The sequence below is a fragment of the Streptomyces sp. NPDC085596 genome (assembly GCF_044541565.1).
Lineage (GTDB): Bacteria > Actinomycetota > Actinomycetes > Streptomycetales > Streptomycetaceae > Streptomyces.
This window is the reverse complement of sequence record NZ_JBITTC010000002.1, coordinates 111,399-165,501: the sequence shown is the minus strand read 5'-3', so window position 1 is coordinate 165,501 and position 54,103 is coordinate 111,399. Positions and strand designations below refer to the sequence as shown.

Sequence of the window (54,103 nt, the reverse complement as noted above, 5' to 3'; positions counted from 1 at the left end):
CGCGGCATCACGGTCGCCGAGGTCACCTACTCCAACTCCATCAGCGTCGCCGAGCACGCCGTGATGATGGTCCTCTCCCTCGTGCGCAACTACCTGCCCTCGCACAAGATCGCCGCCGAGGGTGGCTGGAACATCGCCGACTGCGTCTCCCACTCCTACGACCTGGAGGGCATGGACGTCGGTGTCATCGCCGCCGGCCGTATCGGTGTCGCGGTCCTGCGCCGCCTCAAGCCGTTCGACGTCAAGCTGCACTACACCGACAAGCGCCGTCTGCCCCGCGAGGTGGAGGAGGAACTGAACCTCACCTTCCACGAGACCGCGCAGGACCTCGCCAAGAACGTCGACGTGGTCTCCATCCACGCCCCGCTCCACCCCGAGACGCTGAACCTGTTCGACGAGAAGCTCCTGAACAGCATGCGCAAGGGCTCCTACATCGTGAACACCGCCCGCGCCCAGATCGTCGACCGCGACGCCGTCGTCCGCGCCCTGGAGTCCGGCCAGCTCGGCGGCTACGCCGGTGACGTGTGGTACCCGCAGCCGGCCCCGGCCGACCACCCGTGGCGGACCATGCCGTTCAACGGCATGACCCCCCACATCTCCGGCACCTCGCTGACCGCCCAGGCCCGCTACGCCGCCGGCACCCGCGAGATCCTCGAGGACTTCTTCGACGGCAAGCCCATCCGCGACGAATACCTCATCGTCGACGGCGGAAAGCTCGCCGGCACCGGCGCCGCCTCCTACACCGCGGGCGACAAGAAGAACTGAACCCATCAGCGGTTCGGTGGCCGTTTTATCCGGTGTTCCATTCAGGAATGCGACACCGGATAAAACGGCCTCTCTTTTTGCCGAAACAGAGCAGTCATAGGTACGGCCTATCTGGTGGACCGCGAGCGTGAGCCGCGACTGCCATCTGTTGCGCGCATGTCAAACCGCGCTACGGTCTACCCGCGTCAACCCACACCTCCCCCACGAGGAGTCGATGCGCCGTGCCCCTTCTCAGACGAGCCCTCGCTCTCGCCGCCCCCGCGCTGGCCACCGCCGCGCTGCTCCAGATCCCGGCCCCGGCCCACGCCGCCGTCGTCCCGGAACACGCCGTCATCACCTGTCAGAGCGCCAGCTTCTACGCCAACTACGACAGTTCCTCCGGGCCCACCGGCCTGGTGCGGACGCTGTACTACGGCGACAAGGTCGGCCACACCCGGGGCGCGCACCCCGTGTACAACGGCTGGGCCGCCACCTTCGACTTCGGTCCCAACGACTGGGGCTATGTGCGCAACGAATGCATCGGCGGCTACGGCTCATGGTGAGCCGGAATCTGGGAGGCAACGGCATGTCCGCACCCCGTACCGTCCGCTTCGCGGCGCTCGCGGCCGCCATCGGCGCCGTCCTGCTGCTGGGTTCCGGCCCCGCGCAGGCCGCCAACGGCACCGTCGGCACCCGCGAGACCGTCTGCGCCCAGGATCTCTTCGTGAGGACCGAGCCGCTCGGCGCCTGGATGGGCACGCTCGACAAGGGGCAGACGTTCCTGGTCGAGAGCAAGCAGTCCGGCTGGGCGTACGGCTTCGCCTACGGCAACATCAACCGCCGGGGCTGGGTCCAGGACGGCTGGTTCTGCTAGAGCCGACAGCGCCCGGAGCCCCGAGAAACACCCCGCTCACGGCGACATCCGCGCCGCCACCTCCTCCGCGCACTCCCGCAACGCGGGCGCCTGTGCGCGGAGTTGGTCCGCGTCCGTCAGGATGACCGTGGCGGCGAGGGACAGTGCGAGCGGCGGGGTGCCCTCCGGGGTGTCGGGCAGCGCCACCGCGATCGAGCGGACGCCGATCTCGTTCTCCTCGTCGACCTCCGCCCAGCCCCGCTCCCGTACGAGGGTCAACTCGGCGCGCAGCAGGCCGGGATCGGTGATCGTGCGGGGGGTCACCGCCGGGAGCGGGCCGGCGAGGAGGCGTTCGCGTTCCTCCTCCGGCAGCCAGGCGGCCAGCGCCTTGCCGAGGGAGGTCGCGTGCCAGGGGTTGCGGGTGCCTTCGGCGTTGCGCAGTTGCAGATGCTGGGTGCCCTGCACGGAGAGGACGAGCAGGACCTCGCTGTCGTTCAGGATGCCCGCGATCACGGGCAGGCCGGTGCGCGCGGCCAGTCTGCGCATCGGCGCGGCCGCGGCGGAGTAGCCCGCGGGGGAGCGCTGGAAGCCGCGGGACAGTTCCAGGACGCGGGAGCCCAGCGCGTACCGCCGGCCCTCCTCGTCGTAGGTGGCGAACCGTTCCTCGACCAGCCGGCCGAGGATGCGGTGGGCGCTGCTCACGGGCAGCCGGGCGGCGCGGGCGGCGGCGCTGACGCCGAGACCGGCGGGGTGCTCGGCCAGCACGGTGAGCAGCCGCAGCCCCCGGCCCAGCATGTCGTCGCCGGATGGTGTGGTCACCGTGCGCGCCTTTCGTCGTTCACTGCCGCTGTCGTGGCCGGGGTGGGGATGGGGTGCGGCGGCCGTCCGTACGCATGCCGGGGCGGCCGCCGCTTCGACGGTCACCGTACCGGGACCGGGCCGGCGTTCTTCGCGGGCTCGGGCGCCGCGAGGGTCAGGGCGGCGGCGACCAGGGTGCACACGGCCATCAGGCCGAAGGCGCCCGCGTCGCCCAGCTCGGTGCCGCGCACCCAGCCGACCAGGTAGGTCCCGGCGAACGAGCCGAGCGCGCCGAAGGAGTTGACCAGCGCGACGGCCGCGCCCGCGATCCCCGGCGGGGCGAGGGTGGTGACGAGCGCGAAGTACGGGCCGTACGGGGCGTACAGGCACACGCCCGCCACCACGAGCAGGGTGAGGGCGAGCGGGAAGTCGCCGCCCGCCGCGTAGGAGCCGAGCAGGGCGAGGCCGCCGCAGGCCAGCCACGGCCATACGGCGGCCCGCCGGCGCCCGCTGCGGTCGGACAGGCGGGAGTTGAGCAGCATGGCCACGGCAGCGCAGGCGTACGGGATCGCGGTGAGCAGGCCGGTGGCGCCGATGCCCTCCCCGGAGCCCTTCTTGATGATGGCCGGCAGCCAGAAGACGAAGCCGTACATGCCGAAGGACCAGAAGAAATACTGCGCGGCCATGGTGAGCACGGCGGGGGAGCGCAGTACCCGGCCGTACCGCTCGCGCAGCGTGCCGGTCACCGGCGGTGCGGCCGCCTGTTCCGCCGCCAAGTCGGCGCGCAGCAGCGCGAGTTCGGGCTCGGGGAGACCGGGTGCCTGTTCCGGGCGGTCCTTGATGAGCCACAGGCAGCACACGCCCCACACCACCGACGGCACGCCCTCGGCGATGAACATCACCCGCCAGTCGGAGACCGACACCAGCCAGCCGGAGACCGCCGACAGCCACATCACCGTGACCGGGTTGCCCAGGATGAGCAGGGTGTTGGCGCGGCCGCGCTCGCCGCGCGTGAACCAGCGGCCGAGCAGCATGACCATCGACGGCAGCACCGCGCCCTCGACCACACCCAGCGCGAAACGCACCGCGATCAGCTGGGCCGGGCTGCTGAGCAGGCCCTGGAGTACTGCGAGCAGACCCCAGGCCACGGTCGACCAGGCCACCAGGCGGCGGGCGCTGCGCTGTTCGGCGTAGATCGTGCCGGGGATCTGGAAGAAGAAGTAGCCGAGGAAGAACGACGCGGCGATCAGGGAGTCCGCCCCCGCCGACAGCTTCAGGTCCTCGGCCATGCCGCCGGCGGAGGCGATCGCGTAGTTGGACTTGTCGAGATAGGCGAGCGAGTACGTGACGAACGCGACCGGCATCAGATACCGGGCGCGGGAGGACCGCCAGAAACCTGTCTGCGCAGGTGCCGCCGCTGCGGTGTCGGTGGCGGGTGACGTCGCTGTCATCCCAGACCCCCTGTTTTCCGTGTGGTGGAAAGTGTTTCACTGGACGGAAAGCACGGTACGAGACGGAGGGTCCGATGACCAGAGATCTGCACCACACCGCCACCGGCGTCCTGCTGCCCTGGCCCGATCTGGACCAGAGCCACGGCCCCTGGCCCGAGGGCGTGGAGGTCCAGGTGTGGGACGGAGTCACCCCCGGCAGCGAACCCGCCGACGACGTGCTCGCGCGCGTCGGCCTGTGGGTGATGCCCTACGCCGTGCCGGACGCCGTACGCCTGCTGCCGAAGCTGCCGAAGCTGCGCGCGGTGCAGTCGCTCAGCGCAGGGGTCGAGAAGCTCGTCCCGCTCATGCCCGCCGGGGTCACCCTGCACAACGGGCGTGGCCTGCACGACGCCTCCACCGCCGAGCACGCCCTCGGGCTGATCCTCGCCGCCCAGCGGGACCTCCCGCAGTGGGTTGCCGACCAGGGCGCCGGACGCTGGGAGCCGCACTTCACCCGCTCCCTCGCCGACGCCCGCGTCACGATCGTCGGTTACGGGTCCATCGGCGCGGCGCTGGAACGGCGGCTGCTCGCCTGTGAGGCGGAGGTCGTCCGGGTCGCGCGGCGGGCCCGGCCCGAGGAGGGCGTCCACGCCGTGGCCGATCTTCCCGCTCTGCTGCCGGAGACGGACATCGTCGTGCTCGTGCTGCCCGAGAACCCGGACACCGTCGGCATGTTCGGCGCCAAGGAGCTGGCCGCGCTGCCCGACGGCGCGCTCGTCGTCAACGTCGGCCGCGGCCGCACGCTGGACACCGAGGCCCTGCTCGCCGAGACCCGGTCGGGCAGGCTGCGGGCGGCCCTGGACGTCACCGACCCCGAGCCGCTGCCCGCCGAACACCCCCTGCGGCACGCCCCCGGAGTGCTCCTCACCCCGCACATCGCCGGTGGCTCGGCCGCGTTCCGGCCCCGCGCGGAGCGCCTGATCGTCGAGCAGGTACGGAGGTTCGCCGCCGGCGAGCCGCTGCACCATCTCTTCCCGCGCGACTGAGCCGACTCGGTCAAGGGCCTTTGTGACAAAGGCCCTTGACGTCCTGTCAGGCCCCGCCGCGCTCGCGCGGGATCTTCAGTCCCGCCTCCACCGCCAGTGGCAGCCGGTTCTCCGCCGGGGGCAGCGGGCAGGTGGCCAGGTCGGTGTAGGCGCAGGGCAGGTTCGCCGCCCGGTTGAAGTCGAGCAACACCGTGCCGTCGGCGGCGGGCGGCGCCAGGGAGAGGACCCGGTTCGCGGCGTACGTGGTGCGGCCGGAGGTCTCGTCGGTGAACAGCACCATCAGCCCGCCGGGTCCGCCTCCGGGGAACGCGGTCAGGGACAGTGTGTGACCTTCCAGCTCGAACGTGATCCGGCCGGGCGCGTCGTACACATGCTCAAGGCCCTCCACGGCCGCGCCCACGGTGGTCGGGCGGGGCTCGGGGAACGGCTCGTAGCGGCCCGTCACCACCCAGCGCGGGTCCGGCGCGTAGGACGGCGTACCGGCGAAGGCGGTGCGCAGCGGGGCGTCCGGGTGGCGGGGGCGGACGATGTCATGGCCGCCGCGCTTGGCCACCTCGATCACGGCGTCTCCCCACACCGCCTCGACGCCGCCGCGCTCCGGGAGCACGCCGAAGTGGTGCTCCCCGCGCAACGGCACCCCGGCCACGGTCAGTTCCTCGCCGTCGTCCAGGGTCACGGTGACGCCGTCGGGACCGGTGCGCCAGGTGCCGGGGGCGTCGGGGAAGCGCTGCGGGTGCTCGTCCAGCCAGTTCAGGCTGGTGACCGCGAGGAAGCCGTGCGGGTCGGCGAGGCGTTCCTCGTGCGCGCGGTACCAGTCGAGCCAGGACTCGGTGAAGGCGTGGAGGTCGGTCGCGGAGGCGTGGGTGGTCATCGGTACTCCTTCGTCGTGCCTACGGGGGTGTACGGGGGGACGGCTCATTCCGCCAGTTCGCCGAGCAGGGCCCAGGTGCGCAGCCGGGCCTCGTCACCGGCGATCTCGGTGCCGGCGAAGACCACCTCCGTCGCCCCCGCGTCCCGGTAGCGGCGCACCTCGGCGGCGACCGTCTTCTCGTCGCCGATCACGGCCACGTCCGACGCCCGGCGGGCGCCGGAGAGTTCGATGACCCGGGCGTAGGACGGGATCTGTTCGTAGAACGCGAGCTGCTCGGTGGCCGTCTCGCGTACGGCGTCCACGTCGTCGGTGACCACGCCGGGCACCAGGGCGACGATCCGGGGCGCGGGCCGCCCCGCCGCCTCGGCAGCCGCGTTGACCGCCGGGACGATGTCCCGCTCCAGCGCCCGGGGCCCGGCGAGGTACGGCAGGATGCCGTCGGCCAGTTCGCCGCTGACCCGCAGGGCCTGCGGGCCCATCGCGGCGACCAGTACGGGTACGCCGTCCTCGGCGCCCGGTACGCGCGCCGGGATCGGGGTGACCGCCGTGAGCAGTTCACCGTGGAAGTCGGCGTTGCCGGTCTCCGTGAGCTGGCGCAGCGCGGTGAGGAACTCGCGCAGCCGGGCGATGGGACGCTCGAAGGGCAGTCCGAACCCGCCCTCGGTCAGCAGCTTGGTGCCCAGGGCCAGGCCGAGGTGGTAGCGGCCGTGCGTGGCCGCCTGGGCGGTCTGGGCCTGGCTGGAGACGAGCAGGGGGTGGCGGCCGAACACCGGGATCGCCGAGGTGCCCACCTGGAGACCGGGCACCTCGCGGCCGACGATCGCGGCGAGCTGGGGTGAGTCCGCGCCGAAGGTCTGCCCGAACCAGACGGAGCGCAGTCCCGCCGCGGCGGCCTCGCGGGCTTGGAGAACGGAGGCGTCGACCTGGTTTACGGCGCCGGGCGTGTTGAGCGCTGCTCCAACAGTCATGTCACTCAGAACGGCCACCGCCCGAGGCCGCATTCCGGTCCTTGTGTGACAGGTTCTTTGCGGGTGTGTGGAGACCCGTCACCCGTACGGCGGTCCCGCACGGTTCGCGGGCGGCGTTCGGGGAACTCGGGGGCGCATGATTCGTAGCATTCTGCGCGGTGCGGCGGCGGGTGCCGCCGGTACCACCGCCCTCGACGCCGCCACCTACGCCGACATGGCCCTGCGGGGCAGGGCCGCCAGTGATGTCCCCGCCCAGGCCGCGGACAAGCTCGCCGACGACGTGGGGCTTTCCGTCGGCGGGTCCGGGGAGCAGCGGGAGAACCGGCTGTCCGGGCTCGGCGCGCTCAGCGGCATCGGTGTCGGCGTCGGCGTCGGGGTGGTCGTCTCCCTGGTGCACCGCGCCGGTGTCCGTATGCCGTGGTGGGCGGGGAGCCTGGTGACCGGCGTCCTCGCCATGGCGGCCACGGACGCGTCCATGACCCAGCTGGGCGTCACCGACCCCAGGACGTGGTCCGCGAAGGACTGGGTGTCGGACGTGGTGCCCCACCTGGTCTTCGGCGCCGTCACCTACGGGGTGGTGGCGGGCGACGGCCGTCGCTGACCCTCGCCGGCGTCCCGTAGTGGCCGTGGCCAGTCGTTCGCGCATGTGCAGAACGGCCGTGCGGCAGGTATGACCCGCAACCTCTCCCCAGGGCCTAGCCGTTAAGTGAGGCAAAGGCCCAAGGTTTCGCAACCATGACGCGGTGGCCACCGCGCTCACGGAGTGACATGAGAGACGACCGGGACGACAGGGACGACAGAGACGCGCGCGACAACCGCCGCCCGCCCCCGCGCGGGGAGAACCACTGGCTGCCGCCGCACCCGCCCGACGACGAGTGCCCCTGGTGCCGACTGCTTCTGCAGTCGGTCGACCGGCCCCCCGAACCCCCGCGCCGGCCATTCACCGCCCGCTGGCCGGCCCGCCTCAGAACCGTGATGGTGGCCTTCTCCGCCCTGGTCACCCTCGTCGCCGCCGCGGTCACCCTCTGGCGCACCTGACCCGGCGCTACGCCCCCTCGGGCAGCGGCACCGTCCACACCAGCACCGCTCCACCGCTCTCCGCGCTGCCCAACTCCAGGTGACCGCCGAGCTGTTCGGCGCGCTCGGCCATGTTGCGCAGTCCGCTGCGCCGCCCGCCGGACGGAATGCCCACCCCGTCGTCCGCAACCCGCAGGACCACCTCGCGGCCGTCGGCCGTCAGCACCACCTCGAGCCGCCTCGGCGCCCCGGACGGCATCCTCCGGGACGACTGACGGGGCGCCTTCAGGACCAGGGTCACGGCATCGGGATGACCACATCGTGCCGGTCCGCGCCCAGCACCACCTTCAGCGCACCCGTCTCGGCGGCGTGGGCGAACACCTCGTACGCCTCCGCCATGTGGTTCAGCGGGAAGGTGTGGGTGACCAGCTCCGCGGTCGGCAGCCGGCCCGCCGCCGCCATCCGCAGCAGGGTCGGGGTGGAGTACGTGTCCACCAGGCCCGTCGTGATGGTGACGTCCCTGATCCACAGGTCCTCCAGGTGCAGCATCGCCGCGGCGCCGTGCACGCCGACGTTGGCCACGTGCCCGCAGGGCCGCACCACACGGGTGCACAGTTCGAAGCTCTCCGGCACCCCGACCGCCTCCACGGCCACGTCCGCGCCGAGCCCGCCGGTGAGATCGTCCACCAGCTGCCGGGGGTCCTCACCGGCGAGGGCGACCACGTCCGCGCCGAGCCGCCGGGCCGCCTGCAACCGGGTCATGGCCAGGTCCACCACCATGATCCGCTCGGGGGCGTACAGCCGCGCCGTGACGACGGCCGCCAGCCCGATCGGCCCGGCACCCACGATCACCACCGTGTCGCCCGCCCGGACCTGGCCGTTGAGCACCCCCACCTCGTACGCGGTGGGGAAGATGTCCGCCAGCAGGACCGCGACCTCGCTCGGCACGGCGGCCGGCAGCGGGTGCACGGACAGGTCGGCGAACGGGACCCGGACGTACTCGGCCTGGGCGCCGTCCACGAGATGCCCGAGTATCCAGCCGCCCCCGCCGAGGCACTGGCCGTACCGGCCCTCCCGGCAGAAGCGGCACCGGCCGCACGACGTGATGCAGGAGACCAGCACCCGGTCGCCCGGCCGGACGTTGCGCACATCGCTGCCCACGTCGACGATCTCGCCGACCGCCTCGTGGCCGAGCACCGTGCCGGGCGGCACCTCGGGCACGTCGCCCTTGAGGATGTGCAGGTCAGTACCGCAGATGGACACCATGCCGACCTTCACGATCGCGTCGGTCGGCTCCTTGATCGCAGGGTCCGGGACGTCCTCCCAGGACGCCTGGCCCGGTCCGTGAAAGACGAATCCCTTCATGACGCTCCTCACCTCGTCGGCCGGCCCGCTGCTGATCCCGCGCCTGCCGTCACGGCCAGGAACCGGCCCCTGTCTCCAGCTTCGCCGCCCCGGCCCTCCCGCGCATGGGCCGCCCGGCCCATGTCCGCCGCACCGGCCCGGCCGAGCCGGCGCTGTGCGGGGCGCGAGGCTGAGGGGCGGCTACGCCGGTTCCGGGACCACCGCGACCGGGCAGGGGGCGCGGTGGAGCAGCCCATGGGCCACCCGGCCCAGCTGCAGACCGAAGCCGCCGTGCCGGGGGTGGGCGCCGACCACGAGAAGGGTGGCGCCGCGCGCCGCTTCGACCAGGGCGTCACGGGCGTGGCCCTCCGGGGTACGGACGACCGTCACCACCCCCTCCGGCACGTCCCGCAGGGCTTCGGCCACCGCCTCCCGCGCGGCCTCCTCCGGGTCGCCCTCGGCCGTGTCGTGACCGGTGAAGGGGCCCGACGGCCGCCGCCAGGCCCGTACCGCCTCCAGGGGCAGCCCGCGCAGCTCGGCCTCCTCGGCCGCGAACCGGGCGGCGGCCGCGTCCCCGGGCTTGTCGCCGACCGCCAGCACGATCCGCGGGGAACCGCCGGACTCCTCCTCCTCGGCGCCGTCGCGCAGCACGAACACCGGGCAGTGCGCATGCCCGGCGACCGTCAGGCTGACCGAACCGAGCAGCGCCTCGGCGACCCCGCCGCGCCCCCGGCTGCCCAGCACCACCGCGCGGGCGGTACGGCTCTCCCGGACGAGCGCGTACTCCGGTTCACCGGGCAGCACATCGGTGGTGACCTCCACACCGGGCCGGCGCAGCCGGGCCCGCGCCTCGGCGGTGCCGACCACGTCCCTGGCCATGACCTCCTCCACGGGACGGTTCAGCTCCTGGGCGATCAGCTCCCCCTCGTAGCGCTCCCAGAGCGAGGCGTACACCAGGCGCAGCGGAGCCCCACGCAGGGCCGCCTCCTCCGCGCCCCAGTCCACGGCGCGCAGACTGGGCGCGGAACCGTCCACGCCGACCACGATCGGCTCGTCCATAGGGTTCTCCACTTCGGTCAGCCGTGCGGGACGACGGCGACGGGGGCGGGGGAGTGGTGCAGCACGGCGTGCGCGACATGCCCGAGGTGGGCGCCGAGCCGGCCCGTGCGCACCCGGCGGCCGACCACGACCAGGCAGGCGTCGCGGGAGGCGTCCACCAGGACCGACCCGGCGCTGCCCCCGACGGCCGCCTCGGCCACGTCGACGTCCGGGAACGACTTCCGCCAGGGCTCCAGCGCCCTGCCGAGCATGAACGCGTTCCGTGGTTCGAGCGCCTCCTCGGCGACCGGCGCCTCCGCCTCGTAGGCGTAGCCGGGGGTGTACGCGGGCGGGGGCTCCGGCACCCAGGCGTACACCACCCGCAGCGGGGCGCCGCGCAGCGCGGCGGTACCGAAGGCGAACTCCAGCAGGGACGCGTTCGGTGCGGTGATGTCCAGGCCCAGCACGACCGGCCGGAACGGTGTCGCGGCCGACGGGATGCCCGCCGGGTCCGCCAGGTGCTCGTCGGCGGCCCGCTCGCCCGCCCTGACCAGCACCACCGGGCATCCGGCATGGCCTGCGACCGCCAGGCCGACCGAGCCGACGATGAATCCGTGGAGCCCGCCCAGGCCGCGTGAGCCGAGCGCCAGCAGCTCGGACGTCCCGGCGGCCTCGCACAGCTCGTCCACCGGGTCGCCGGTGCGCTGCTCGGTGATCACCTCCAGGCCGGGGTGGCGCAGCCGGAGCCCCTCCGCGCTATCGCGCGGCACCGGCTCGGTCCAGTCCTGCTCGGCCTCGGCGCCGAGCAGCGGGGCCTGCGCCAGCGGGTCGGGCAGCGGCTCCCACACCTGGACTAGCCGCAGCGGCAGCCCGCGCAGCTTCGCCTCGCGCGCCGCCCACTCGGCGGCGGCCCGGCTCTCGGCGGAGCCGTCCAGTCCCGCGGTCACGGTCCGGGGCATCGTCCACACCTCCCTGGCTGTTCCGGGGGCCGTAGGGGCCCACCTACCAGCCTGACCGCAACGGGCCGTTCGGGCCACGGCCACAGGTCCCTCCGGGGGACCGACCGGCCCTGGACGCGGCGCTGGACGTGGTGTCCGCGGTGCGTACGGTCGCCTCCGGGCAGTCGATGCTGGACCCCGCGACCACAGCCCGGCTGATGCGCTCGCTGCGCGCCGACCCCGCCGGGACCACGCCCGTGCTGCCGCCCGAACTGGAGAGCCTGTCGCCCCGCGAGTGCAGGGGCTCCAGGGCCGTGGTCATGGTGCTCGTGGTCATCGCACCGGCTCCCTTCGAGGCGTCTGCCCCCAGGGTCGTACCGCCCGTACCCGGTGCGCCACGGGCCACTCGGCCCCGGCCGGGGACCGTTGGGCCCCGGCCGGACGAGCGCTAGAAGCCGATGCCCGCGTGCGCCAGCGCCTGCTTCAGCAGTGCGCCGTGGCCGCCCGGCATCTCGCCGTGCAGCGCCGCCGAGGCCGCTTCCTGCGGGGTGAACCAGACCAGGTCCAGCGCGTCCTGCCGGGGGCGGCAGTCACCGGCCACCGGCACGATGAAGGCCAGCGACACCGCGTGCTGGCGCGGGTCGTGGTACGGGGTGACACCGGCCGTGGGGAAGTACTCCGCGACCGTGAACGGCTGTGTGGAGACCGGGACCCGGGGCAGCGCGACCGGTCCGAGGTCCTTCTCCAGGTGCCGCAGCAGCGCGTCGCGTACCCGCTCGTGGTGCAGGACGCGGCCGGAGACCAGAGTGCGGCTGACGGTGCCGTCCGGGCCGATGCGCAACAGCAGTCCGATACTGGTGACTTCGCCGCTGTCGTCCACCCGCACGGGCACGGCCTCGACGTACAGGATCGGCATCCGGGCCCTGGCCATCTCCAGCTCGTCCGTGGTCAGCCAGCCGGGCGTGGTCTCGGTCATGTCAGACATTGCTTGATCATACTTTCCGGGTGGGGACCCGCCGCGGGCGCGGGCGGGCTCGGATACGTGCGGTTGCGCGGGCCGGCGGCCTCACGGTTTCACGGCGACGGCGCCGAACTGCGGTACGGCGCCCGCGTCCGCGGAGTCCGGGCGCCGGCCGTAGGGGAGCCGTTGTCGCTCAACTCGCCCCCCTTCCCACGTGCGGCCGTGCGCCGCCCCTTGATCACGTCGTCCCGTCATTGTGCCGCCCGGCGATCGCGGTGTCCCGAAAATCGCGCACGGTGCGCGAACGGGCACCGAACGGGCATCCCCGGACGACTCCCGGACCTGGCCGCGCCGCCCGGGGGAAAGCCCGTTCGGGGCATGAGGAACCATGAGGAACACTGGAGGCGTCCCGCGAACCGACCGGAAGCAGCACATGTCAGCGACGCCCGCGCACCTCCTCGACGTCCCCGGCCCGCCCTCCGGCCCCGCCGACATCCGCCTCGTCGTCACCGACATGGACGGCACCCTGCTGGACGACGACAAGTGCCCGCCGGACACCCTGTGGCCCCTCCTCGCCGAACTGCGGCGCCGGGGCGTGCTGTTCAGCCCCGCGAGCGGCCGCCAGTACGCCACGCTGGCCCGGCAGTTCGCCGAGGTCGCCGAGGGCATGGTGTTCATAGCGGAGAACGGCACCTATGTGGTCCGCGACGGGGTGGAACTCAGCTCCGACCCGCTGGACCCCGCCTCCGCCGCCGACCTCGCCCGCACCGTACGGGGGCTGGCCGCGCGGGGCGTGGACGCGGGCGCCGTGGTCTGCGGCAAGCGGGCCGCGTACGTGGAGCGGACCGACGAGGCGTTCCTCGCCGAGGTGCGCAAGTACTACGTCGAGCACCGCGTGGTCGAGGACGTGACCGCGGTGGACGACGAGATCATCAAGGTCGCGGTGTACGACTTCGGCTCCGCCGAGACCGGCGCCGCCCCCGCCCTGGCGCCCTTCGCCGAGAGCCACCAGGTGGTGGTGTCCGGCGAGCACTGGGTGGACGTCATGAACCGCACCGCCAACAAGGGCGCCGCCCTGCGCGGCCTCCAGCGCGAACTGGGCATCACCCCCGCCCAGACCATGGTCTTCGGCGACTACCTCAACGACCTCGAGATGCTCGACGCCGCCGACTGGTCCTTCGCCATGGCCAACGCCCACCCCGACGTCATCCACCGAGCCCGCCACCTGGCCCCGTCCAACAACGACCAGGGGGTACCGCGCACGGTCGCGCGGATTCTCGGCATAGAGCTGCGGATTCTCGGCATAGAGCTATAGAGGTCTAGTCCAGCACCGAGTCCAGGAAGCCCGTCAGCTCCCCGAAGACCTTTGCCCGGTCGGTTTCGTTGAAGACCTCGTGGCGGGCGCCGGGGAAGACGCGTTCGGTGGCTCGGCCCGCGCCGAGGCGGTCGACGCCGACTCGGCTGCCCGGCAGCGGGACGAGCCGGTCGTCGTCGCCGTGCAGCCACAGCAGCGGGAGTTCCCCGATGTCGCCGCCCTCGGCCACGGCCGCGAGCCCGCGTTCGAAGGCCACCAGGGTCGGCCGCTTCATGGGGCCGTGCCACACCAGTGGGTCGGCACTGTAGGCCGCGCCCACGGCCGGGTCGCGGGAGAGGGCGGCCAGGCTGATCGGCACGTCCGGGACCTCGTCCAGCGCGAGCAGTCGGCCGGGCAGCGCCCACTCGCCGATCACCGGCCCCGACAGCACCAGCGCGCTCAGTTCGGACCCGTACCGCTGGGCGTACCGGGCCGCGATCAGGCCGCCCACGGAGTGGCCCACCATGACCAGCGGCAGACCGGGGGTGCTCGGCACGGGCCAGGTCGGCCGCCGTGTGGACGTCGGTGACCACGTCCTCGAAGTCCTCGATCAGCACCCGCTCGCCGGCCGACCGGCCGTGCCCGAGGTGGTCGGGCGCGTACACCGCCGCGCCGTGGCCGGTGAGCACCCCGGCGACCTCGTCGTACCGGCCCGCGTGCTCGCCGTACCCGTGCACCAGCAGGGCGAGACAGCGGGGCGCGGGGTGCGGCCAGGCGCGGATGTGCAGCGCTCCGTGGACGCCCTGGCGGGTGTGTTCGCGTACGGCGGTCATGGTGGTCTCCTCCGGCGCGGTCGCGTGGCTCACTCCGGGCGGATCTTCCCAGGGAGCCGGTGCGCGGTCTATAGTCCGGTAGAGCCAAAACTAGCAGTGCTAATTAATTCGCTCCGTCCCGGCGGGGCGTAGGTTCATGCTGATCCACAGCGTCGTCGGTCAGGAGTCCAAGCAGTGCGTCCCGTCCACTTCGCGGCCGCCCGCCGCACCCCCATCGGCAAGCTGCGCGGAGCCCTGTCCGCCGTGCGGCCCGACGACCTCGCGGCGGCCGTCGTCCGCGACCTGGTCGGCGGCGTGCCCGCCCTCGACCCGGCCCGTATCGACGACGTGTACTGGGGCGCCGCCAACCAGGCCGGCGAGGACAACCGCAACATCGCCCGCATGGCCGCCCTCCTCGCCGGGCTTCCCGACTCCGTGCCCGGCGCCACCGTCAACCGGCTGTGCGCCTCCGGCCTGGAGGCGGTCACCACCGCCGCCCGCACCATCGCGGCCGGCGAGGCGGAGATCGTGATCGCGGGCGGCTCCGAGTCCATGAGCCGCGCCCCCTTCGTGCTGCCCCGCCCCGACGAGGCCCTCCCGCACCGCATGGAGACCTACGACACCCGCCTCGGCTGGCGCCTCACCAACCCGGCGATGAAGGACCTGCACGGCGTGCTGGCCATGGGCGAGACCGCCGAGGAGGTCGCCCGGCGCTACGGCATCTCCCGTGAACGCCAGGACGAGTTCGCCCTGCGCAGCCACCAACTCGCCGCCACCGCACGGAAGAACGGCCACTTCGACGCCGAACTCCTGCCCGTGGAGCGCCCGGACGGCATCGCCGTCGACCGCGACGAATGCGTACGCGAGGACACGTCCCTGGAGAAACTCGCCCGCCTCAAGCCGGTGTTCCGGGCGGACGGCACGGTCACCGCGGGCAACGCCTCACCCATGAACGACGGCGCCGCCGGCCTCCTCCTGGTCAGCGAGGACGCGCTGGAGGAACTGGGCCTCGAATCCCTCGGCCGCTACGTCGCCGGAGCCTCGGCGGGCGTCCACCCCGACGTGATGGGCATCGGCCCCGTCCCCGCCACCCGCAAGGCGCTCGCCCGCGTCGGCTGGAGCGTCGACGACCTCCAGGAGGCCGAGTTCAACGAGGCGTTCGCCGCCCAGGCCCTCGCCTCGGTCGACCAACTCGGCATCGACCCCGGCCTGGTGAACCCCACCGGCGGCGCCATCGCCCTCGGCCACCCCCTCGGCTGCTCCGGCGCCCGCATCCTCACCACCCTGCTGCACCGCATGCGCCGCACCGGCGCCGGACGCGGCCTCGCCACCATGTGCGTCGGCGTCGGGCAGGGCAGCGCGGTCCTGGTGGAGCGCCCCTGAACCACCCCGACGGGACTTCCTGGCAAGGGAGTTCCGCAGCACGAGTCGCACCGCAGGAAACGGAGCCGCACCTCATGGCAACCCTGTCCGTCGCCGCCATCCTGGCCGAGAACGCCCGCCGCCGCCCCGACCGGACGGCCCTGGTCGAGGGCGACCTGCGCCTCACCTTCGCCGAAGCCTGGCGGCGCTCCCTCGCCCAGGCGGGCGCGCTCGCCGCCCTCGGCGTACGGCCGGGTGACCGGGTCGCCCTGATGGCCCCCAACACCGCCGAGTTCCCGCTCGCCTACTACGCGACCATGGCGGTGGGCGGAGTCGTCGTCCCCGTCCACCTGCTGCTCTCCGCGTCCGAGGTCGAGCACGTCCTCAAGGACAGCGGCGCCACCCTGCTGCTCGCCCACCCGGCCCAGGAGGCCACCGCCCGCGCGGCCGCCGACCCCCTCGGCATCCGCGTGGTCGTCCTCGGCGAGGAGCTGGAGAAGCTCGCGGTGGATGCCGAGCCGCCGTACTCGTACGTCACCCGTGCCGCCGACGACCCGGCCGTCGTCTTCTACACCAGCGGCACCACCGGCGTCCCGAAGGGCGCCGTGCTCAGCCACTTCAACATCGTGATGAACGCGACCGTCAACGCCTTCGACGCCAACGACATCCGCCCCGACGACATCGTCCTCGGCGCGCTTCCGCTCTTCCACGCCTTCGGGCAGACGGTCTCCCTCAACTCCACCTGGCGCGCGGGCGCGACGCTCGTCCTGATGCCCCGCTTCGACGCCGCCCGCGCGATCGAGATCATGGTCCGGGAGCACGTCAACACCTTCCACGGCGTCCCCACCATGTTCGTCTCCCTCGCCGCCGTCGCGGCCGACGCCACCGCCCTGCCCGAGCTGCGGCTGTGCGTCTCCGGCGGCGCCTCGCTGCCGGTGGCCGTGCTGGAACGGTTCGAGACGGCGTTCGGCGCCCGGATCTACGAGGGGTACGGCCTCTCGGAGACCTCCCCGGCCGCCACCGTCAACCAGCCCGTCTTCGGTACCCGCGCCGGCACCATCGGCCACCCGCTGTGGGGCGTGGACGCCGAGATCGCCCACGCGGACATCGAGGACCGCGTCGAACTCCTCCCGCCCGGCGAGCTGGGCGAGGTCGTCATCCGGGGCCACAACGTCTTCTCCGGCTACCTGGGCCGCCCGGAGGCCACCGCCGAGGCGCTGGTCGACGGCTGGTTCCGCACCGGCGACCTCGGCACCAAGGACGGGGACGGGTTCCTGCGGATCGTCGACCGCAAGAAGGACGTCATCATCCGGGGCGGCTACAACGTCTACCCCCGCGAGGTCGAGGAGGTCCTCGCGCGCCACCCCGAGGTCGCCCAGGTCGCCGTCATCGGCCTGCCCGACGAGCTGCACGGCGAGGAGATCTGCGCGGTCGTCGTCCCCGCACCGGGCGGCACGCCCGACGCCGAGGCGATCACCGAGTGGTCCAAGGAGCACCTCGGCAAGCACAAGTACCCGCGCCGCGTGGAGTTCACGGACGCGCTGCCGCTCGGCCCCAGCATGAAGGTGCTCAAGCGGGAACTGCGCACCCGGTACACCGCCCGCTGAGCCCCCGGCGCCCGGCCGGACGTGTGCACATAGCATCGGTCTCCGCATGAACATGATGACGCTCTGGCACATATCCGGCTGGGAATTCGCCGCCCTGGCCCTCGCCGCCCTCCTGGTCGGCTTCTCCAAGACCGCGGTCAGCGGGGCCAACACGGTCAGCCTCGCCGTCTTCGCGGCCATCCTGCCCGCCCGCGCCTCCACCGGCGTACTGCTGCCGCTCCTCATCGCGGGCGACACCTTCGCCGTCCTCACCTACCGGCGGCACGCCCACTGGCCCACCCTGTGGCGGCTGTTCCCCGCCGTCGCGGCCGGAGTGGTGGCGGGCACGCTGTTCCTCGCCCGCGTCGGCGACGGGATCGTACGGACCTCCATCGGCGCGATCCTGCTGATGATGACCGGCATCACGCTGTGGCGGCGACGCCAGGAGGCGGCGGAGGACGTCAGCACGCGGACGGGCCGGGCGACGGCGGGCGCGTACGGCGTGACCGGGGGCTTCACCACCATGGTCGCCAACGCGGGCGGACCGGTGATGTCGATGTATCTCCTCTCCGCGGGCTTCCGCAAGATGGGCTTCCTCGGCACCTCCGCCTTCTTCTTCCTCATCGTCAACGTGGCCAAGATCCCCTTCAGTGCGGCCCTCGGCCTGATCGACGGCAACTCGCTGCTGCTCGACGCGGCACTGCTCGCGTTCGTCGTCCCCGGCGGGTTCCTCGGCAAGTGGGCCGTCCACAAGATCAACCAGCGGCTCTTCGACCGCATCGTCATCGTGGCGACCCTCGTCGGGGCGCTCGAACTCCTGCTGAGCTGACCGGATGCGTACGCTCACCCCATGCCCGCGCACGTCCTGATCCTCGGCGGCACCACCGAGGCCCGCCACCTCGCCACCGCCCTCGCCTCGCGGCCCGGCCTCCGGGTCACCACCTCGCTCGCGGGGCGCGTGCGCCGGCCGGGGGCGATCGACGGTGAGGTCCGTGTCGGCGGGTTCGGGGGCGCGGCCGGGCTGGCCGACTGGCTGCGCGCCCACCGGGTCACCGCGCTGGTGGACGCGACTCATCCCTTCGCGGAGCGGATCACGGCGAACGCGGCGGAGGCGGCAGGGGTGGCCGGCGTCCCGCACGCGATCCTGCGGCGCCCCGGCTGGGACCTGGACGACGACTGGCACCCGGTTGTCTCTCTGGAGGAGGCGGCGCAAGCCGTACCCCGCCTGGGACAACGGGTGTTCCTCAGCACGGGACGGCTCGGTCTCGCTGTTTTCAGTGGCCTGACGGACACTCATTTCGTGGTCCGCTCGGTGGAACCACCGGAGCCGCCGCTGCCCCCGCACTGCGAAATGGTCCTGGCGAGAGGCCCGTTCAGCCTCGCCGACGAGTTGGACCTGCTCCGGACGCACCGCATCGACGTATTGGTGACGAAGGACAGCGGGGGAGCGGCGACGGCACCGAAACTGGCCGCCGCCCGCTCGCTCTCGTTGCCGGTGGTCGTCGTACGCCGCCCTGAACTCCCCTCCGGTGCAGGGGCGTTGCCGGATAAGGAAGCCGTACTGGACTGGCTGGCCGGGGTCATTCCCCCCGGGGATGCCTGCGCAGCAGATACGTGTCCATGATCCAGCCCTTGCGCTCCCGCGCCTCCGCCCGCACCTGCTCGATGCGCGGCCCGGCCTCCGCCAGCGGCCCGGAGACCAGGATCTCGTCCGGGGTGCCGATGTACGCGCCCCAGTAGATGTCGATGTCGTCCCCGGCGTACTCCCGGAACGCCTGGTGCGCGTCGAGCATCACCACCACGTCGTCCACCCCCTCCGGGAACCCCTCCGCCAGCCGCCGCCCGGTGGTGATCTGCACCGGCCGCGCCACCCGGTTCAGGCCCGTACGATGCCGGGCGACCAGCGCGGAGACACTGCTGATGCCGGGCACCACGTCGTACGAGAACGCGACCGAGCCCCGCGCCAGCACCTCCTGCAGGATGCCGAGCGTGCTGTCGTACAGCGAGGGGTCGCCCCACACCAGGAACGCGCCCGTGCCGTCCTCCGCGACCTCCTCGGCGATGAGCCGCTCGTAGATCCCCGCGCGGGCCGCACGCCAGTCCTCGACGGCGGGGGAGTAGGCCGCACCGCCCGCCCGCCGGTCCCGCTCCGGGTCGCGGGCGGCCACCACCCGGTACGAGCCCTCGGGCAGATGCGCGTCCAGGATGTCCCGGCGCAGCCGCGTCAGATCACTCTTCACCTCGCCCTTGTCGAGCAGGAAGAACACGTCCGTGCCGCGCAACGCCTTGACCGCCTGCAACGTCAGCTGGTCGGGGTCGCCCGCGCCGATACCGATGACATGAATCTCTCGCACGCCATGAGTCTGCCGCACGGCCCCGGGCGGGCCGGGTACGGGGGCGGCAACGGGAACCGGAGAAGACTGCCGGTTCGTGGCAGTGATCGCGGCGGGCCGCGCGGGAGATGATCTTCCGGCCACTCGATTACGGAGGCTCATCATCATGAGATCGACCCGCGCAGCTCTGCTCCTCGCGGCCGCGGCCCTCGCCCCGGCCCTTCTCGTCTCCACCCCGGCGTCCGCCGCCACCCCGGCCACCCCCGCCGCGACCGTGTCGGCCACGACGGGCACCCCGGTGGACCAGATGTCCGACGACGACGTCCGGGTCGCCATCGCCCGAATCCTCGCCGACCCGAAGAGCGGGAAGGCGGTGATCCGCGAGGCCAACGAGGCGCTGGACGGCACGATCGCGGACCAGCGGGCCTTCCTGGAGACCGGCTACCGCCTGGCCCAGGCCGAGGACGACCGGGTCGCCATCGCCCGTATCCTCGCCGACCCGAAGAGCGGCAAGGCGGTGATCCGCGAGGCCAACAAGGCGCTCGACGGCACGATGGACGACCAGCGGGCGTTCCTGGAGACGGGCTACCGCCTGGCGCAGGGGGAGGACGACCGGGTGGCCGCCTTCCGTATCCTCGCCGACCCCAAGTCCAGCCCCGCCCTCCGTGCGGCCGCCTCCGCGGCGCTCGACGGCACGCTGGAGGAGCTGCGGTACTTCATCGAGGTCGGGCAGTACCAGGTGCACTAGGGGCTGTCCGGCGGGCGGCCGCTTCCTGTCGCATCTGGGTACTCGGCCCTTCCGGTGAGCCCGGACGGGCCGGGTTCGGCGAACGGAGGCAGCCCACATGTACGACAGCCCCCTCGCAGGCCGTACCGTCGTCGTGACCGGAGCCGCGCGCGGACTGGGCGCGGCTCTGGCTCACGCCTTCGCCGAGCGCGGCGCCCGGCTCGCCCTGCTCGGCCTGGAGCGACCGGAACTGGAGGGAGTGGCCGCCTCGCTCCCTCCGCCGGTGATCGCCCTGGAGGTCGACATCACCGATTACCGGGCCCTGGAGCGCGCCGCCGAAGAGGTGCGGGACCGGCTGGGCCGACCGTCCGTCGTCGTCGCCAACGCGGGGATCGCCGAGGGCGGTCCCTTCGCCGGGTCCGACCCCGAGTCCTGGCGGCGGGTGATCGAGGTCAACCTCGTCGGCAGCGCCATGACGGCACGGGCGTTCCTGGCCGACCTGCTGGTCACGTCCGGCTACTTCCTCCAGGTCGCCTCCCTGGCCGCCTTCGGCACCTCACCGATGATGAGCGCCTACTGCGCCTCCAAGGCGGGCGTCGAGTCCTTCGCCCACGCCCTGCAGGCCGAGGTCGCCCATGAGTCCGTCGGCGTGGGCATCGCCTACATCAACTGGACCGACACCGACATGGTCCGCGACGCGGACAACTACCCGGTTCTGCGCGAACTCCGCGCCCACCTGCCGGCGCCGGCCCGCAAGGTGTACCCGGCCGAGTTCGTCGCGGAGCGGCTGGTCCGCGCGGTGGAACACCGCCGCACCTCCGTCTACGTCCCCGCCTGGCTACGGCTGGCCCAGCTGGGGCGCGCGGTACTGCCGCCGATCGTGCTGCGCGTCTCCCGCCGGGCGCTGCCGCAGTTGCAGGCCGAGCAAGCACTTCCGCCGACCGGTCTGCTGGGGGCCGGGGGCGTGGCGGACGAGGCGCTGCGGGGGCGGAGAGCGTAGGCGTCACGGGCGTCGGAGGCGGGGTGCCTCGGTGCCCGCGTCGATGGGGGTGGGGGTTTGCTCCACCCGTCCGGCCAGGGCCCCGGCCCAGGAGGCCACGCCGGTGAGGTCGAGGTCGTAGGGGCGGGGCTGGTTCTGCTCGGCCGACCACTCCGTCACGGCAGCCGCCCCACGCCGCAGCAGACGGGCGCCGCCGGTGGTGTTGCCGCGCGCGGAGTGGGTGAGGCCCACCGCGAGCTGGGCGAGGCCGCGCCACAGCCCCCGGTCGGCGTCGGGGCCGGACTTCCAGGCGTCCTCGAACACCTCGTGCGCGTGGAACGGCTTACCGGCGTCCAGCAGCTCTTGCGCCTCCGCGACCGTCTCGGCCGGGCTCCGCACGACCCCCTCCGGCTGCCGCTCGACCCCGTCCACCCCGTACGGCAACGGCCGCCCCAGCCCGTCCCGAGGCCGCGCGTTGCGCGCCCGGCCCTCCGGGTCCCGGTCCCGCCCGCCGATGTCTCCGTCTCCGCTTGCGTCTGCCATGCGGCCGATTCTGCCCCTCCCCGCCGGTAACCCGCTTCGGAGGAGTCCCGTACGTGGGGTAAAGTGCTGTTCGCGCGATCACGCGGGTCACCGCGAGTGAGCGCATCGGGACGTGGCGCAGCTTGGTAGCGCACTTGACTGGGGGTCAAGGGGTCGCAGGTTCAAATCCTGTCGTCCCGACTCAAGAGAGTCGCAGTTCAGGGGCCGTTTCGGAGAAATCCGAGACGGCCCCTGAACCGTTTTTTGGGGACCAGCTGGGGACCAACTGCCTTGACCGCGTCAGAGGGCGACGACGACCGGGTGCGGAAGGGTCTGCGGGGCGCGCAGCACACTGAGGTGGATGGTGAGCGCCGCGCCCGCGCCGTGATCTGGCGGACGTCGGGGTGTAGGTAGCGCGTGGTGATGAGCGAACCCTGCCCGGCGATCTTCCGGAGGACGCGTACAGGTACACCGGCGTCGGCGAACCGGGTGAGTCCGGTGGGGCCGAGGTCGTGGCGGCGCAGGTGCTCGTGGCCAAGCTTGGCGACGATGCGGGGGTGGTCTGGGGTCGGACCGTCCAGATCCAGTTGGTGGTGTCGATGTCGCCGACGCGGCAGCCGGAGACCTCACCGATGCGGGCGGCGGTGCACGTGGTGAAGAGGATGACCTCGCCCCAGCCGCGGTACTGGTCACGTGGCGTGGCTGCTGAAGATGTGCGACTTCCACGCCCGTGCGGGCGTGGAAGAGCGTCTGGTGACACCGGCCGAGGCCCAGACGAAGACCATGTTCGAGGCGATGAACCGGGCGCTGGACGACCGGGAGCTGACGGCCGCGCAGCGCGCCCGCGCCCGAAGGGGGGCCGTGCTACCGGTTGTTACCACAGATCCACGCTGTCTGGGTACCGTGGGAGGAACGGCAGAAGGAGCACGCCATGCCTGAGAGTTCCGAAGACCTCCACATCGGTGAGCGTATCCAAGTCCTGCGCGAGTCACGGGGGATGTCCCGTCCCGTCCTCGCCGGTCTGTGCGGGCGTGGCCCCGACTGGCTGAAAAAGATCGAGACCGGCGAGCGGGAGTTGCGCTCCCACACGCTCTTGATGCGGCTAGCCGCAGCGCTCCAGCTCTCCGATCTCCGGGCCATTACCGGAGAAGAAACCGAGGTGGCGCAGCCAGTACCGCTGGGCAGGCTCAACCACCCGACGCTGCCCGCAATCTGGGCGGCTGTTATGCGGCGGTCCTTCACGCCTCCGACCGCTGACGCTCCCGACGCCTCCGCCCTGCTCGCCCGCATCACCCAGACGTGGAAGCTGTGGCACACTTCGGGCCGCAATCGGACCGAAGTCGGGTCGCTACTTCCGGAGTTGATCCGTGATGCGGGGCACGCGGCGGCCGCCTTGGACGGAGACGAGCGCCGTACCGCCTTGGTGGCGCTCTCCGACGTGTACCGGCTCACCGGGCAGGCCACAGCGTACGTAGCCCCAGCAGAGCTGGCGTGGGTGGTTGCGGACAGGGCTCTCACGGCCGCTCAACAGGCCGACGCTCCCGAGGCCATAGCGGCTTCTGCCTGGAACCTGGGCAACATCCTGCGGGAGACCAGCTACCCCGAGGAAGCCCTACGGGTGGTGACCGAAGCCGCCAACCTGATCCGTCCCCACCTGGACGACGCGCCCGCCGACTGGCGCGGGATCTACGGGGCGTTGCAGCTCCACGCGGCCGTCACTGCGGCCAGGGACGGCCAGGACGGCAACGCGTGGCGGTTCTGGGACGCGGGCGACCAGGTGGCGAAGTCCTTGCCGTCAGGCTACGTGCATCCCTCCACTGTGTTCGGGCGGGCGAACGTCGATTTCCACGCGGTCTCCGTCGCCACGGACTTGCGGTCCTCCCGCAAAGCCATCTCGCTGGCCGACGACATCGACCCCGACGTGATGCCGTCCGTTGAACGCCGTTCCCGGCTGTGGGTGGAGGTCGCTCGCGGGCACCTCCAGCGGGGCGACCGTACGGCTGCGCTGCACGTGATGATCAAGGCCCGCCACATCAGCCCAGAGACCGTGGCCTACACGCCGTCCGCGCGAACGGCGGTGGCTGAGCTGTGGCGGAAGGCTCCGCGTGCGCTGCGCAGCGAGGCGCGCACCCTGGCCGAACGGGTCGGCGTCGGGCCGCAGTAGATGGCACTCCGAGAAGGGGGACAGTTTGGGTCCGGTGGACCCGCTGTCCCCCTTCCTCTCTTTCCGTGGTGGCACGGTGACGGCTCGTCATCTCATGAGAGCGAGCCAGACCATGACTTCGCATGCCTCCCTGCACCGGGGGAATGCCCCCACCTTCCACGCGGACACGGGAGAAGTCCGCGTTCCCCTCTCCCTGTTCCGACTTGATGAGCACCACGGTGATATCCCGCTGGTCCTCTCGCGGGCGGAGGCAGTTCGCCTGCACGACGCCTTGGCGGATCTGCTGCGAGACCGGCAGGCGGCCACAGGGGGCGCATCATGACGCCGCTGACCACCACACCCCGTCCGACCGGGCACCCCGGCTACAGCGAGACCCTGCCACGCGAGCCGGAGAGCGCTGCCACCGCCCGGCGCCTTGTGCGCGCGGCCTGTACCGCGTGGGGTCTGCACGGGATGGCCGAGAACGGTGCCCTGGTCGTCTCCGAGCTGGTGGCCAACGCCGTGCGGCACGCCCGGCGGGAGTCCATCCGCGTGGTGGTGGAGCGCACCGCGCCGCGCACGGTACGCGTGGCGGTGGCGGACTTCTCCCGCGTGCTGCCCGCGCTGTGCACGCCGAAGGGCGACGAGGAAGGCGGCCGTGGGCTGGTCCTCGTGGCGGCGCTGGCGGCCGACTGGGGCACGGATGAGCGGCGCTGGGGGAAGGTCGTGTGGGCGGACCTGGAGGGGCGCGGGTGAGTGGCGAAGAGGCCCCTGGCCGCAGCGTGGCCCGAGCCCACCTGTCGCAGTTGATCGAGATGTTCGGCACGGACGGGGGCCTGCGGATCAATACGACCACCGACACGACAGGTTGGGCCTCGATCCTCACCCCCGATGGCGGAGAGCCGGAGGGCGACGAGCAGACGTGACCGCCCCAGGGCGCGGCGAAGCCCCGGCCGGTGAACTCCACCGAGCCGGGGCTTCGCCGTCTCACGGCCGTCTCACGGCCGTCTCACACAGGTCTCACGAACTGCGTCGACGCGAGAGGGCGGCGACCTCGCGTACGGCCTCCGCGATGGCCCTGAAGTCCTTCTTGAGGAGCGCACCGTGGTTGCTGGCGACCTTCGCGCCGATCCGGATGTTCGGGTTGCGCCCGGTCACCGCGTCGAGGCCGGCGCGGATGCGTTCCTGCTCATCGCCGCGGCTGCCGAACGACGTGCCCGAAGCGACCACGTACCGCACCGGGACGGTGATGCCGTCCAGCACCGGGCCCAGCTCGCTTTCGCGGGAGAGCCTGCCGAGCTCGATGTTGCTGTTCGCCTGCTGCTCGGCGGTCATCCGCGGGGCCAGGCCGGTCGGGCGCAACAGCGGCAGGAACCAGCTCATCCGGCGGAACAGCTTGCGGATACGCCGCTCCATGGCCTCGTCGAGCCAGTCGTAGGGGAAGGCGCCGTCGACCAGGACCGCGCCCAGGGCGCGCTCCGGATTCCGGTCGGCCCAGTGCGCCCCGACCACCGCTCCATAGGACCAGCCCACCACCAGCGCCCGGTCCACACCCCTGGCCGCGAGGACGGCATCGACGTCCCGGACGGCCGCCGCGAAGGAGTAGTCCGCCGAACGCTCGGATCTGCCGCGGGCCCGCTCGTCGTAGGTGATGTGCCGCCACTCCGTCCCCAGTTCGGCGATGACGCGCCGCCAGTACCCCTGAGTGGCGAACTGGCCGTTGAGGTAGACCACCGGGATACCGGGACCGCCGGTGTCGGTGACGGCGAGGGCCGTGTCCTCGACCGGCACCGTGCCGGTCCACTTCGGACTGTTCGCGGAAGTGCTGTTCTTCGTCATGTCTTCCCCCTGGTCGTTGGAGAGTGCCGGCTCTGTTCCTTCAGAGGCTGCGGGCGGTGATGTCGCCCTTCGAGGTGGTGGCGCGGATCTCGAGTGCGGTGGTGCCGTCGTTCTTGAGGGCGTGGCTGACGCGGCCATGGCCGGCGGCGGCGTCCAGGGCGGCCGAGACGCCGGCGGCGGCGCCGATCGTGATGTCGCCGGACTGGGTGCGGAGCACAACCGTGCCGCGCAGGGCCTCGGTGATCCGGATGTCGCCCCGCGTGGTGCTGATCTCGGCGGGGCCGTCGAGGCGGCCGACCTCGACGTCGCCGTCGATCGCGGTGAGACGGACGCCGGCGGCCTCGTCGATCTTGATGTGGCGGTACGCGCCTTCGAAGGCGATGTCGCCCAGGCGCCCGACGCCGCGGAGTTCGGCGCCGGCGGCCTTGCCCTCGACGCGGGAGCCGGCCGGGAGCTGGACGGTGACCTCCAGGGACCCGGAGGGGCCGAAGAGCCGACTGTCCGGCGTCGGGGCCGTGATCCGCAGGACACCGTCGGCGTACGCGACGGAGGTCTGCTCGGCGGCCTTGATGTCCCGGCTCTTGGCGGGGTCGGTGGGCAGGACCTCGACGGTGGTGTCGGCGCGCTGTGCCGCGATGAACTGGACGCGTCCGGCGGGGATCTCCAGGACGGCGGAGATCGGGGCCGGGGTGTTGAACTTCCGCATCGTCTTCTCCCGAGTGCTCGTCGTTTCTGACATCGAAAACGCTACGTTGCGTTCCATGATTGGGCAACGCACTTGTTGCGCAGGGAAGACGTTTATGCAGCTGAGAGTCCGCAAAGTGTTGCAACGGTCTTGAGTGCAACGCAACGACGGCTATCACGTTCATTGCAATGGACCAGAAGTGAACGCTACTGTGAGGGCTCAGGGACCGCCATGAAGGACCAATTGAGGAGGCAGCGATGCCGGGAGGCAGGCTCACCCACCAGGAGCGCCGGCAGATCGCGCTGGGGCTGGCCGACGGCCTCCCCTACGCCGCGATCGCCCGCAGCCTCGACCGTCCGACCTCGACGGTCACGCGCGAGGTGATGCGCAACGGCGGCCCCACCGCCTACCGCGCCGACCTGGCCCACCACGCCACCGAACGCCGCGCCCACCGGCGTAAGGCGCCGGCCTCCCGAGGGCCGGAGTCGGCCCCCCAGTCGCACGGACGTGACGCCGATGCCATGGCCGAGTACGAGGAGACGTTCACCACCGTCCTCATGGCCTCGGGCCTGAACAAGATGTCGGCACGTGTGCTGACCTGCCTGTTCACCACCGACGCGGGCAGCCTCACCGCGTCTCAACTCGCTCAGCGCCTCCAGGTCAGCCCGTCCTCCATTTCCAAGGCGATTGCCTTCCTGGAGAGTCAGAGCCTCGTCCGCCGGGAACGCGACGAACGCCGCCGCGACCGCTACGTCGTCGACGACGAACTCTTCTACCAGGCGACGATCGCCAGCGCCCGGGCCAACGACCGGCTCGTCGAAACGGCACGCCGGGGCGTCGCCGTCCTCGGCCCCCACACCCCCGCCGCCACCCGACTGGAGAACATCGCCCGCTTCCTCGACTTCATCAGCGAAAGCATCATCCGCGCCGCCGAACAGGCCCGCGAAGTCCTCCACGCCGAACCCGGAGCGACTGCGCACGACACCGCCACGCCGACTCCGGACCACAGGTAGCCGGAGCGTTCGGTACCCCACCGCGGGTCCGCCACCAGCGAAGTCTCCCTGGCGCGGGTCTGGTTGTGACCCTTGGCTCTGGTTGTGCCCCTTAGCCCTGGCCGGGCGGCGCCCAGGGCTTCAGAGGCGCCGGCGGGGCCTGGAGGGCACCGCGGAGGGTCTCCTTGAGCGTCTTCGGCGGAGCTTCCTTCTCCTCCTGGGAGTGCATGAGCCGGGCCGTCGTCACGCGTATGCGGCACTCACGGTGGCGCTGCCGCACGATCACCATCCACGCACCGTCCTGGGCGAGCAGGGCGTGGCGGGCCGGTTCGTCCCCCGGCTTGGCGTGCCGGGCGATGGTCGCCGGCGCGTAGTGCAGAGCCGCGTCCTCGGCCGCCGCGACGGCCTGCGCCTCGTCGCCGTCGATGTGGTGGGTGCTCGTCAACATCCAGCGGTGCAGCTTCAGTTCGACGCCCTCGACGCGTTCCGTCACCCGAGTGTCCTCTTCGATGAGGACATACCACTCAGCAGTCATGCCTGGGACCCAGCCGTTCTCTTCCACTGACGCTCTTGAGCAGCGCGGAGACCATGTGTCCCGCGCGGCCCGGCAATCCTGCCATGTGGATCATCGGGGGCGGTGGCGCATGGGCGGGCAGTCGATCGTCGAAAATCTGCGTCGCCCTGTAACAATCTTGCGCAGCTTCGTAGACTTCATTTCCGAAGGCTCCTAGCTTTCTTGCGTCCGCTCACCCCACGAGCCCTAAGGACGCACACCCATGACCTCACCCCCCAACGGCAGACCCCTGCGTCGGTCCCTGGCGGCGACCGTGTCGCTGGCACTGGCCGCGGCCGGCACCCTCGTCGCCGTGGCACTCGCACCCGACGCCGTCGCGGCCGGGGTGCCCGCGCCTTCCCCGGTCGGCATATCCGGCCGCGGCGCGACCGTCCCGTTCAAGGAACAGGAGGCCGAGTACGCCGCCACCAACGGCACCCTCATCGGGCCGGACCGCCTCTACGGCCATCTCCCCTCCGAGGCGTCCGGACGGCAGGCGGTGACACTGGACGCGGCGGGCGAGTACGTCGAGTTCACCCTGACCGCGCCGGCCAACGCGATGTCGTTCCGCTACTCCCTGCCCGACAACTCCGCCGGCACCGGCCGCGACGCGAGTCTCGACGTGAAGATCAACGGAACGCAGCTCAAGGCCGTCCCGGTGACCTCCAAGTACGGCTGGTACTACGGGGGTTATCCGTTCAACAACAACCCCGGCGACACCAACCCCCACCACTTCTACGACGAGACCCGCACCCTGCTCGGCTCGACCCTGCCGATCGGGACCAAGGTGCGCCTGCAGGTGTCGTCCACCAGCGCCTCACCGACGTTCACCATCGACCTCGCCGACTTCGAGCAGGTGGGCGCGCCCATCGGCAAGCCGTCCGGCGCGCTGGACGTCGTCGGCGACTTCGGCGCCGACCCGACCGGGGCGGCCGACTCGACCGCCAAGATCCAGGCGGCGGTCGACGCGGGCAAGGCGCAGGGCAGGGCCGTCTACATCCCCCAGGGCACTTTCCAGGTGCGCGACCACATAGTCGTCGACCAGGTGACACTGGCCGGCGCGGGTCCCTGGTACAGCGTCCTCACCGGCCGCGATCCGGTGAACCGGGCGAAGGCCGTGGGCGTGTACGGCAAGTACGCGAACCAGGGCGGCAGCAAGAACGTCACGCTCAAGGACTTCGCCATTCTCGGAGACATCCGCGAGCGCGTCGACGACGACCAGGTGAACGCCATCGGCGGTGCGATGTCCAACTCCACCGTCGACAACGTGTGGATGCAGCACACCAAGTGCGGGGCCTGGATGGACGGCCCGATGGACAACTTCACCATCAGGAACAGCCGCATCCTGGATCAGACCGCTGACGGCGTGAACTTCCACATGGGTGTCACCAACTCCACGGTCACCAACACGTTCGTACGCAACACGGGTGACGACGGCCTCGCCATGTGGGCGGAAGCCATCCCGAACGTCAGGAACAAGTTCACCTTCAACACGGTGATCCTGCCGATCCTCGCCAACAACATCGTCACGTACGGCGGCAAGGACATCACCATCTCGGACAACGTGATGGCGGACACCATCACCAACGGCGGCGGCCTGCATGTCGCCAACCGGTATCCCGGCGTCAACTCCGGTCAGGGCACGGCTGTTTCCGGTACCACCACGGCCGCCCGCAACACCCTGATCCGGGCCGGGAACAACGACTACAACTGGCAGTTCGGCGTCGGCGCGGTCTGGTTCAGCGGCCTCAACGAAGCCCTGGACGCGACGGTGAACATCACCGACACCGAGATCCTCGACAGTTCCTACGCCGCCATCATGAACATCGAGGGCGCGACGAAGGGGCTGCACTTCGAGAACGTCCGGATCGACGGGGCCGGCACCTACGCCCTGCAGATCCAGTCGCCCGGCAACGCCTCGTTCACCAACGTCACGGCCACGCACATCGCCCAGTCCAACCCCATCCACAACTGTGTCGGCTCCGGCTTCGTCATCACCCGTGGCGCCGGCAACAGCGGCTGGTACGCGGACCCGCCGGCCTGCACCGGCACCTGGCCGGACCCGAAGTGGACCAACGGCGGAGTACCCGGCGGAGGCACCACGCCGCCGACCGACCCGCCCACCGATCCTCCGACGGACCCGCCGACCGACCCGACCGTCAACCTCGCCAGGAACCAGCCGGTCACCGAGACGAGCCACACCGACGTCTACCCCGCCGCCAAGGCCGTGGACGGCAACGCGGACACGTACTGGGAGAGCGCCAACAACGCCTTCCCGCAGTCCGTCACCGTCGACCTGGGCGCCGCCAAGGCGGTCAAACGGATCGTCCTCAAGCTGCCCCCGGCAGCGGCATGGGCCACGCGCACCCAGACGCTGAGCGTCCTCGGCAGCACGGACAACGCCACGTTCAGCACGCTCAAGTCGTCGGCGGGGTACACCTTCAGCCCGTCGAGCGGCAACACCGCGACCCTCACCCTGCCCGGCACACCGACCCGCTACCTCCGCCTCACCATCACCGCCAACACCGGCTGGCCCGCGGCACAGTTGTCCGAGCTGGAGGCTTACACGGGCTGACAGACGCGTTCCGCCCGTGGATTCCTTGGGCCCCGCTCCGGAAACCTGGCCCGGAGCGGGGCCGCCTGCCCTTGGCTGTCAGCGGCGTCGTAGCGCCGGGTGGAGCATCGACCGTGCCTAGCCGGCCGACCTGACCAAGGTCTCGAAGCCCGAGCTGTCGCAGTAGGACACCGCACGACTCTCCGCCCCGATGTTGCCGCCGACCGCGTCGACGGTGTCATCGAGAATGTGGGTGCCACCGTGTTCCAGGCCCGCCCGGTCAAGCCTTTTCGAGGCATCGATGACCGAGTGCCCTGCCGAGTCGGTGTCGTCGAAGTCGGGCGACCGGGCACTCTGCCCGTCACCGGCATCGGCGTCTGCCTCGCTGCCGGTCGTGGCGTGCGCCATGTCCTGCCAGGACCTCAGCTTGGTGCAGTAATCCCGTTGCCACTCCTTGGCCTGCGCTGGATCGTCTGACGAACAACCGCTCATCAGGACTGCGGCAACGACAAGGGCCGCTGCTCGCTTGACGGTTCGTGTGATCATTTCGGCGCACCTATGCGGTCACAGCGCTGGACGGGTGGGGTGAACAAGGTACTAGTGCGGCAGCCAGGGCGACTTCGGTCCCGGCCAGGCCGACGGAGCTGAAGATCGTGATCTGATCGGGGTCGGTGCGGACCGCCACCGCCCCGGCCAGGACGGCACCGAGGTCAACCATGGTGTCGACGGCGAAGATGTGGGGTTCGGGGTAACCGGCTGCTTGGGCAACGGAGTCGGTGAGGACCACCGAGGCGCGGTGGGCCAGGGCAGCGGGCACTTCATGCCGGGAGACAGTCTTGGGGCCGATGGTGTTCACATGTGTTCTCGGGGCGATCCAGTCGGCGTCCAGGACCGGCACCGCACTGTTCGTGGCCACGATCACCACATCCCGATCGCGTACGGCGTCCTCGACCGTTCTTGCCGCGCGCGTCTTGACTCCCAGCTCATCGGCCGCCTTGTGGGCGAAGGCTTCGGCGCGTTCGGGACGACGGGCCGCGACCACGACCTCCTCGACGTCTCGTACCGCGAGCATGGCCCACAGCTGCGTCCACGCCTGTGTACCCGCGCCCACGATGCCCACACGGGCAGGGCCAGGTCTTGCCGCCACCTCCATGGCGACAGCGCCAATGGCGCCGGTCCGCCGTGCGCCGAGCTCCGCACCATGCACCAGTGCGGTCAGCTCGCCATCCCGGGCATTCCACACAGCCACCAACTGCTCCGCATCGACAAGGCTGTGGTACGCCCGGAAGCCGAACAGCTCCTGCTCGCGCAGATGCCCGGCTGTGAAGACCAGGTGGCCGCCACCGAGATCGGCACGCACACGCGGCGGCGCCTGCATCGTGCCTTCATGGTGCGCCAGGATCGCCGTCCGTACGGCCCGGACGGCCGTCCCTGCATCGAGCTGGGTACGGACGTCGTTGTCGTCGAACAGTCGCACAGGCACAGAGACACCCCGTTCATCCCGGTCGGCAGAAGAGGTCAGTCTGCCAAGGCCGAGTCCGCCAAGACCTCCGTCCGCAGGCGTAGTCCAGATCCGTCTCGCGACCGACGACTGATGACCGAGGCGAGCGGTCTTGGCTCGGATATTCGGTGTTCTGCCCGCAGCATGAGGACACAAGATGGTGCGCATGACCTTGGCCACCCCCATACTGCACACCGCTCGCCTGCGACTGCGCCCCTTCACCGACGCCGACGCGGACCTGCTCTTCGCCCTTCACAGCAGCACCTACGTGATGCGCTACTGGGACTCCCCGCCGTGGGACGAACGGGCCCGCGCCGAACGCTTCATCGACGTGTGCCGGAAAATGGCAGACGAAGGCACCGGAGCCAGGGTGGCCATCGACCGCGCTTCTGACGGGGCCTTCGCCGGCTGGTGCGGTCTGACCGGATGGAATCCGGACTACCGCAGCGCATCGTTGGGCTACGTCCTCGACGAAGCGATGTGGGGACACGGCTACGCGACGGAGGCCGCGCACGCCTTGCTGCAGTGGGCCTTCGACACACTGGACCTGAATCGAGTTCAGGCCGAGACCGATACGCGCAACGTGGCATCTGCCCGGGTCCTGGAGAAGATCGGATTCTTGCGTGAAGGGACGTTGCGGGAGGACTGCGTCGTGAACGGCGAGGTATCCGACTCGTGGGTGTTCGGGTTGATCAGGCGAGAGTGGCGGCCGGCGACCGTGCCGATTCCAGCCCGCGAAGAGCGGCGTTGAGTCCGTTTCTGGTGGAGGCCGCCTCTGGTGGAGGCCGCGTCCAGGCTGACGCCGTACAGCGCGACACTCCGCCCGCGCGATCTGCCCGGCGGCCGGACCGGCGAACTCATTCGGAACGGAGGGCGGCAACATGAGCGACGTTGGACCCGACGCTCGGCTCAGGTCGGCGGTTCGGGCTGGGGACGCCGAGGCGGTACGGGATCTGCTGGACAAGGGCGCTGACCCGAACGCGGTGGACGTGAACGGGCTGCCGGTGTTGTGCGTTGCGGTGGCGGCGTACGACGAGCGGGTCGCCGAGGAGCTGACAGTGGGCGGAGCGGACCCCGACCGGGTGTTGCCGGACAGCACCACGCCTCTGTGGCAGGCCGTCCACGGTGGCTCCCCGGCGGTCTTCTCGGCGGTGCTGGGCCCGGAGCCCCGATTGCGGCTTCCGGAGGCTGAACGGGAACGTCTGCTCACCTTGGCCCGATGCCGGTACGAGACGGGCGCGGCCGAGGAACTGCGGCGCAGGACAGGCGCGTCGGGGCCCGCCGAGACGGTCCGGGTTCAGGACGGCGCATACGACTGGGTCGACCAGGTCTCGCTCGGCGGCCTCGTCATGCGGGCCGGGCACGGCGCCATCCTGACGTCGCTGGAGTGGGCCTTCCGCGTTCTGACCCCCGTCGACGAACTGATCGACCGCGCCGTCGTGCAGCCGGACGAGGAGCATGCGGACTGGTCCGCGGCCTGCTCGGTCCTCACCCAGCGCCGCAGCTTCGAGACCTGGTCCGCCGTGGTGGCCCATCGCCAGGACCCCGATCGGGCACATCGCCTGTTCGTGACCGGCTACCTGCGGATGCGGGGGTTCCTCGATACCGACCCCCACTACGAGAAGAAGGAGAGCGAACTCCTGGCGGCCTGGGCGGCCGAGGAAACGGACGGCGAGGTACTCGCGAAGGTGCTCGACGCCTACACCGGCCGCGACCATCCGGGCCAGGAGGCCCTCGGCCTTCGCCACGCCCGCCATCCCGACCCGCGCGTACGCCGCGAAGTGCCTTACGCCCTCTGCGTGGACCACGTTCCCCGCACGCCCACGGCCAGGGCCGCCCTGCTCACCCTCATGCACGACCCGGATGCCGAGGTGCGGCTCAGGGCGTGCACGGCGAGCATGCGGGACAGCGACCTCCTGCCGGAGATCACCCGTGCGCTGCTGTCGCTGGCCGAAGCCCCGGACGCGGGCCTGCGGGGTACGGCCGCGGCGGCGCTGGCCGGCTCCCCGGACCGTGCGCCCGCCGTCGCCGACGCCCTGGCCGCGTTGCTCGGTGACGACGACCAGCTGGTCCGTCTGGAGGCCGCCCACGGTCTCGCCCTGCGCGACGATCCGCGCACCAGCCGGGCGATCGAACGGGTGGGGCCTCTCGATGCCGGCTTCGAGCACGACCATCGGGCCGACGAGCTCTGGCGGTGGAGGCGGCGGAACGGGAACTCGGTCGGGGGATGACGCGAGGGCGGGCCCTGTGGGGCTTGGGAGCAGTCAGGGCGTTCAATAAAACGAACATAGAGTTCACCATAGCCGTGTAGTTTGTTATAGTGAACGCATGGTTCATCGACGTGAGGCCCCTGGTGGCGGAGCGCAGGTAGGCGCCCATTGCTGTGCCGCAGCGCTCAGGAGTCACCGATGACGCCCCCGCCGCCTGGCCGTCAGCCGGTGAGCAGCACCGCGGTCGCTGTCGGGGCGAAGATCCGCCTGCGCCGCCAGCAGCGTGGCATGAGCGCTGCGGAGCTGGCCCGGCGCGCGGGGTTGAGCAAGGCCACGCTGTCGCAGCTCGAGGGCGGCAACGGCAATCCGACGATCGACACCCTGGATGCGATCGCGATCGCCCTGCGCATCCCGATCGCCGACCTGCTGGCGCGTGACGCCGACACCGGACCGGTCTTCCGGCCGGGCACGGACATCGAGTCCGGCGAGGTCTCCAGAGAACTGCTGCGCCGCATCAGCAGCGGCAACAGCCTGGAGATCTGGCGGCTGCGCATTCCGCCCGAGACGGAGCTGCCCGGCGTGCCGCACGCCACCGGCACGATCGAGCACCTCCTCATCGCCACCGGCCGCGTCACCGCCGGCCCCGTCGACGCCCCGCAGGAGCTGGGCCCCGGCGACATGCTCGCCTTCGCCGGGGATGCCCCGCACTTCTACCGCACAGGCGACGAGGCAGTGGACATCACAGTCGTCTTCGCTTCGCCGATCAGCACCTGAGACCGAAGAAGGCCCCTCCCCATGAGCACCACCATCGTCACCACTCCCTCCAGCCGTGCGTTCATCAGCGACAACATGGCCGGGGCGTCTCCACGGATAGCGCAGGCCGTCGCCGACGCGGCCGCTGGGCAGGTCCTCCCGTATGGCAATGACCCCTTCACCGATGGCGCTCGGCGCAGGCTCCGCGAGGTCTTCGAGCGGGACGTCGACGTCTTCCCGGTCTTCACCGGGTCCGCCGCCAACGGCTTGAGTCTGGCCGCCCTCACCCCGCCGTGGGGAAGCGTGCTCTCCCACCCCGACAGCCACATCAACCACGATGAATGCGGCGCTCCGGAGTTCTTCACCAACGGCGCCAAGCTGGTCGGCGTCCCCGGCGACGACAGCAAGATCGACCCCGAGGCGCTGCGGGCGGCGGTGCGCCGTCGGGCCGGTGACGTGCACAGTGTGCAGCCGTCCGCGGTGAGCATCAGCCAGGCCACCGAGAGCGGTAGCGTCTACACCCTTCAGGAGATCCGCCGCCTGACCGGCACAGCCAAGGAGGCAGGACTGCGCGTCCACATGGACGGCGCGCGCTTCGCCAATGCCCTGGACCACCTCGGTACCACCCCGGCCGAGATGACCTGGAAGGCCGGCGTCGACGTCCTGTCCTTCGGCGCCACCAAGAACGGCGCGATGACCGCCGATGTCATCGTCTCCTTCGACCCCGCACTCGCCGGCGAGCTCGCCTTCCGCGTCAAGCGTGCCGGCCAGCTCGCCTCCAAGATGCGCTTTCACACGGCCCAGATCGACGCGTACCTCACCGACGGTCTGTGGCTGCACAACGCCCGCCAGGCCAACGCGATGGCCGCCCGTCTCGGGGATGGCCTCAAGGCCATCCCCGGCACCGGCCTCCTCGCCGTGCCCCAGGCCAACATTCTCTTCTGCCGCCTGCCGCAGCACGTCACCGAAGGACTCCTCGCCGAGGGCTACGCGTTCTACCACGACCGCTGGGAGCCGGGCATCGTCCGGTTCGTCACCGCCTTCTCCCACACCGCCGACGACATCGACGAACTCCTCGACGCAGTCCGCCGCCACTTCTGCTGACCGGGAGACGTGAGGGGATTCCCGCGGGCCGTGCCGAGTCCTGTGGTGGTCGGCGGTCGTACTGTCGAACCGTTCCCGAGGAGGGCTTCCGGTGCGCAGTGTGACCTGCTCGATGGGTGTGTCCCTGTGTCCCTGTGGCCGTGGGCCGAGACTGGCCCGCTGGGCCCAGCGAACAGAGAAAGTTGGCCGACACTGACGTACAACCGGGACACCCTGCCCTTGCCCGAGAACCTGGTGCCGCCCGCCACGGGCAAGTGGAACTGGGCCGACGTCGACCCCGCGCGCCACCCGTTCGCCTGGGACCCGGACGAGGAGGCCCGCCTTCGCGCGCTGGTCCGGGAATGGGTGCCGCCCGTGCTCTCCGGCATGGCGGGCTGGTGGGAGGCGGAATGGTGGTGCGAGCGCCAGATCGACGCGATCGTCCGGGACCGCTACGGGGACTGGGCTCAGGGGTGGAACTGGTGCTACCGGCACGGCGGCCCCATCGGCAGCTGGGTCACCGGCACAAGCTCGGTGACGACCCCGGACGAGACCGCGACCCGGGTCGTGGCGGCGCTGCTGGAGTGGCGCGCGTGGCTGGAGGCGATGGCTCAGCGGTTCGCGCAGCTTGCCCCACCGTCCAATGCCTCTGCCGAGGAGCGGAGTTGGTACCTGGAGCGGGCGAGCGTCCGGCTGGTGACCATGGTCCTGGACTCCGGTGCGGAGGGCGGTTGGTACCGTCAGGCCGCGATGGCCGTCGGCTGGTTCCTCACCTCCACCGGCCTGGACTGGGCCGAGGCCGAACAAGCGGTGGATCGGGCGATCGGCGGCCGGTTCGAGAGCTGGGCCGACCCCGGCCGTGCGCTGGTCGAATCCGTCGGCGAGAACCTGGCCGTCGACCTCACTGGCCACCCGCCCTACCGGGATCACCGCGAGCGGGAGGATCTGGAGAATCTCCATGACCGAGCCTGACAGTCTGGCGGTCTGGCTACGGGTACGCCGTGCGGCCGCGTGGCATCAGGCGCCTGCTCTGCAAAGGGTGTTGCCCGTGACCGATGGGTTCCGGGCGTGGTGCGAGGGGCCGGTCCGCCGACGGGACCCCGTTCGGGCGGAGCGCCTGCTCGCCGCGCATGCCGTGGCACGTGCCGATGCCGTGCGGGGTGCCCCGCTCGACTTCGCGCTGCTGTCGGGTTGGCAGCGCCAAGTCCTCGGCGCGGAGGCACCGTTCCGGTCGAACGACGCCTACGCCAAGGCCGGCCGCGAGCGGTACGCGCTGACCGCGCACACCCAGGCCGACTTCGCCGCTTGCCTGCGTGAGGCGACCTCCGTGGAACTCCCGCTGTCGGCCCGCGCCGCCCGTGCCTACCTCGACGTGGCCTTCTTCCACCCCTTCACGGACGGCAACGCCCGCGCGGCGCTGCTGACTCTGGTCCACGTCCTGGCCCGCGAGGGCGTTGCCCTTCCGGAGGTCGGCCCCCTCCAGGTCACCCGGTATGCGGACGATGCGGCGGGGGCGGCGGATCTGGCGAACCTTGTCGGCGTACTCAACCGGCGCCGGTAGAAAGGAATTTCAGGTGAGCGGCAGGTCCGCGAGCATCACCGTGTACACCGGGGAGTCCGGGAACGGCTGACGCCGGCCCACCTTCCGGTAACCCCAAGTCTCGTACAAAGCCTCCACCTTCGGGTGTGTCACGTCCACGAGCAGCGCCGCCAGGTCTTCGTCTCGAGCGTCCATGAGGGCCCGGTGCAGCCGCTCGGCCGTGCCCGTCTTGCGCCAACGCTCACGCACCATCAATTCCGAGAAGTGGAACGTACGGAACTTCACCGGCGCCGCCTTCAGGTGCTCTCGCCACCACTCGCGGTCATCCTTCGCGGGGGCGCCGTACGCGAAGCCCACTACCTCGTCCCCGTCGTAACCGATCACGCACGAGAAGTCGGGGTTCCCGCCCCAGTGGTCCACGAACCAGGGGAACTTCTGCCGGAACTCGTCGTCCGCCATCCGGTCCGTGTACACATCCGCCTGTACATCGATCAACGTCTGCCGGATCTCCGGCAGGTCGTCGTGGTTGTAGTGGCGCAGTTCCAGTGCTGGGGTCATCGGGCGTGGCTCCATTCTGATCGGTAACGGTCCTTCCACTCGCGCGCGGTGCTGGAGTCCGGCGCGAGGGTAGTTAGGTCGCGGTAGAAGTCTCCGAGGTGTGACCGCATCCTGCCCGGCAGGGCGTTGCCGTGCATCAGCACGAACACCTGGTCCGCCGTCGCGCATGCCTGGTCGATGTCCCGTTGGTGAAGCTGGGCCAGCGCGAGTTGCAGGGTGGCCAGCGCGCGGTTCCGGCGGTACTGCTGCGGGATGGCTGCCAGGGCGCGGTGTGAGGCCGCCTCAGCCTCGGCAGCGTCTCCGATACGACTGCGGACGATGGCAGTGATGGCCAGCAGTTCGGCGGGGCCGTAAAACGCCAGCCAGGACGGCCGGGGCTCGTCGGGGGACGCTTTCGCCAGCGCCTCTTCCGCGTGTACCAGCGACCGCAGGGCACTCCGGCGGTCCCCGGAATTGGCGTGCCCGACAGCCGTGCGCGCGTGGGCGAGGGAGGCGCACAGCGGGTCGCGGCGCGTGGCGGCGGTCGCCTGAGCGGCCTGGCCCGCGTCCACGGCTTCGACGTGCCGGTGCTGCTGTCGCGCGAGCATGGCGTGCGAGTTCCACACGCGCAGCTCTGCCACCGGGTCCTTCGCCATGCCGGCCAGGTACAGTGCGCGGTTCAAGTGCCCCAGGGCGCGGTCGCTCTGGCGGGCGTCAACGGCCGACCAGGCCGCCGACGCGGTGTAGTTCGCCGCCACACTGAAGAGGCGCTGCCGGATGCGCTGCGACGCGGCCCGCTTCTGTAACTCCAGCGCCTCGGAGGCGCCGGCGAGCGCGGCCCGCTCCAGGGCCTCGTGCCCGCCTTTGGAAGCGTCCAGGGCCGTAAGGGAGTCCAGCCCGCTGCGCAGGCGGATCACATCGGTGGTGCCGACCGCGTACGGCCGGGCGGCGACCAGGGGTACGACGGCGGCCGTCGTGCCGGTGGCGGCGGTGAGGAAGTTCCTGCGCTGCACAGGGTCCTCCGTCCTGGTAGGGCTTCGTCGGCTCGCCGGGGGTCTGAATCCGAGTTCCCCGACGGTACGGCCGAATACTGTTTCCAGGGCCTCGCGTTGCCGAGGGTGGGGCCAACGGGTCTTTCCGGTCAGCCAGTGGCGGACCGTGCGATCGCTCACGGTGCCCTCCTGGCCGAGGGACCGGAGGTAGTCGTTCACGGCCTCCGCCAACTCGGGCTGTGTCAGCCCCGCTTCGCTGAGCGCGTCCGCCAGGTGCTTGTTCGCCTCCACGTCTCCAAGGTAGCGAGGCAGCGCGATCACCGCGCTGGAGTGGGAGCGAAATTTCCGGTTCCCCGCGCTGCACAGCGGACCCGCTTTTCCTGATGGGTCGTCACAATCTGTCGTTCACTGAGCAACAGGCCGCTACCGGAACGGAAAGTGCGGCGGCCCGCTGGAGTGGTCCGCCCCCGCGCCCCCGTCGGGGCAGGCCACCCCTCCCGCCCACCGACAAGGGGTCTTGATGACCGTGACGACCACATCCCGCCCGACCGGCCACCCCGGCTACAGCGAGACCCTGCCGCGTAGGCCCCAAAGCGCTGCCGACGCACGGCGCCTGGTGCGGGTCGCGTCAGCCGCATGGGGGCTGAACGACCTAGCAGCGGACGCCTCCTTGGTTGTTTCCGAGTTGGTGGCCAATGCCGTGCGGCATGCTCGGCGGGAATCCATCCGGGTGGTGGTGGAGCGCACCGCGGTCAGGGCGGTACGGGTGGCTGTCGCGGACTTTTCTCGTGCCCTCCCCGTGCCGTGTGCGCCGGGGGAGGGTGAGGAGGACGGCCGTGGTCTGTTGTTGGTGGCCGCGGTTGCCTCGCGCTGGGGCGTCGATGAGCGGCGTTGGGGGAAGGTCGTCTGGGCGGACCTGGAGGGGCACGGGTGACCACCGGGGAACCGCCAGCGCGCAGCACCGCCCGAGCCCACCTGTCGCAGTTGATCGAGCTGTTCGGCACGGACGGGTGCCTACGGATCAGTACGGTCCATGAACCCGACACGACCGGTCGGGCCCCGGCTCTCGCATCCGACAGTGGGGAGCCGGGGGAAGAAGAGCAGACCTGAGCACCACCAGGAAAGGCGAAGCGCCGGGCCTGCATCCTTGACGCCCGCACATGAACACCACCGTGTGCCGGCGGAGTGCTAACCGCCCCAGCCCGTAGCGGTCACCACCTCGCGGGCGATGTCCACGACGGTCCGTCCGTCCGTCGCCACCCGCACGGTGTCGGCGGCTACCCGCTCGTCCAGGAGTCGTGCCTTGCGGGCGCTCGACTTCAGCTCGTGCTCCAGTTCCGAACCGAGTTCTCGGCCCGCCAGCCGTTCGCCGGCGGTGGTGTCGGATGCGGTGAGCAGAACCCGTACGATCCGCACGCCTGCCCCCATGGCACGCTCGAACATGCCCGTCGTCTCGGGCAGCACACTCACGGTGTTCGTATAGATCAGGCGGCGGTAGCCGCGCTGGGCGAAGTTCCCCCATACGGCAGTGAGATTGCTCTCGGTGATCTCCGAGCGGTGCGGGTCCCCGGCCGGGGCCGGGTGCGCCTGCCCCATGAAGTCACCCTCGATGAGCGCGTGGGAGACCGCTACGGCTCGCAGCCGTGCCGAAACTTCCCAGGCCACCGTCGTCTTGCCGACACCGGCACGCCCGCCGATGAGCAGTACCTCCGCGTGTTCCATGAAGGCAGCTTGCCAGTTGGAGTACTTGTCAGGTGGAGTATTGGTGCCATGCCGAGGGGCTGCACCTCGCGGCGAAATGGCGCGGTGAGGATGTCGCTCCCCTGCTCCCTCAGGAACCCGACCAGGACTCCTTGTTCTGAGTCACGCGGATCTGTAGCGATCACCGGGCTCGCCGGTGGTCGGTTCGAGAGTGGCGCCGGCGGACGCACCCGCCCGTTCAGGGGGCCGGCGCCCGGCATGTGTCACGCCGAGGCGGGTCTTGACGTGCCCGGAACAGGCAATGCATCATTCCACTAGTTCATTGGTTGAAAGCGGGGGATCAGTCGTGGCGTTCGCCTTCCGGATCGACCGGTCCAGTGGGGTGCCCAGCTACGTCCAGATCGTCCAGCAGGTCCAACAGGCCCTCCGGCTGGGGCAGTTGGAACCCGGTGACCGTCTGCCGACCGCGCGTGCGGTCGTCGAGGCGACCGCGCTCAACCCCAACACCGTGCTCAAGGCGTACCGCGAGCTCGAGTCCCAGGGCCTGGTCGAGACCCGGCGCAGGCACGGGACGTTCATCACCGGCACGCTGGGCACCTCGTCCGGCGATTCGCCCTGGCGGGCGGAACTGGCGGACGTGGCCGCACGCGCCCGTGCGGCGGGACTGGAGCGTGAGGACCTCGCCGCGCTGTTCACCGCCGTGGTCGAAGACCTCTACTCATCGAAGGAACCCGATGTCGTTCCCCACCAGCAGTCCTGAAGCGGCGCTCGCCGCGGACGGCGTCACCAGGAGATACTGGCGCAGTGGTCCGGACGCGCTGGACGGCTGCACCTTCGCCGTCCCCGCCGGAGTCGTCTGCGCGCTCGTCGGACCGAACGGCGCGGGCAAGTCGACCCTGCTGGAGCTGGCGGCCGGCCTCCAGCGTCCCACCTCCGGCTCCGTCGAGGTCTTCGGCCGGCCCGCGCACATCGGCCACCCGCGAGTCGCCTACCTGGCCCAGGACCGCCCCCTGTTCCCCCGGTTCACGATCGCCGAGACGCTGCGCCTGGGCGCGCGGCTCAACGAGGGCAACTGGGACGCGGAACTGGCGGAGAGGTTCGCCGACCCGTCCCGCTTCGGCAAGGGCGACCGCATCGGCAACCTGTCCGGCGGCGAACGGACCCGGATCGCCCTGGCCCTCGCCCTCGGCAAGCGGGCCGATCTGCTGCTGCTCGACGAGCCGATGGCGGACCTGGACGTGCTCGCCCGCCAGGAGCTGATGGGCCTGCTCATGGCGCATGTCGCCGACACCGGCGCCACGGTGATCATGTCGTCGCACATCCTGTCCGAGCTGACCGACGTCTGCGACCACCTGCTGCTCCTCGACCGGGGCACGACCCGGCTGTGCGGCGACATCGACGAACTGACCGACTCCCACGCCGTGGTGGCCTTCGCCGGGGGCGCCGAGCAGCTCGACGGTCACACCGTCGTCGAGTCCCGCCCCGCCGGGCGCGGCACCAGCGCCCTGATCCGCCGCGAGCGCCCGCTGCCCGCCGACTGGGAGGTCCGGCCTCCTGTCGTGGAGGAGCTGGTGCTCGCCCACCTCACCGGCTCGTCCCTTCCCACCCCGATACCGCACCGCAAGGACACCGCCGCATGAGCGCCGCCATCGCCGCCGCACCGAAGTCAGCCCGGCCCGGCCGCCTCCGGCCCCTCGCGGGCATCGCCCTGCGCCAGTACTGGATCGTCGGCGCCTTCCTTCTGCTGCTGGCCCTGCGCATCGGCGTCCAGACGGTCTACCACTACTACGGCTGGGCCGACGCCATCGCCCTGCGGAACCACGTCGGCAGCGAGGCGTACCACTTCGGGCGCTACGCCGACGACGCCCACGCCATGACCGCGAAACTCATGGACGACGGCGCCATGCTCGCCTTCCAGCCGGCCCTGTTCGCCGCGCTCGTCACCGGCGTGCTGACCGCGCGCGAATGGGAGACCCGGCGCGTCGTCCTCGCCCTCACCCAGTCGGTCACCCCCCGGCGCTGGTTCGGCGTCCGCTGGGCGACGCTGGCGGCGATCCTCGTGGTGCTGACCGTCCCGCTGGTGGCGCTGTACCGGATGAGCGTCGTCCACGCCTTCCACCTCGACCTGCTCACCTACGGTGCCGAACGGCAGAACGCCTACTACACCATCGGCCCCGTCACCGTCGCGTACGTCCTCCTCGGCGTCGCGGCCGGCGCACTGACCGGTACTTTCCTGCGGCGCCTGTGGCCCACCCTCCTCGCCGCCCCGCTCCTTACCTGGCTGGTGGCCGCACTGCTCGTCCGCTCGCGCGCGATGCTGCTGCTCGACCTCCCGGTCCTCTCCAAGGTCGACGGATACCACCCCGGCGGCGTATTCGGTCTGATGTTCTACGACACGCTGCCGCAGGACGCCTTCCTCACCAACGCCCTGGACACCGGCGACTACTGGCCGTTCCAGATCGCCTCCAGCGCGCTGGTGCTGGCGGTGGCGGCGCTGCTGATCCTCGTCGCGTTCCGGGTCATCCGGCGCCGCACGGCTTGATCCGTACGCGGCTCCGTCCCGGCGGGGACCATCGCTGGGGCGGAGACCCCGCCCGGAGTGCGCCCCGCCGGCACCTTGCGCATGCTGGTTAGGGAGGTGCCATGGAAGGCGACGCCCGACGCGAGCGCACCCTTGAGACCTGCCCCGAGGCCATGCGCGTGGCCTGTGAGGCCCTGGCCGCCTCGCCCCTGGCGATCCTCGTCCTCGACGACGAGCTGCGCATCACCGAGTGCAACGAGGCCGCGCACCGCCTGCTGTCGAGCACCGCCGAGGACCTGACCGGCCAGGTGATCACCGACGTGCTCCCGCTGCGCGACCCCGAGGCCGAGACGGCCGACGCGCGCGAAGTACGTACCAGCGGCGTCGCCTCTCTGAACCGGCTCGTACGCACCCGCCACACCCGCCGGCAGAGCCCCAGAACCCTGTGCCTCTCCCTCTTCCCGGCGCCGCCCGGCCAGGAGAGTTCCGGGCTCGTCTGCACGATCGCCGACATCACCCCCGACCGGACGGACCAGGCCGGCGCCGACCCGCTGCGGCGCCTGGCGGCGATCCAGGGCGAGGTGGGGGAGACGCTCGACCACGACACCACCTGCACCGAACTCGCCGAGGCGCTCGTCCCCGGCGCCGCCGACACCGTCGTCATCGCCCTCGCCGAACACCTGACCCAGGGCGAACCCCCGCCGCTGGCCCCGCACCACCCGGAGCCGCTGTGTCCGATCGCGTGCAGCGGCGCCCCCGAGGACGGCCGGATCTGGCCCACGGACCAGCGGCTCTTCGCCTCGCTCCTGGCCGCCCGGGCACCCCGAGCCACCGACATCGAGGCCGACACCCGCTGGCTGGACTCCGAACCCGCGCTGAAACGACTGCTGCGCGCGGCCGGAGCACACGCGCTGCTCGCCGCCCCGATCACACGGCAGGGCACCGTGCTCGGCTTGCTGCTGCTCTACCGGGGGGAGACGCCGGCCCCGTTCTCTCCCGAGGACATCGCCCTCGTGGAGAAGGTCTGCGCGCACACGGCACGGTGTCTGGACCACGCCCGGCGCTTCCACCGCGAACACACCATCGCGCTGGCCATCCAGCACTCGCTGCTGCCCAGACAGCCACCGACCGGGGCCGCGCTCGACATCGCGGACCTGCGGCTGCCCGGTGAGGAGAGCGGGGGCGGCTGGTTCGACGTGATGCCGCTGTCCGGCGCCCGTACCGGCCTCGCCGTCGGACAGGTCACCGGGTTCGGCGTACGGACGGCCACCACCATGGGCGAGCTGAGAACCGCCGGGCGGTCCCTCGCCACGCTCGACCTCCAGCCGGGGGAGCTGCTGGCGCGGCTGAGCCGTACGACCGCCACCCTGGCGCGCGACCGGAATGCGGCGCAGACGGAGTCCGGCCCCTTGCGTGCCGGGTGCACCTACGCGGAGTGGGACCCGCTGTCGTGCGAGGTAACCGTCGCGCGGGCGGGCGGGCCCGAGGTCGTCCTCGTCCGCCCCGACGGCACCATCGGCACCATCGCCACCCCTGAGGGCCCCCACCTCGGCGGTCCGGCCGGGCCGATCCCGTCCGTTACCGCCGCCGTCCCGCCCGAGTCGCTGCTGATCCTGCACACCCCCGGACTCACCGACGACCCCGGCACCGTCCCGGACCTGCTGCGCCAGGCGCTGGACCGGCTCCCCGACTCCGACGGCGTGGACCCCCGTGCCCTGTGCGACGAACTGGCCGCCCTGCTCACCTCCCAACCCCGCGCGATCGAGGCGCAGGTACTGGTCTGCCGGGTCATGGCCTTCCCCCGCGAACGCGTGGTCACCCTCCCGCTGCCCGACGGACCCCAGGCCGCGGAAGCCGCCCGCGCCTGCTGCGAGCAACACCTGCGCGACTGGGGGCTGGACGAGGACGTCCGCTTCAACGGCCAGCTCATCGTGAGCGAGTTCGCCGGCAACGCCGTCCGCCACGGCTCCCCGCCCGCCCGCCTCCGCCTCATCTTCGACCAGGCCCTCACCATCGAGGTCTCCGACACGGGCGGCAACGCGCCTCTGCTCCGGCACGCGCAGGAGGGGGACGAGGGCGGGCGGGGCTTGTTCATCGTCTCCCAGCTGGCGGACCGCTGGGGGACTCGGTACGACAGCGGGGGCGGGAAGACGATCTGGGCGGAGGTGGATACGCCGGGGGAGCAGGACGAGGAAGAGGGAGGGGGCTGACTGTGCAACTCAACTGATCTCGGCGGGGCTTGGGTGGCTCAGCCCAGGGGGAGAGCGTCCGTGTAGCCGTTTGTGGGGCGGTGGATCTTCTTCAAGGTGTGGGCGTCCAGGGCTACTTCGGCTGATGCGGTGCCGAGGGTGCTGTGTGGGTGCCAGACGCCCGTCACCGTGACCCAGGTGTCCGGCTTCGGGGATGGGGTGCCGTATACGCGGACCTTCACCGACTGGGCGTCCGCCGCGCAGCAGTTGATGATCAGACGGGTCAGGTACCAGCCGCCGCCCTTACCTGCGGGCGTCGCGAAGCCCGTCATCTGTACGGTGCGGCTGCCGATCGCCTTCGTGTGGTCCTCGCGTACGCGGTTCGTGAAGTCGCCCAGGGTGAGGGGGAGGGGAGAGGTGGTGGGGAGGGGGTCGAAGTCCTGGGGCTGGGTGGTGGTGGACTTCGGGGCTTCCCGTGCCGCCGTGTACGCGCCGAGGGCGGGTGGTGCCCAGAGGGCGAGGCTCAGGACGGGGAGGAAGAGGAGCCAGGTGACGCGCGGCGGAAGGTGGTCGCCGTCCTCGCGCTTCCGCCGGTACCACGACCACGCCTCCGCCAGCCCGAGCGCCAGCAGTACCGCGCCGGAGGCGATCAGCAGCGGGCGCATGCCCGCCTTGACGTAGCGCAGATACAGGTCGGTGAACAGCGAACCCCGCAGCAGCGCAAGGCCGCTGAGGACGAGCAACGCCGCCTGTACGGGACGTCTCACAGCAGCACCCCTCCGATCACCGCACTGCACACGACCGCCACGAGAGCCGTCGCGGCGGAGAACCGTACGGCGAAGGCCCGCCCGAATGTCCCCGCCTGCAGGGCGATCAGCTTCAGGTCGACCATCGGGCCGACCACCATGAACGTCAGCCGTGCCACCGGCGAGAACCCGGACAGCGAGGCCGCCACGAACGCGTCCGCCTCCGAGCACACCGCCAGCACGACGGCCAGCCCGGCCAGGAACGGCACCGACAGCCAGGCCGAGCCGGTGAACGCGTCGAGCACGGAGGGCGGTACGGCCACGTTGAAGGTGGCCGCCGCCAGCGCGCCCACCACCAGGAACCCGCCCGCATGCAGGAAGTCGTGCTGGAAGCCGCCCCGGAACTCCGCCCAGCGGCTGTGCCCGTGCCGGTGCCCGGTGTGCCGTACGGCCGGCCGCAGCCACTCCGCCTTGCCCCGCCACAGCCAGAGCCAGCCCATCAGGGCGGCGACGACCAGCGAGGCCAGCAGCCGGGCCGGCACCATCATGGGCTGACCGGGGAAGGCCACGGCGGTCGCGGTCAGCACGATCGGGTTCACGGCCGGGGCCGACAGCAGGAACGCGAACGCGGCCGCCGGCTCAGCTCCGCGCCCGATCAGGCTGTTGGCCACCGGCACCGACGCACACTCACACCCCGGCAGCACCACCCCGGCGACCCCCGCCACGGGCACGGCCAGCGCGGCCCGCTTCGGCAGCAGCCGGGTGAACACGGACGCCGGTACGAACGCGTTGATCGCCCCCGACAGTGCCGTACCGAGCAGCATGAACGGCACCGCCTGCAGAAACACCGCGAGCGCGACGGTCCGCCACGCCTGCACGGCGGGGGCCTCGCCCCACCGCCCGACGAGGAACACCGCCGCGCCGGGAAGGACAGCAGCGCCGAGCAGAATCAACGGCCAGTACCGCAGCCAGCCCGGCGCGGCGGAAGCCGCCGGCATACGGTCCGCCGTCCCCTGCATCCGCCCACTCCTGCCGCTTGCTACTCGTCTGATCGGATCAACATAGCGACCGCGTTTTCCGGGACCGTCTCGAGGGCTGCCAGCGGGGGCGGCGGCGTACGGTGGCTGGGTGGCAAACGATGATCTGGGGCGGACCCTGCGCCGCTTGCGGCGGCTGGCGTCCCTGACGCAGGAGGAGCTTGCCGACCGCTCCGACGTGTCCGTGGACGTGATCCGCCAGTTGGAACAGGGGCGGAAGCACTCCGCCCGTCTTCCCACGCTGCATGCGCTGGCCAATGGCCTCGGTGTGGAGCTGACCACGCTGCTGGGCGATCCGCCCGCCGTCTCCTCCGGAGAGAACGACGGACCGCGTTTCGTGGCGATGCGGCGTGCGGTCATGCCGGTGCTGTGGGGGCCCGAAACCGCCCCGCCGACGGCCGACTTCTCCCTCGGCCGGCTGCGTGAGCAGATCGCGGACGGCTGGACGCAGTACCACTCCGCCGAGTTCGACACGGTGATGAAGGCGCTGCCGGACCTGATCTCGGACGCGCGCACGGCGACGGTCTCGGAGGATGAGGACGACCGCAGGGCCGGTTTCGCCGTTCTGGCCAAGGCACTTCAGCTCGCCGGGCACGTCGCCGTACGGATGGGCAAGACGGACCTCGCCCTGACGAGCCTGGAGCGTGCCATAAGCGCCGCCGGGCAGTCCGGTGACCCGCTGCTGGTCCCGATGATCGTCAACTCCGTGGCCTGGACGTACCAGCGGCAGGGACGCCTCGCCGACGCCCTGAGCATCGCTCTCCGCGCCGCCGCCGACATGGGCCGTACCGACACAGCCGACGGCCTGAAGGTGTGGGGCGCGCTGACCATGAGTGCCGCCACCTCGGCCGCCAGAAGCGGTGACTACGAGCGGGCGGCGGCGATGATGGAGACGGCGGAAAAGGAGGCCGCGCGGGTCTCCAAGCTTCCCGAGGCCGGTGACAACCGCATGGTCAGCGTCTTCAGCCCGTCCTCGGTCCGCATCGAACGCGTCCGCCTCGCCGTCCAGTACGGCCACCCGCAGGACGCCCTCGCCCTGGCCAAGGGCATGCGGCTGAGCAAGGACACCCCACCCTCCTGGCGCACCTGGCTCCTGCTGGACGTGGCCCGCGCCCACACCGACACCGGCGACGCGGCCGGCGCGGTCAAGACCCTGGAGTCGCTGCGCCGGGTGGCCCCCACATGGATGCAGCACCACACCCTGGCCGTGGCCATCGTCCGGGACCTGTGGAGCCTCCCCAACCACCCACCGGGACTGGCCTCGTTGGCGGAGTCCCTGGGAGTCCGCGAATAGCGTGGCGAAAGCGGGACGCAACGTCCCTGTCAGCACTCTCGGCGTGCCGATTTCATGAACGCACACTGCCTCGCCTGCCGCCCACGCGGCCCGAGGCCCCGCCGACCCGAGAGCGCAGGCCGACATGCCACAACCCACGACGCGGGCCCGCTCCACGGGCTTTCCGGGCTACAGCGAGACTCTGCCGCGCCAACCGGAGAGCGCGGCCGTGGCGAGACGCCTGGTGCGGGCAGCGCTGGCGGTCTGGGCACTGGACGAGCTGGCCGAAGACGGTGTCCTGATCGTCACCGAGCTGGTGTCGAACGCCGTGCGGCACGCTCGTCGGGCGAGCGTCCGGGTGATCGTCGAGCGCACCGCCCCGCGAGCGGTCCGGATCGCTGTCGCCGATCTGTCCCACATCCAACCTGTCTCGTGCTTACCGGGGTTGGACGAGGAAGAAGGGCGCGGACTGCTGCTCGTGGCCGCCTTGGCCGCGCGTTGGGGCGTTGATGAGCGGCATTGGGGAAAGATCGTGTGGGCCGAGCTGGAGGCGCGACGGTGAGCAGCGGCGAGGGTACGGCCTGGGTCGGTGATCTGGTCCATGACGAGGACGCCGGCCGGCGCGGCATCGTCACGGATGTGCGCGGCGGTGCCACGTGGGTGCTTCGGCCGGAGTTCGGGACGGGGCAGTGGACCTCGCTGGCCCCCGAGCGGCTCACCGTGCTGAGGCCACGCGAGCGGATTCGCGAGGAGCCCTAGGCCGATTACCACACCCAAGAGGGACGTCGGGTTTGGTCGCTCCCAGGCAGGACACCCGCCCGTAGAGCCCCTGGTGGGAGACGGATGTGGACCGCATCCACCTCCTGGGGCTGGAGTATGGAGGTGTCGTCTATGACCGCCGAGAACATCTGGAGCTATGGCCCGACCGCCGGGCACACGCCGGACGCTGATCTGAGCGGGTACAAGGTCGAGGCGCTCGACGGGCACATCGGCAAGGTGGACAAGCACTCGAACGACGTGGGGGAGCAGTACATCGTCGTGGACACCGGGGTGTGGATCTTCGGCAAGGAGGTGCTGCTGCCCGCCGGGACGATCACGGGGATCGACCACGAGGAGCGGACGGTGCACGTGGCGCGGACCAAGGAGCAGATCAAGGACGCGCCCGAGTTCGACAAGGACAAGCATCTGGGCGACCCGGCGTACCGGGACCAGATCAGCGGTCACTACGGCGGGCATGGCTCGGGGCACTGAGGGAGTGTGGGGGAGCGGCCGCCGGGCCCTGCTTCTGTTCCCGCGCTGCCTCTGCGCGAGACTTCTACAGCAATGTAGACAATGATGGTGGGCGGGGCCGACCGGTCCCGGTCACCACCCCGCTGGAGGAACCGCATCCGATGTTCGGCCTGAGTGAAGTCGCCCTGCTCCTCATCGTGTTGATCGCCCTCCTCGGCGTACGGAAGCTGCCCGGACTCGTCCGCTCGGCCGGTCAGGCCACCCGCATCTTCAAGAGCGAGGCCCGCGCCCTGCGCACCCAGGACGCCCCGCCCGCCTCCGGAACCGTCATCGAGGGCACCGTCCTGCCCCGCGACGAACGGAGCTGACCCGCCGGCGGCCTGCGATCCACGCACGGCGGAGAGGAGAGGCCGTGAACGACCAGCGGCGTACCCGGCGACGGGGCCAGGGCGAGTTGGAGGGGCTGGTGCTCTCCGCCCTGCGCGAGGCCCGTACGCCCGCGTCCGCCGGCTGGGTGCAGGAACACCTCGGCGGCGACCTCGCCTACACCACCGTCATCACCATCCTCACCCGCCTCCTCGCCAAGGGCGCCGTCACCCGCGAACGCGCCGGCCGCTCCTTCGTGTGGACCCCGGTCTCGGACCAGGCGGGCCTCGCCGCGCACCGGATGCGCAAGGTGCTCGACGGCGAGAGCGACCGCGAGGCGGTGCTGTCCCGCTTCGTCACCTCCCTCGCACCGGACGACGAACGTCTCCTGCGGCACCTGCTGGGCGAGCTGGGCCCGGACGGAGAAGGCTGAGAGACCCATGGGCGTGTTCGTCCTCCTGCCGCTGGTGCTCCCCCTGACGGCATGGCCGATCGGCGCGGGCGGCCTGCTGCTGGTCCAACTGGCCGCGCGGGCCAACCCGTTCCTGCGCCCGCTGCGTACGGCCGTGTCGTACACCGTGGAGCGGTGGGCCGACGAGGAGGCGGCCGGGGTGGTGCGCAATCGGCAGACGGTGGCCCGGGCCATCGGCAACGCGGCGCTGGTCCCGCGCGCGAACCCCGTACTGGCCGGGTTCGCGGCCCCGGGCCCCGTACCGCGCCGCGGGGCCGCGCTGTTGGGGCCCGCGCCCGCCGTCCACGTATGGCCCTCGCTGTTCACGGCCGTGGGAGTGGCGGCGTGGACGGCGGCGGCCGGCACGATGATGTCGGCGCTGTCCTCGGCCAATTCGGCGGTGACGCTGTTCCTCGTGCTGAAGGCGGCCACCCCGCTGTAGGGCGGCCGCCCCGGTGTCTCAGAGATCGAACTCGTGCGGCGGCAGGTCGTTGTCCAAGTCGCCGTCCGCGCCGCCGATCTGGGTGACGGCACGCGCCTCGGCCGGGGAGCCGTACCGCTGCCCGGCCCCCAAGTGTCCCTTGTCGTACGGGCTTTCTCGGTTCCTGCTTCTACATGTGTGTAGAAGCATAGGCGGGGCCGGGGGTGCGGTCCATCATCGTTCCAGGGTGGTACTGACGTTCTGCCAGGTCGGATGCGACGATCACCGCATGCCCGAGATACGACCCGCCCCCGTGCCCTGTCGGATCGTGGTTTGCCGGGACTGCTGCTGCGGAAGCCCCAAGGTGACCGGGGTCGACCATGCCGCGCAGGCCGCCCGGCTCGCCGAGGGCGCGCCCGTACGGATCTCCGACTGTCTCGACGTGTGCGACCAGGCCAATGTGATCGTCGTCCAGCCCTCCGCCGCCGGACGCGCGGCCGGGGGCCGCCCGGTCTGGCTCGGCCTCGTCAACGACGCGGACGCCACCGAGGACGTCCTCGGCTGGGTGCGGGACGGCGGGCCGGGCATCGCCCCGCTGCCGGACATCCTCGATCTGTATACCTTCACCCCGCCTCGCAGGCAGTAACTCGCCTACACGGCAACAGAGTTGACGCACGACTCTGGTCGCCCCGCACCCCCTGGGCTACCGTCGGTAACACCTGCCGACGGCGACCGTCAGCACGTCCTTCCTGCCTCGGCAGCCTTCGTTCGTCACCCCGCACCGCCGGTACCCCTTTGACGAAAGGCAGCCATGGACAACCCCATCGCTCCCACAGGGATCACCCGTCGCCGCGCTCTCACCGTCACCGGTGGGATGCTCGCCGGGGCCGCGCTGGCCGCCCATGCCGTCCCGGCGTTCGCCGGGGAGTCGCAGGACGCGGACGCGATCGTCGTCGGGCACGGCCTCGCGGGACTGGTCGCCACGGCCGAACTCGCCGCCGCGGGCCGCAAGGTGCTGCTGCTGGACCAGGAGCCGGAGGCCAGTCTCGGCGGGCAGGCGTTCTGGTCGTTCGGCGGGCTGTTCTTCGTCAACTCCGACGAACAGCGGCTGATGGGAGTCAAGGACACCCGCGACCTCGCCTGGCAGGACTGGCTGGGCAGCGCCGGGTTCGACCGGGGCGTGGACGACCCCGCGGGGCAGGACCACTGGGCGTACAAGTGGGCTGAGGCGTACGTCGACTTCGCGTCCGGCGAGAAGCGGTCCTGGCTCGCCGGGCTGGGCGTGCAGTGGTTCCCGATCGTGGGCTGGGCCGAGCGCGGCGGGGGCCTCGCGGACGGACACGGCAACTCGGTGCCGCGCTTCCATGTCACCTGGGGCACCGGACCCGCCGTGGTCGAGCCCTTCGAGAAGAAGGTGCGGGCGGCGGTGGCGGCCGGGAAGGTCTCCTTCAGATTCCGGCACCGGGTCGACGGCATCGTCACCACCGGAGGTGTCGTGACCGGCGTACGCGGTGCCGTCCTCGAACCCAGCGGTGCCGCACGCGGCAAGCCCAGCTCCCGTACCGTGATCGGCGAGTTCGAGCTGCGCGCGCCGGTCGTGGTCGTCACCTCCGGCGGTATCGGCGCCAACCACGACCTCGTACGCCAGAACTGGCCCGCCCGGCTCGGGACGCCGCCCAAGACCATGGTCACCGGGGTGCCCGCGCACGTCGACGGGCGGATGCTCGCCATCACCGAGCGGGCGGGCGGCCGCATCGTCAACCCCGACCGGATGTGGCACTACACCGAGGGACTGCGCAACTACGACCCGATCTGGCCCGGCCACGGCATCCGCATCCTGCCCGGCCCGTCCTCCATGTGGTTCGACGCCACCGGCAAGCGCTTCGGCACCCCCGACATCCCCGGCTACGACACCCTGCACACCCTCGGCTCGATCACCGCGTCCGGCTACGACTACTCGTGGTTCGTGACCACACAGAAGATCATCGCCAAGGAGTTCGCGCTCTCCGGCTCGGAGCAGAACCCGGACCTCACCAACAAGAACGTCTGGCAGCTGCTGTCCCGGATCTGGCAGACGCCCGAGCCGATCGAGAAGTTCAAGAAGAACGGCGCCGACTTCGTGGTCGCCTCGTCGCTGTCCGAACTCGTCGCCGGGATGAACAAGCTGACCGGCGACAACCTGATCGACCTGGCCCGGCTGAAGCGGCAGATCGAGGCCCGCGACCGGGAGATGGACAACCCGTACACCAAGGACGTGCAGGTCATGGGCATCCGCAACGCCCTCGCCTACATCGGGGACTCGCTGAGCCGGACCGCCCCCGCGCACAAGATCCTCGACCCCGCCGCCGGCCCGCTGATCGCCGTACGCCTCAACGTCCTCACCCGCAAGACCCTCGGCGGCCTCCAGACCGACCTCGCCGGACGCGTGCTGAACGCCACCGGCCAGCCGGTTCCGGGGCTGTACGCGGCTGGGGAGGTCGCGGGCTTCGGCGGCGGGGGAGTGCACGGCTACCGCTCGCTGGAGGGCACCTTCCTCGGCGGCTGTCTCTTCTCCGGACGCCAGGCGGGCCGGGCCGCGGCCGCGGCGACGGCGACCTGATCCCGGACGCGGGTTCGAAGGGGAGGGCTAAGGAGAGGGTGAATATCTGTCGGTGTCAAGGCCCCGTAAGCGCGGTTTTTGCGTGATCACGTGGACGGGACGGGACAAGAAGCGGCGATTTGGCGGCGACTCGGGGCATCACCGACCATAGGGACCGGCCCGGTGCTCCGGGAGGGCCGCTCACCTGGCCCTTTCCGTGAGCCAGGTCACCGCCCGTCCCCCTCTGTGCCGGTCACGGCCAGTTCCGCGAGAGGTAACCCCCACCCATGCAGGTCACCGGGACCGCCCCGCCGCCGGCTCCGGCGACGGGCCCCCTCGGCGCCCCGGCCGAGGAGCCGGGCGGCAACGCGAACAAGCACGCCCGCCGCTTCGGGCTGCCCGTCGCCACCGCCCTGGTCATGGGCAACATCATCGGCGGAGGCATCTTCCTGCTCCCCGCCTCCGTCGCCCCCTACGGCACGGTCAGCCTGGTCGCCCTCGGCGTCCTCACGGTCGGCGCCATCGCGCTCGCCCTGGTCTTCGGCCGGCTCGCCCAGCGCGACCCGCGCACCGGCGGCCCGTACG

At 71.5% G+C, this 54,103-nt stretch carries 59 protein-coding genes, 1 tRNA gene and 5 pseudogenes (2 of these 65 only partly in view); 42 read left to right on the top strand and 23 right to left on the bottom strand.

Features of this window, described 5'->3' with window-relative positions:
- The 3 genes from ACIGA3_RS06315 to ACIGA3_RS06305 form a co-directional block, all read left to right on the top strand.
- Positions 1–765, top strand: partial view of an NAD-dependent formate dehydrogenase gene (locus ACIGA3_RS06315; protein ID WP_399711104.1) — the 3' portion only. 405 nt of this gene lie to the left of the window's left edge; only the last 765 of its 1,170 coding nucleotides appear in the window; its start codon lies off the left edge, out of view; its stop codon occupies positions 763–765.
- Positions 766–986: 221 nt separating this feature from the next.
- The gene (locus tag ACIGA3_RS06310; protein WP_399711102.1) at positions 987–1,307 is read left to right on the top strand and encodes a hypothetical protein; all 321 of its coding nucleotides are present in this window, start codon (positions 987–989) and stop codon (positions 1,305–1,307) included.
- A 23-nt stretch (positions 1,308–1,330) separates the two neighbouring features.
- Entirely contained in the window at positions 1,331–1,618 is a 288-nt protein-coding gene (locus tag ACIGA3_RS06305; protein WP_399711100.1) for a hypothetical protein, read from the top strand.
- Positions 1,619–1,654: 36 nt separating this feature from the next.
- Here ACIGA3_RS06305 and ACIGA3_RS06300 read toward each other — a convergent pair whose 3' ends face one another.
- A complete protein-coding gene (locus ACIGA3_RS06300; protein ID WP_399711099.1) occupies positions 1,655–2,416 on the bottom strand; it encodes an IclR family transcriptional regulator in 762 nt (253 codons plus the stop codon).
- 101 nt (positions 2,417–2,517) lie between these two features.
- Positions 2,518–3,846, bottom strand: coding sequence for an MFS transporter (locus tag ACIGA3_RS06295; RefSeq protein ID WP_399711097.1), 1,329 nt, complete (start codon positions 3,844–3,846; stop codon positions 2,518–2,520).
- A gap of 74 nt (positions 3,847–3,920) precedes the next feature.
- Between ACIGA3_RS06295 and ACIGA3_RS06290 the strand changes: the two genes are divergently transcribed.
- Positions 3,921–4,871: a 2-hydroxyacid dehydrogenase gene (locus ACIGA3_RS06290; protein ID WP_399711095.1), complete on the top strand. Its 951-nt coding sequence runs from the start codon at positions 3,921–3,923 to the stop codon at positions 4,869–4,871.
- A gap of 46 nt (positions 4,872–4,917) precedes the next feature.
- Here ACIGA3_RS06290 and ACIGA3_RS06285 read toward each other — a convergent pair whose 3' ends face one another.
- Positions 4,918–5,742 carry a DUF1684 domain-containing protein gene (locus ACIGA3_RS06285; protein ID WP_399711093.1) on the bottom strand — a complete coding sequence of 275 codons (825 nt, stop codon included), beginning with the start codon at positions 5,740–5,742 and terminating at the stop codon, positions 4,918–4,920.
- 44 nt (positions 5,743–5,786) lie between these two features.
- Positions 5,787–6,710, bottom strand: coding sequence for an LLM class F420-dependent oxidoreductase (locus tag ACIGA3_RS06280; protein WP_399711091.1), 924 nt, complete (start codon positions 6,708–6,710; stop codon positions 5,787–5,789).
- A 136-nt stretch (positions 6,711–6,846) separates the two neighbouring features.
- Here ACIGA3_RS06280 and ACIGA3_RS06275 point away from each other — a divergent pair, with 136 nt between their 5' ends.
- Positions 6,847–7,311 (top strand): hypothetical protein, encoded by a 465-nt coding sequence (locus tag ACIGA3_RS06275; RefSeq protein ID WP_399711089.1) that lies wholly within the window; start codon positions 6,847–6,849, stop codon positions 7,309–7,311.
- 167 nt (positions 7,312–7,478) lie between these two features.
- Positions 7,479–7,748, top strand: coding sequence for a hypothetical protein (locus ACIGA3_RS06270; protein ID WP_399711087.1), 270 nt, complete (start codon positions 7,479–7,481; stop codon positions 7,746–7,748).
- Between the two features lie 7 nt (positions 7,749–7,755).
- Here ACIGA3_RS06270 and ACIGA3_RS06265 read toward each other — a convergent pair.
- From ACIGA3_RS06265 to ACIGA3_RS06250, 4 genes and pseudogenes are all read right to left on the bottom strand, one after another.
- Positions 7,756–7,965, bottom strand: a pseudogene (locus ACIGA3_RS06265) (ATP-binding protein); the annotation flags it as partial.
- A 59-nt stretch (positions 7,966–8,024) separates the two neighbouring features.
- Positions 8,025–9,092, bottom strand: coding sequence for a zinc-dependent alcohol dehydrogenase family protein (locus ACIGA3_RS06260; protein ID WP_399711085.1), 1,068 nt, complete (start codon positions 9,090–9,092; stop codon positions 8,025–8,027).
- Between the two features lie 180 nt (positions 9,093–9,272).
- Positions 9,273–10,130 (bottom strand): universal stress protein, encoded by an 858-nt coding sequence (locus ACIGA3_RS06255; protein ID WP_399711084.1) that lies wholly within the window; start codon positions 10,128–10,130, stop codon positions 9,273–9,275.
- 17 nt (positions 10,131–10,147) lie between these two features.
- Complete coding sequence (locus ACIGA3_RS06250) at positions 10,148–11,068, bottom strand: universal stress protein (RefSeq protein ID WP_399711082.1); 921 nt, start codon at positions 11,066–11,068, stop codon at positions 10,148–10,150.
- 125 nt (positions 11,069–11,193) lie between these two features.
- On the opposite strand from ACIGA3_RS06250, the pseudogene ACIGA3_RS06245 reads away from it, so the two are divergent.
- Positions 11,194–11,343 (top strand): annotated as a pseudogene (locus ACIGA3_RS06245) (DNA-binding response regulator); the annotation flags it as partial.
- Positions 11,344–11,495: 152 nt separating this feature from the next.
- Here ACIGA3_RS06245 and ACIGA3_RS06240 read toward each other — a convergent pair.
- The gene (locus ACIGA3_RS06240; RefSeq protein WP_399712437.1) at positions 11,496–12,023 is read right to left on the bottom strand and encodes an NUDIX hydrolase family protein; all 528 of its coding nucleotides are present in this window, start codon (positions 12,021–12,023) and stop codon (positions 11,496–11,498) included.
- A 418-nt stretch (positions 12,024–12,441) separates the two neighbouring features.
- On the opposite strand from ACIGA3_RS06240, the gene ACIGA3_RS06235 reads away from it, so the two are divergent.
- Positions 12,442–13,323 (top strand): Cof-type HAD-IIB family hydrolase, encoded by an 882-nt coding sequence (locus ACIGA3_RS06235; RefSeq protein ID WP_399711080.1) that lies wholly within the window; start codon positions 12,442–12,444, stop codon positions 13,321–13,323.
- Positions 13,324–13,327: 4 nt separating this feature from the next.
- Here the strand turns inward: ACIGA3_RS06235 and ACIGA3_RS06230 are convergent.
- Positions 13,328–14,135 (bottom strand): annotated as a pseudogene (locus tag ACIGA3_RS06230) (lysophospholipase).
- A gap of 174 nt (positions 14,136–14,309) precedes the next feature.
- Here ACIGA3_RS06230 and ACIGA3_RS06225 point away from each other — a divergent pair.
- From ACIGA3_RS06225 to ACIGA3_RS06210, 4 genes are all read left to right on the top strand, one after another.
- Complete coding sequence (locus ACIGA3_RS06225) at positions 14,310–15,497, top strand: thiolase family protein (protein ID WP_399711078.1); 1,188 nt, start codon at positions 14,310–14,312, stop codon at positions 15,495–15,497.
- Between the two features lie 74 nt (positions 15,498–15,571).
- The gene (locus ACIGA3_RS06220) at positions 15,572–17,083 is read left to right on the top strand and encodes a long-chain fatty acid--CoA ligase (RefSeq protein ID WP_399711077.1); all 1,512 of its coding nucleotides are present in this window, start codon (positions 15,572–15,574) and stop codon (positions 17,081–17,083) included.
- A gap of 46 nt (positions 17,084–17,129) precedes the next feature.
- Positions 17,130–17,891 carry a sulfite exporter TauE/SafE family protein gene (locus ACIGA3_RS06215; protein WP_399711075.1) on the top strand — a complete coding sequence of 254 codons (762 nt, stop codon included), beginning with the start codon at positions 17,130–17,132 and terminating at the stop codon, positions 17,889–17,891.
- A 21-nt stretch (positions 17,892–17,912) separates the two neighbouring features.
- Entirely contained in the window at positions 17,913–18,686 is a 774-nt protein-coding gene (locus ACIGA3_RS06210; protein WP_399711073.1) for a cobalt-precorrin-6A reductase, read from the top strand.
- On the opposite strand, the gene cobF is transcribed toward ACIGA3_RS06210, so the two are convergent.
- The gene (gene cobF, locus ACIGA3_RS06205; protein ID WP_399711071.1) at positions 18,643–19,416 is read right to left on the bottom strand and encodes a precorrin-6A synthase (deacetylating); all 774 of its coding nucleotides are present in this window, start codon (positions 19,414–19,416) and stop codon (positions 18,643–18,645) included. The two genes, ACIGA3_RS06210 and cobF, sit on opposite strands and share 44 nt — an antisense overlap.
- A gap of 145 nt (positions 19,417–19,561) precedes the next feature.
- Here cobF and ACIGA3_RS06200 point away from each other — a divergent pair, with 145 nt between their 5' ends.
- Together ACIGA3_RS06200 and ACIGA3_RS06195 are read left to right on the top strand one after the other, a co-directional pair.
- The gene (locus tag ACIGA3_RS06200) at positions 19,562–20,143 is read left to right on the top strand and encodes an ALF repeat-containing protein (RefSeq protein WP_399711069.1); all 582 of its coding nucleotides are present in this window, start codon (positions 19,562–19,564) and stop codon (positions 20,141–20,143) included.
- A 97-nt stretch (positions 20,144–20,240) separates the two neighbouring features.
- Complete coding sequence (locus ACIGA3_RS06195) at positions 20,241–21,122, top strand: SDR family oxidoreductase (protein ID WP_399711067.1); 882 nt, start codon at positions 20,241–20,243, stop codon at positions 21,120–21,122.
- Between the two features lie 3 nt (positions 21,123–21,125).
- Here ACIGA3_RS06195 and ACIGA3_RS06190 read toward each other — a convergent pair whose 3' ends face one another.
- Positions 21,126–21,644: a DUF309 domain-containing protein gene (locus tag ACIGA3_RS06190; protein ID WP_399711065.1), complete on the bottom strand. Its 519-nt coding sequence runs from the start codon at positions 21,642–21,644 to the stop codon at positions 21,126–21,128.
- A 106-nt stretch (positions 21,645–21,750) separates the two neighbouring features.
- On the opposite strand from ACIGA3_RS06190, the gene ACIGA3_RS06185 reads away from it, so the two are divergent.
- The 5 genes from ACIGA3_RS06185 to ACIGA3_RS06165 all read left to right on the top strand — a co-directional run bounded on the left by ACIGA3_RS06185 (position 21,751) and on the right by ACIGA3_RS06165 (position 24,692).
- A tRNA-Pro gene (locus ACIGA3_RS06185) sits at positions 21,751–21,824 on the top strand.
- A 492-nt stretch (positions 21,825–22,316) separates the two neighbouring features.
- Entirely contained in the window at positions 22,317–22,562 is a 246-nt protein-coding gene (locus tag ACIGA3_RS06180; RefSeq protein ID WP_399711063.1) for a hypothetical protein, read from the top strand.
- Positions 22,555–23,787, top strand: a complete 1,233-nt coding sequence (locus tag ACIGA3_RS06175; protein ID WP_399711061.1) for a helix-turn-helix domain-containing protein — start codon at positions 22,555–22,557, stop codon at positions 23,785–23,787. The genes ACIGA3_RS06180 and ACIGA3_RS06175 overlap by 8 nt, the downstream gene beginning before the upstream one ends.
- A gap of 318 nt (positions 23,788–24,105) precedes the next feature.
- Positions 24,106–24,522, top strand: coding sequence for an ATP-binding protein (locus ACIGA3_RS06170; RefSeq protein WP_399711059.1), 417 nt, complete (start codon positions 24,106–24,108; stop codon positions 24,520–24,522).
- Positions 24,519–24,692 (top strand): hypothetical protein, encoded by a 174-nt coding sequence (locus ACIGA3_RS06165; RefSeq protein WP_399711058.1) that lies wholly within the window; start codon positions 24,519–24,521, stop codon positions 24,690–24,692. Before ACIGA3_RS06170 ends, ACIGA3_RS06165 begins: the two co-directional genes overlap by 4 nt.
- A gap of 94 nt (positions 24,693–24,786) precedes the next feature.
- On the opposite strand, the gene ACIGA3_RS06160 is transcribed toward ACIGA3_RS06165, so the two are convergent.
- On the bottom strand, positions 24,787–25,605 hold the full coding sequence (locus ACIGA3_RS06160) for an alpha/beta fold hydrolase (RefSeq protein WP_399711056.1): 819 nt from the start codon (positions 25,603–25,605) through the stop codon (positions 24,787–24,789).
- 40 nt (positions 25,606–25,645) lie between these two features.
- Complete coding sequence (locus ACIGA3_RS06155) at positions 25,646–26,311, bottom strand: DUF4097 family beta strand repeat-containing protein (RefSeq protein ID WP_399711054.1); 666 nt, start codon at positions 26,309–26,311, stop codon at positions 25,646–25,648.
- A 236-nt stretch (positions 26,312–26,547) separates the two neighbouring features.
- Here ACIGA3_RS06155 and ACIGA3_RS06150 point away from each other — a divergent pair, with 236 nt between their 5' ends.
- On the top strand, positions 26,548–27,303 hold the full coding sequence (locus ACIGA3_RS06150; RefSeq protein ID WP_399711053.1) for a helix-turn-helix domain-containing protein: 756 nt from the start codon (positions 26,548–26,550) through the stop codon (positions 27,301–27,303).
- Positions 27,304–27,394: 91 nt separating this feature from the next.
- Here ACIGA3_RS06150 and ACIGA3_RS06145 read toward each other — a convergent pair whose 3' ends face one another.
- A complete protein-coding gene (locus ACIGA3_RS06145; protein ID WP_399711051.1) occupies positions 27,395–27,817 on the bottom strand; it encodes a hypothetical protein in 423 nt (140 codons plus the stop codon).
- A gap of 241 nt (positions 27,818–28,058) precedes the next feature.
- Here ACIGA3_RS06145 and ACIGA3_RS06140 point away from each other — a divergent pair, with 241 nt between their 5' ends.
- Positions 28,059–30,410: a discoidin domain-containing protein gene (locus ACIGA3_RS06140; RefSeq protein WP_399711049.1), complete on the top strand. Its 2,352-nt coding sequence runs from the start codon at positions 28,059–28,061 to the stop codon at positions 30,408–30,410.
- Positions 30,411–30,527: 117 nt separating this feature from the next.
- Here the strand turns inward: ACIGA3_RS06140 and ACIGA3_RS06135 are convergent, their stop codons facing one another.
- Both ACIGA3_RS06135 and ACIGA3_RS06130 read right to left on the bottom strand, forming a co-directional pair.
- On the bottom strand, positions 30,528–30,935 hold the full coding sequence (locus tag ACIGA3_RS06135; protein ID WP_399711047.1) for a hypothetical protein: 408 nt from the start codon (positions 30,933–30,935) through the stop codon (positions 30,528–30,530).
- 10 nt (positions 30,936–30,945) lie between these two features.
- Positions 30,946–31,866, bottom strand: coding sequence for an ornithine cyclodeaminase family protein (locus ACIGA3_RS06130; protein WP_399711045.1), 921 nt, complete (start codon positions 31,864–31,866; stop codon positions 30,946–30,948).
- Between the two features lie 190 nt (positions 31,867–32,056).
- On the opposite strand from ACIGA3_RS06130, the gene ACIGA3_RS06125 reads away from it, so the two are divergent.
- The 6 genes from ACIGA3_RS06125 to ACIGA3_RS06100 all read left to right on the top strand — a co-directional run bounded on the left by ACIGA3_RS06125 (position 32,057) and on the right by ACIGA3_RS06100 (position 37,497).
- Positions 32,057–32,641 carry a GNAT family N-acetyltransferase gene (locus tag ACIGA3_RS06125; protein WP_399712434.1) on the top strand — a complete coding sequence of 195 codons (585 nt, stop codon included), beginning with the start codon at positions 32,057–32,059 and terminating at the stop codon, positions 32,639–32,641.
- Between the two features lie 130 nt (positions 32,642–32,771).
- The gene (locus ACIGA3_RS06120) at positions 32,772–34,121 is read left to right on the top strand and encodes a HEAT repeat domain-containing protein (RefSeq protein WP_399711043.1); all 1,350 of its coding nucleotides are present in this window, start codon (positions 32,772–32,774) and stop codon (positions 34,119–34,121) included.
- A 177-nt stretch (positions 34,122–34,298) separates the two neighbouring features.
- Complete coding sequence (locus tag ACIGA3_RS06115) at positions 34,299–34,874, top strand: helix-turn-helix domain-containing protein (RefSeq protein WP_399711041.1); 576 nt, start codon at positions 34,299–34,301, stop codon at positions 34,872–34,874.
- Positions 34,875–34,895: 21 nt separating this feature from the next.
- Positions 34,896–35,957: a threonine aldolase family protein gene (locus ACIGA3_RS06110; protein WP_399711039.1), complete on the top strand. Its 1,062-nt coding sequence runs from the start codon at positions 34,896–34,898 to the stop codon at positions 35,955–35,957.
- 219 nt (positions 35,958–36,176) lie between these two features.
- Entirely contained in the window at positions 36,177–36,908 is a 732-nt protein-coding gene (locus ACIGA3_RS06105) for a hypothetical protein (RefSeq protein ID WP_399711038.1), read from the top strand.
- Positions 36,909–36,984: 76 nt separating this feature from the next.
- Positions 36,985–37,497 (top strand): Fic family protein, encoded by a 513-nt coding sequence (locus ACIGA3_RS06100; RefSeq protein ID WP_399711036.1) that lies wholly within the window; start codon positions 36,985–36,987, stop codon positions 37,495–37,497.
- Positions 37,498–37,506: 9 nt separating this feature from the next.
- Here the strand turns inward: ACIGA3_RS06100 and ACIGA3_RS06095 are convergent, their stop codons facing one another.
- Both ACIGA3_RS06095 and ACIGA3_RS06090 read right to left on the bottom strand, forming a co-directional pair.
- Complete coding sequence (locus ACIGA3_RS06095) at positions 37,507–38,034, bottom strand: GNAT family N-acetyltransferase (protein WP_399711034.1); 528 nt, start codon at positions 38,032–38,034, stop codon at positions 37,507–37,509.
- Entirely contained in the window at positions 38,031–39,026 is a 996-nt protein-coding gene (locus ACIGA3_RS06090; protein WP_399711032.1) for a hypothetical protein, read from the bottom strand. The genes ACIGA3_RS06095 and ACIGA3_RS06090 overlap by 4 nt, the downstream gene beginning before the upstream one ends.
- 499 nt (positions 39,027–39,525) lie before the next feature.
- On the opposite strand from ACIGA3_RS06090, the gene ACIGA3_RS06085 reads away from it, so the two are divergent.
- Complete coding sequence (locus ACIGA3_RS06085) at positions 39,526–39,939, top strand: ATP-binding protein (protein ID WP_399711030.1); 414 nt, start codon at positions 39,526–39,528, stop codon at positions 39,937–39,939.
- A 254-nt stretch (positions 39,940–40,193) separates the two neighbouring features.
- Here ACIGA3_RS06085 and ACIGA3_RS06080 read toward each other — a convergent pair whose 3' ends face one another.
- Positions 40,194–40,727: an AAA family ATPase gene (locus ACIGA3_RS06080; protein ID WP_399711028.1), complete on the bottom strand. Its 534-nt coding sequence runs from the start codon at positions 40,725–40,727 to the stop codon at positions 40,194–40,196.
- A 325-nt stretch (positions 40,728–41,052) separates the two neighbouring features.
- On the opposite strand from ACIGA3_RS06080, the gene ACIGA3_RS06075 reads away from it, so the two are divergent.
- The 4 genes from ACIGA3_RS06075 (at position 41,053) to ACIGA3_RS06060 (ending at position 45,437) form a co-directional block, all read left to right on the top strand.
- Positions 41,053–41,466, top strand: a complete 414-nt coding sequence (locus tag ACIGA3_RS06075) for a GntR family transcriptional regulator (RefSeq protein ID WP_399711027.1) — start codon at positions 41,053–41,055, stop codon at positions 41,464–41,466.
- Entirely contained in the window at positions 41,441–42,346 is a 906-nt protein-coding gene (locus ACIGA3_RS06070; protein WP_399711025.1) for an ABC transporter ATP-binding protein, read from the top strand. Before ACIGA3_RS06075 ends, ACIGA3_RS06070 begins: the two co-directional genes overlap by 26 nt.
- Positions 42,343–43,248, top strand: coding sequence for a hypothetical protein (locus tag ACIGA3_RS06065; RefSeq protein WP_399711023.1), 906 nt, complete (start codon positions 42,343–42,345; stop codon positions 43,246–43,248). The genes ACIGA3_RS06070 and ACIGA3_RS06065 overlap by 4 nt, the downstream gene beginning before the upstream one ends.
- Positions 43,249–43,349: 101 nt before the next feature.
- Entirely contained in the window at positions 43,350–45,437 is a 2,088-nt protein-coding gene (locus ACIGA3_RS06060) for a SpoIIE family protein phosphatase (RefSeq protein WP_399711021.1), read from the top strand.
- A 38-nt stretch (positions 45,438–45,475) separates the two neighbouring features.
- Here the strand turns inward: ACIGA3_RS06060 and ACIGA3_RS06055 are convergent, their stop codons facing one another.
- Both ACIGA3_RS06055 and ACIGA3_RS06050 read right to left on the bottom strand, forming a co-directional pair.
- On the bottom strand, positions 45,476–46,183 hold the full coding sequence (locus ACIGA3_RS06055) for a TIGR03943 family putative permease subunit (protein ID WP_399711019.1): 708 nt from the start codon (positions 46,181–46,183) through the stop codon (positions 45,476–45,478).
- Positions 46,180–47,181, bottom strand: coding sequence for a permease (locus tag ACIGA3_RS06050; protein ID WP_399711017.1), 1,002 nt, complete (start codon positions 47,179–47,181; stop codon positions 46,180–46,182). Before ACIGA3_RS06050 ends, ACIGA3_RS06055 begins: the two co-directional genes overlap by 4 nt.
- A gap of 109 nt (positions 47,182–47,290) precedes the next feature.
- On the opposite strand from ACIGA3_RS06050, the gene ACIGA3_RS06045 reads away from it, so the two are divergent.
- The 7 genes and pseudogenes from ACIGA3_RS06045 to ACIGA3_RS06015 form a co-directional block, all read left to right on the top strand.
- The gene (locus ACIGA3_RS06045) at positions 47,291–48,493 is read left to right on the top strand and encodes a helix-turn-helix domain-containing protein (protein ID WP_399711015.1); all 1,203 of its coding nucleotides are present in this window, start codon (positions 47,291–47,293) and stop codon (positions 48,491–48,493) included.
- 208 nt (positions 48,494–48,701) lie between these two features.
- Complete coding sequence (locus tag ACIGA3_RS06040) at positions 48,702–49,034, top strand: ATP-binding protein (protein WP_399711013.1); 333 nt, start codon at positions 48,702–48,704, stop codon at positions 49,032–49,034.
- Entirely contained in the window at positions 49,031–49,231 is a 201-nt protein-coding gene (locus ACIGA3_RS06035) for a hypothetical protein (RefSeq protein ID WP_399711011.1), read from the top strand. The genes ACIGA3_RS06040 and ACIGA3_RS06035 overlap by 4 nt, the downstream gene beginning before the upstream one ends.
- 132 nt (positions 49,232–49,363) lie before the next feature.
- Positions 49,364–49,723, top strand: a complete 360-nt coding sequence (locus ACIGA3_RS06030; protein WP_399711009.1) for a PRC-barrel domain containing protein — start codon at positions 49,364–49,366, stop codon at positions 49,721–49,723.
- A 140-nt stretch (positions 49,724–49,863) separates the two neighbouring features.
- Complete coding sequence (locus ACIGA3_RS06025) at positions 49,864–50,070, top strand: twin-arginine translocase TatA/TatE family subunit (RefSeq protein WP_391293613.1); 207 nt, start codon at positions 49,864–49,866, stop codon at positions 50,068–50,070.
- A gap of 44 nt (positions 50,071–50,114) precedes the next feature.
- Complete coding sequence (locus ACIGA3_RS06020; RefSeq protein ID WP_399565319.1) at positions 50,115–50,501, top strand: BlaI/MecI/CopY family transcriptional regulator; 387 nt, start codon at positions 50,115–50,117, stop codon at positions 50,499–50,501.
- Positions 50,502–50,574: 73 nt separating this feature from the next.
- A pseudogene (locus tag ACIGA3_RS06015) lies at positions 50,575–50,961 on the top strand (M56 family peptidase); the annotation flags it as partial.
- Between the two features lie 18 nt (positions 50,962–50,979).
- Here the strand turns inward: ACIGA3_RS06015 and ACIGA3_RS06010 are convergent.
- Positions 50,980–51,066 (bottom strand): annotated as a pseudogene (locus ACIGA3_RS06010) (Tellurite resistance TerB); the annotation flags it as partial.
- Between the two features lie 163 nt (positions 51,067–51,229).
- Here ACIGA3_RS06010 and ACIGA3_RS06005 point away from each other — a divergent pair.
- The 3 genes from ACIGA3_RS06005 to ACIGA3_RS05995 form a co-directional block, all read left to right on the top strand.
- Complete coding sequence (locus ACIGA3_RS06005) at positions 51,230–51,586, top strand: (2Fe-2S) ferredoxin domain-containing protein (protein WP_399711008.1); 357 nt, start codon at positions 51,230–51,232, stop codon at positions 51,584–51,586.
- Positions 51,587–51,751: 165 nt separating this feature from the next.
- Complete coding sequence (locus ACIGA3_RS06000; protein ID WP_399711007.1) at positions 51,752–53,539, top strand: FAD-binding dehydrogenase; 1,788 nt, start codon at positions 51,752–51,754, stop codon at positions 53,537–53,539.
- Positions 53,540–53,805: 266 nt separating this feature from the next.
- Positions 53,806–54,103: the 5' portion of an amino acid permease gene (locus ACIGA3_RS05995; protein WP_399711006.1), read on the top strand. Its footprint extends 1,100 nt past the window's final position; 298 of the gene's 1,398 nt are visible here — the first part of the coding sequence; its start codon is at positions 53,806–53,808; the stop codon falls past the right edge of the window.

Bases quoted from the DNA above. Each gene is read 5' to 3' on its own strand.
- ACIGA3_RS06250 (WP_399711082.1), bottom strand. From the start codon at position 11,068: ATGCCCCGGACCGTGACCGCGGGACTGGACGGCTCCGCCGAGAGCCGG.
- ACIGA3_RS06125 (WP_399712434.1), top strand. From the start codon at position 32,057: ATGACCTTGGCCACCCCCATACTGCACACCGCTCGCCTGCGACTGCGC.
- ACIGA3_RS06270 (WP_399711087.1), top strand. From the start codon at position 7,479: ATGAGAGACGACCGGGACGACAGGGACGACAGAGACGCGCGCGACAAC.
- ACIGA3_RS06000 (WP_399711007.1), top strand. From the start codon at position 51,752: ATGGACAACCCCATCGCTCCCACAGGGATCACCCGTCGCCGCGCTCTC.
- ACIGA3_RS06190 (WP_399711065.1), bottom strand. From the start codon at position 21,644: ATGGCAGACGCAAGCGGAGACGGAGACATCGGCGGGCGGGACCGGGAC.
- ACIGA3_RS06120 (WP_399711043.1), top strand. From the start codon at position 32,772: ATGAGCGACGTTGGACCCGACGCTCGGCTCAGGTCGGCGGTTCGGGCT.
- ACIGA3_RS06195 (WP_399711067.1), top strand. From the start codon at position 20,241: ATGTACGACAGCCCCCTCGCAGGCCGTACCGTCGTCGTGACCGGAGCC.
- ACIGA3_RS06215 (WP_399711075.1), top strand. From the start codon at position 17,130: ATGAACATGATGACGCTCTGGCACATATCCGGCTGGGAATTCGCCGCC.
- ACIGA3_RS06005 (WP_399711008.1), top strand. From the start codon at position 51,230: ATGCCCGAGATACGACCCGCCCCCGTGCCCTGTCGGATCGTGGTTTGC.
- ACIGA3_RS06275 (WP_399711089.1), top strand. From the start codon at position 6,847: ATGATTCGTAGCATTCTGCGCGGTGCGGCGGCGGGTGCCGCCGGTACC.
- ACIGA3_RS06150 (WP_399711053.1), top strand. From the start codon at position 26,548: ATGCCGGGAGGCAGGCTCACCCACCAGGAGCGCCGGCAGATCGCGCTG.
- ACIGA3_RS06140 (WP_399711049.1), top strand. From the start codon at position 28,059: ATGACCTCACCCCCCAACGGCAGACCCCTGCGTCGGTCCCTGGCGGCG.
- ACIGA3_RS06220 (WP_399711077.1), top strand. From the start codon at position 15,572: ATGGCAACCCTGTCCGTCGCCGCCATCCTGGCCGAGAACGCCCGCCGC.
- ACIGA3_RS06285 (WP_399711093.1), bottom strand. From the start codon at position 5,742: ATGACCACCCACGCCTCCGCGACCGACCTCCACGCCTTCACCGAGTCC.
- ACIGA3_RS06255 (WP_399711084.1), bottom strand. From the start codon at position 10,130: ATGGACGAGCCGATCGTGGTCGGCGTGGACGGTTCCGCGCCCAGTCTG.
- ACIGA3_RS06025 (WP_391293613.1), top strand. From the start codon at position 49,864: ATGTTCGGCCTGAGTGAAGTCGCCCTGCTCCTCATCGTGTTGATCGCC.
- ACIGA3_RS06290 (WP_399711095.1), top strand. From the start codon at position 3,921: ATGACCAGAGATCTGCACCACACCGCCACCGGCGTCCTGCTGCCCTGG.
- ACIGA3_RS06135 (WP_399711047.1), bottom strand. From the start codon at position 30,935: ATGATCACACGAACCGTCAAGCGAGCAGCGGCCCTTGTCGTTGCCGCA.
- ACIGA3_RS06080 (WP_399711028.1), bottom strand. From the start codon at position 40,727: ATGGAACACGCGGAGGTACTGCTCATCGGCGGGCGTGCCGGTGTCGGC.
- ACIGA3_RS06115 (WP_399711041.1), top strand. From the start codon at position 34,299: ATGACGCCCCCGCCGCCTGGCCGTCAGCCGGTGAGCAGCACCGCGGTC.
- ACIGA3_RS06200 (WP_399711069.1), top strand. From the start codon at position 19,562: ATGAGATCGACCCGCGCAGCTCTGCTCCTCGCGGCCGCGGCCCTCGCC.
- ACIGA3_RS06210 (WP_399711073.1), top strand. From the start codon at position 17,913: ATGCCCGCGCACGTCCTGATCCTCGGCGGCACCACCGAGGCCCGCCAC.
- ACIGA3_RS06175 (WP_399711061.1), top strand. From the start codon at position 22,555: ATGCCTGAGAGTTCCGAAGACCTCCACATCGGTGAGCGTATCCAAGTC.
- ACIGA3_RS06295 (WP_399711097.1), bottom strand. From the start codon at position 3,846: ATGACAGCGACGTCACCCGCCACCGACACCGCAGCGGCGGCACCTGCG.
- ACIGA3_RS06235 (WP_399711080.1), top strand. From the start codon at position 12,442: ATGTCAGCGACGCCCGCGCACCTCCTCGACGTCCCCGGCCCGCCCTCC.
- ACIGA3_RS06065 (WP_399711023.1), top strand. From the start codon at position 42,343: ATGAGCGCCGCCATCGCCGCCGCACCGAAGTCAGCCCGGCCCGGCCGC.
- ACIGA3_RS06060 (WP_399711021.1), top strand. From the start codon at position 43,350: ATGGAAGGCGACGCCCGACGCGAGCGCACCCTTGAGACCTGCCCCGAG.
- ACIGA3_RS06280 (WP_399711091.1), bottom strand. From the start codon at position 6,710: ATGACTGTTGGAGCAGCGCTCAACACGCCCGGCGCCGTAAACCAGGTC.
- ACIGA3_RS06170 (WP_399711059.1), top strand. From the start codon at position 24,106: ATGACGCCGCTGACCACCACACCCCGTCCGACCGGGCACCCCGGCTAC.
- ACIGA3_RS06160 (WP_399711056.1), bottom strand. From the start codon at position 25,605: ATGACGAAGAACAGCACTTCCGCGAACAGTCCGAAGTGGACCGGCACG.
- ACIGA3_RS06050 (WP_399711017.1), bottom strand. From the start codon at position 47,181: ATGCAGGGGACGGCGGACCGTATGCCGGCGGCTTCCGCCGCGCCGGGC.
- ACIGA3_RS06085 (WP_399711030.1), top strand. From the start codon at position 39,526: ATGACCGTGACGACCACATCCCGCCCGACCGGCCACCCCGGCTACAGC.
- ACIGA3_RS06305 (WP_399711100.1), top strand. From the start codon at position 1,331: ATGTCCGCACCCCGTACCGTCCGCTTCGCGGCGCTCGCGGCCGCCATC.
- ACIGA3_RS06145 (WP_399711051.1), bottom strand. From the start codon at position 27,817: ATGACTGCTGAGTGGTATGTCCTCATCGAAGAGGACACTCGGGTGACG.
- ACIGA3_RS06260 (WP_399711085.1), bottom strand. From the start codon at position 9,092: ATGAAGGGATTCGTCTTTCACGGACCGGGCCAGGCGTCCTGGGAGGAC.
- ACIGA3_RS06070 (WP_399711025.1), top strand. From the start codon at position 41,441: ATGTCGTTCCCCACCAGCAGTCCTGAAGCGGCGCTCGCCGCGGACGGC.
- ACIGA3_RS06240 (WP_399712437.1), bottom strand. From the start codon at position 12,023: ATGACCGAGACCACGCCCGGCTGGCTGACCACGGACGAGCTGGAGATG.
- ACIGA3_RS06095 (WP_399711034.1), bottom strand. From the start codon at position 38,034: ATGACCCCAGCACTGGAACTGCGCCACTACAACCACGACGACCTGCCG.
- ACIGA3_RS06155 (WP_399711054.1), bottom strand. From the start codon at position 26,311: ATGCGGAAGTTCAACACCCCGGCCCCGATCTCCGCCGTCCTGGAGATC.
- ACIGA3_RS06110 (WP_399711039.1), top strand. From the start codon at position 34,896: ATGAGCACCACCATCGTCACCACTCCCTCCAGCCGTGCGTTCATCAGC.
- ACIGA3_RS06030 (WP_399711009.1), top strand. From the start codon at position 49,364: ATGACCGCCGAGAACATCTGGAGCTATGGCCCGACCGCCGGGCACACG.